Origin of the sequence: Protofrankia coriariae, assembly GCF_001017755.1 — a bacterium.
Classification (GTDB): Bacteria; Actinomycetota; Actinomycetes; order Frankiales; family Frankiaceae; genus Protofrankia; species Protofrankia coriariae.
Genome location: NZ_JWIO01000014.1, coordinates 150,421 through 208,091 on the forward strand (window position 1 = coordinate 150,421; position 57,671 = coordinate 208,091).

General features: G+C 70.3%; 49 protein-coding genes, 1 tRNA gene and 1 pseudogene (2 of these 51 only partly in view). 27 read left to right on the top strand and 24 right to left on the bottom strand.

The window, feature by feature from the left end:
- The 3 genes from FrCorBMG51_RS10690 to FrCorBMG51_RS10700 all read right to left on the bottom strand — a co-directional run.
- Positions 1–419 carry the 5' portion of an Hsp20/alpha crystallin family protein gene (locus FrCorBMG51_RS10690; RefSeq protein WP_086055378.1) on the bottom strand. 169 nt of this gene lie to the left of the window's left edge, so 419 of the gene's 588 nt are visible here — the first part of the coding sequence; it begins with the start codon at positions 417–419; its stop codon lies beyond the left edge, outside the window.
- A 624-nt stretch (positions 420–1,043) separates the two neighbouring features.
- Positions 1,044–1,934 (bottom strand): ABC transporter permease, encoded by an 891-nt coding sequence (locus FrCorBMG51_RS10695; RefSeq protein ID WP_052914549.1) that lies wholly within the window; start codon positions 1,932–1,934, stop codon positions 1,044–1,046.
- A gap of 5 nt (positions 1,935–1,939) precedes the next feature.
- A complete protein-coding gene (locus tag FrCorBMG51_RS10700) occupies positions 1,940–2,917 on the bottom strand; it encodes an ABC transporter ATP-binding protein (RefSeq protein ID WP_047222889.1) in 978 nt (325 codons plus the stop codon).
- A gap of 259 nt (positions 2,918–3,176) precedes the next feature.
- Between FrCorBMG51_RS10700 and FrCorBMG51_RS10705 the strand changes: the two genes are divergently transcribed.
- From FrCorBMG51_RS10705 to FrCorBMG51_RS10715, 3 genes are all read left to right on the top strand, one after another.
- Positions 3,177–3,956: a chorismate--pyruvate lyase family protein gene (locus FrCorBMG51_RS10705; RefSeq protein ID WP_047222890.1), complete on the top strand. Its 780-nt coding sequence runs from the start codon at positions 3,177–3,179 to the stop codon at positions 3,954–3,956.
- A gap of 599 nt (positions 3,957–4,555) precedes the next feature.
- A complete protein-coding gene (locus FrCorBMG51_RS10710) occupies positions 4,556–5,674 on the top strand; it encodes an ATP-binding cassette domain-containing protein (RefSeq protein WP_052914550.1) in 1,119 nt (372 codons plus the stop codon).
- Positions 5,671–6,456, top strand: coding sequence for an ABC transporter permease (locus FrCorBMG51_RS10715; protein ID WP_047222891.1), 786 nt, complete (start codon positions 5,671–5,673; stop codon positions 6,454–6,456). Before FrCorBMG51_RS10710 ends, FrCorBMG51_RS10715 begins: the two co-directional genes overlap by 4 nt.
- Positions 6,457–6,509: 53 nt before the next feature.
- Here FrCorBMG51_RS10715 and FrCorBMG51_RS10720 read toward each other — a convergent pair whose 3' ends face one another.
- On the bottom strand, positions 6,510–8,339 hold the full coding sequence (locus FrCorBMG51_RS10720; protein WP_420848600.1) for a hypothetical protein: 1,830 nt from the start codon (positions 8,337–8,339) through the stop codon (positions 6,510–6,512).
- Between the two features lie 444 nt (positions 8,340–8,783).
- On the bottom strand, positions 8,784–9,335 hold the full coding sequence (locus FrCorBMG51_RS26655; protein ID WP_162233198.1) for a polysaccharide biosynthesis protein: 552 nt from the start codon (positions 9,333–9,335) through the stop codon (positions 8,784–8,786).
- Between the two features lie 1,210 nt (positions 9,336–10,545).
- On the opposite strand from FrCorBMG51_RS26655, the gene FrCorBMG51_RS10730 reads away from it, so the two are divergent.
- Positions 10,546–12,312: a glycosyltransferase family 4 protein gene (locus FrCorBMG51_RS10730; protein ID WP_047222892.1), complete on the top strand. Its 1,767-nt coding sequence runs from the start codon at positions 10,546–10,548 to the stop codon at positions 12,310–12,312.
- Between the two features lie 2,760 nt (positions 12,313–15,072).
- Here the strand turns inward: FrCorBMG51_RS10730 and FrCorBMG51_RS10740 are convergent.
- The gene (locus FrCorBMG51_RS10740; protein WP_047222894.1) at positions 15,073–16,089 is read right to left on the bottom strand and encodes a dolichyl-phosphate beta-glucosyltransferase; all 1,017 of its coding nucleotides are present in this window, start codon (positions 16,087–16,089) and stop codon (positions 15,073–15,075) included.
- A gap of 1,466 nt (positions 16,090–17,555) precedes the next feature.
- On the opposite strand from FrCorBMG51_RS10740, the gene FrCorBMG51_RS25010 reads away from it, so the two are divergent.
- Positions 17,556–17,948, top strand: a complete 393-nt coding sequence (locus FrCorBMG51_RS25010; protein ID WP_052914551.1) for a hypothetical protein — start codon at positions 17,556–17,558, stop codon at positions 17,946–17,948.
- 10 nt (positions 17,949–17,958) lie between these two features.
- Here the strand turns inward: FrCorBMG51_RS25010 and FrCorBMG51_RS10750 are convergent, their stop codons facing one another.
- From FrCorBMG51_RS10750 to FrCorBMG51_RS10760, 3 genes are all read right to left on the bottom strand, one after another.
- Entirely contained in the window at positions 17,959–18,441 is a 483-nt protein-coding gene (locus tag FrCorBMG51_RS10750; RefSeq protein ID WP_013872925.1) for a ribose-5-phosphate isomerase, read from the bottom strand.
- Between the two features lie 195 nt (positions 18,442–18,636).
- Positions 18,637–19,335 carry a mycothiol-dependent nitroreductase Rv2466c family protein gene (locus FrCorBMG51_RS10755; RefSeq protein ID WP_047222895.1) on the bottom strand — a complete coding sequence of 233 codons (699 nt, stop codon included), beginning with the start codon at positions 19,333–19,335 and terminating at the stop codon, positions 18,637–18,639.
- Between the two features lie 113 nt (positions 19,336–19,448).
- Entirely contained in the window at positions 19,449–20,690 is a 1,242-nt protein-coding gene (locus FrCorBMG51_RS10760; protein ID WP_047222896.1) for an AI-2E family transporter, read from the bottom strand.
- 631 nt (positions 20,691–21,321) lie between these two features.
- Here FrCorBMG51_RS10760 and pepN point away from each other — a divergent pair.
- The 4 genes from pepN (at position 21,322) to FrCorBMG51_RS25015 (ending at position 27,683) form a co-directional block, all read left to right on the top strand.
- A complete protein-coding gene (gene pepN / locus FrCorBMG51_RS10765) occupies positions 21,322–23,880 on the top strand; it encodes an aminopeptidase N (RefSeq protein ID WP_047222897.1) in 2,559 nt (852 codons plus the stop codon).
- 214 nt (positions 23,881–24,094) lie between these two features.
- Complete coding sequence (locus FrCorBMG51_RS10770; protein WP_083730966.1) at positions 24,095–24,373, top strand: FitA-like ribbon-helix-helix domain-containing protein; 279 nt, start codon at positions 24,095–24,097, stop codon at positions 24,371–24,373.
- Positions 24,370–24,765 carry a type II toxin-antitoxin system VapC family toxin gene (locus FrCorBMG51_RS10775; RefSeq protein ID WP_047222898.1) on the top strand — a complete coding sequence of 132 codons (396 nt, stop codon included), beginning with the start codon at positions 24,370–24,372 and terminating at the stop codon, positions 24,763–24,765. The genes FrCorBMG51_RS10770 and FrCorBMG51_RS10775 overlap by 4 nt, the downstream gene beginning before the upstream one ends.
- Positions 24,766–25,313: 548 nt before the next feature.
- Positions 25,314–27,683 carry a TIR domain-containing protein gene (locus FrCorBMG51_RS25015; RefSeq protein ID WP_157180457.1) on the top strand — a complete coding sequence of 790 codons (2,370 nt, stop codon included), beginning with the start codon at positions 25,314–25,316 and terminating at the stop codon, positions 27,681–27,683.
- A 95-nt stretch (positions 27,684–27,778) separates the two neighbouring features.
- Here FrCorBMG51_RS25015 and FrCorBMG51_RS10785 read toward each other — a convergent pair whose 3' ends face one another.
- The 7 genes from FrCorBMG51_RS10785 to FrCorBMG51_RS10820 all read right to left on the bottom strand — a co-directional run bounded on the left by FrCorBMG51_RS10785 (position 27,779) and on the right by FrCorBMG51_RS10820 (position 37,377).
- Positions 27,779–28,939, bottom strand: coding sequence for an alkaline phosphatase PhoX (locus FrCorBMG51_RS10785; protein WP_047222899.1), 1,161 nt, complete (start codon positions 28,937–28,939; stop codon positions 27,779–27,781).
- A gap of 775 nt (positions 28,940–29,714) precedes the next feature.
- Positions 29,715–30,131, bottom strand: coding sequence for a DUF5130 family protein (locus FrCorBMG51_RS10790; RefSeq protein WP_047222900.1), 417 nt, complete (start codon positions 30,129–30,131; stop codon positions 29,715–29,717).
- Positions 30,118–30,486 carry a hypothetical protein gene (locus FrCorBMG51_RS10795; protein ID WP_131772331.1) on the bottom strand — a complete coding sequence of 123 codons (369 nt, stop codon included), beginning with the start codon at positions 30,484–30,486 and terminating at the stop codon, positions 30,118–30,120. The genes FrCorBMG51_RS10790 and FrCorBMG51_RS10795 overlap by 14 nt, the downstream gene beginning before the upstream one ends.
- A gap of 102 nt (positions 30,487–30,588) precedes the next feature.
- Entirely contained in the window at positions 30,589–32,940 is a 2,352-nt protein-coding gene (gene malQ / locus FrCorBMG51_RS10800) for a 4-alpha-glucanotransferase (RefSeq protein ID WP_476742145.1), read from the bottom strand.
- 250 nt (positions 32,941–33,190) lie between these two features.
- Positions 33,191–34,837 (bottom strand): HAMP domain-containing sensor histidine kinase, encoded by a 1,647-nt coding sequence (locus tag FrCorBMG51_RS10810; protein WP_235433481.1) that lies wholly within the window; start codon positions 34,835–34,837, stop codon positions 33,191–33,193.
- A gap of 313 nt (positions 34,838–35,150) precedes the next feature.
- Positions 35,151–35,873 (bottom strand): response regulator transcription factor, encoded by a 723-nt coding sequence (locus FrCorBMG51_RS10815; RefSeq protein ID WP_047222901.1) that lies wholly within the window; start codon positions 35,871–35,873, stop codon positions 35,151–35,153.
- Between the two features lie 220 nt (positions 35,874–36,093).
- Positions 36,094–37,377, bottom strand: coding sequence for a mechanosensitive ion channel family protein (locus tag FrCorBMG51_RS10820; protein WP_052914554.1), 1,284 nt, complete (start codon positions 37,375–37,377; stop codon positions 36,094–36,096).
- 317 nt (positions 37,378–37,694) lie between these two features.
- Here FrCorBMG51_RS10820 and FrCorBMG51_RS10825 point away from each other — a divergent pair, with 317 nt between their 5' ends.
- Entirely contained in the window at positions 37,695–38,210 is a 516-nt protein-coding gene (locus FrCorBMG51_RS10825; RefSeq protein ID WP_013872912.1) for an HNH endonuclease, read from the top strand.
- 80 nt (positions 38,211–38,290) lie between these two features.
- Here the strand turns inward: FrCorBMG51_RS10825 and FrCorBMG51_RS31050 are convergent, their stop codons facing one another.
- Both FrCorBMG51_RS31050 and FrCorBMG51_RS33125 read right to left on the bottom strand, forming a co-directional pair.
- Positions 38,291–39,154: a SpoIIE family protein phosphatase gene (locus FrCorBMG51_RS31050; protein WP_052914555.1), complete on the bottom strand. Its 864-nt coding sequence runs from the start codon at positions 39,152–39,154 to the stop codon at positions 38,291–38,293.
- 52 nt (positions 39,155–39,206) lie between these two features.
- A pseudogene (locus tag FrCorBMG51_RS33125) lies at positions 39,207–40,712 on the bottom strand (PP2C family protein-serine/threonine phosphatase); the annotation flags it as partial.
- On the opposite strand from FrCorBMG51_RS33125, the gene FrCorBMG51_RS10835 reads away from it, so the two are divergent.
- Both FrCorBMG51_RS10835 and FrCorBMG51_RS10840 read left to right on the top strand, forming a co-directional pair.
- Positions 40,711–42,480, top strand: a complete 1,770-nt coding sequence (locus FrCorBMG51_RS10835) for a glycoside hydrolase family 13 protein (protein WP_047222902.1) — start codon at positions 40,711–40,713, stop codon at positions 42,478–42,480. The pseudogene FrCorBMG51_RS33125 and the gene FrCorBMG51_RS10835 sit on opposite strands and share 2 nt — an antisense overlap.
- Positions 42,481–42,579: 99 nt before the next feature.
- Positions 42,580–42,993 (top strand): globin, encoded by a 414-nt coding sequence (locus FrCorBMG51_RS10840; RefSeq protein ID WP_047222903.1) that lies wholly within the window; start codon positions 42,580–42,582, stop codon positions 42,991–42,993.
- A gap of 302 nt (positions 42,994–43,295) precedes the next feature.
- Here the strand turns inward: FrCorBMG51_RS10840 and ettA are convergent, their stop codons facing one another.
- From ettA to ssb, 3 genes are all read right to left on the bottom strand, one after another.
- Positions 43,296–44,978: an energy-dependent translational throttle protein EttA gene (gene ettA / locus FrCorBMG51_RS10845; protein WP_047222904.1), complete on the bottom strand. Its 1,683-nt coding sequence runs from the start codon at positions 44,976–44,978 to the stop codon at positions 43,296–43,298.
- Positions 44,979–45,159: 181 nt separating this feature from the next.
- Complete coding sequence (locus FrCorBMG51_RS33725) at positions 45,160–47,298, bottom strand: DUF7846 domain-containing protein (protein ID WP_476742143.1); 2,139 nt, start codon at positions 47,296–47,298, stop codon at positions 45,160–45,162.
- A 135-nt stretch (positions 47,299–47,433) separates the two neighbouring features.
- Positions 47,434–48,060: a single-stranded DNA-binding protein gene (ssb, locus tag FrCorBMG51_RS25030; protein ID WP_052914558.1), complete on the bottom strand. Its 627-nt coding sequence runs from the start codon at positions 48,058–48,060 to the stop codon at positions 47,434–47,436.
- Positions 48,061–48,385: 325 nt separating this feature from the next.
- Between ssb and FrCorBMG51_RS10860 the strand changes: the two genes are divergently transcribed.
- The 6 genes from FrCorBMG51_RS10860 (at position 48,386) to FrCorBMG51_RS10885 (ending at position 51,534) form a co-directional block, all read left to right on the top strand.
- Positions 48,386–48,461: transfer RNA gene (locus FrCorBMG51_RS10860), tRNA-Arg, on the top strand.
- A gap of 68 nt (positions 48,462–48,529) precedes the next feature.
- Complete coding sequence (locus FrCorBMG51_RS10865; RefSeq protein WP_076843204.1) at positions 48,530–49,651, top strand: tyrosine-type recombinase/integrase; 1,122 nt, start codon at positions 48,530–48,532, stop codon at positions 49,649–49,651.
- Positions 49,652–49,727: 76 nt separating this feature from the next.
- Complete coding sequence (locus tag FrCorBMG51_RS10870; RefSeq protein ID WP_047222905.1) at positions 49,728–50,285, top strand: Panacea domain-containing protein; 558 nt, start codon at positions 49,728–49,730, stop codon at positions 50,283–50,285.
- Positions 50,278–50,577 carry a hypothetical protein gene (locus FrCorBMG51_RS10875; protein ID WP_047222906.1) on the top strand — a complete coding sequence of 100 codons (300 nt, stop codon included), beginning with the start codon at positions 50,278–50,280 and terminating at the stop codon, positions 50,575–50,577. Before FrCorBMG51_RS10870 ends, FrCorBMG51_RS10875 begins: the two co-directional genes overlap by 8 nt.
- 168 nt (positions 50,578–50,745) lie before the next feature.
- Entirely contained in the window at positions 50,746–51,159 is a 414-nt protein-coding gene (locus FrCorBMG51_RS10880; protein WP_047222907.1) for a hypothetical protein, read from the top strand.
- A gap of 174 nt (positions 51,160–51,333) precedes the next feature.
- Entirely contained in the window at positions 51,334–51,534 is a 201-nt protein-coding gene (locus FrCorBMG51_RS10885; protein WP_047223024.1) for a hypothetical protein, read from the top strand.
- 245 nt (positions 51,535–51,779) lie between these two features.
- Here FrCorBMG51_RS10885 and FrCorBMG51_RS10890 read toward each other — a convergent pair whose 3' ends face one another.
- The 3 genes from FrCorBMG51_RS10890 to FrCorBMG51_RS10900 all read right to left on the bottom strand — a co-directional run bounded on the left by FrCorBMG51_RS10890 (position 51,780) and on the right by FrCorBMG51_RS10900 (position 54,487).
- Entirely contained in the window at positions 51,780–52,355 is a 576-nt protein-coding gene (locus FrCorBMG51_RS10890) for a GNAT family N-acetyltransferase (protein ID WP_047222908.1), read from the bottom strand.
- Complete coding sequence (locus tag FrCorBMG51_RS10895) at positions 52,352–53,662, bottom strand: helix-turn-helix domain-containing protein (RefSeq protein ID WP_047222909.1); 1,311 nt, start codon at positions 53,660–53,662, stop codon at positions 52,352–52,354. Before FrCorBMG51_RS10895 ends, FrCorBMG51_RS10890 begins: the two co-directional genes overlap by 4 nt.
- A gap of 390 nt (positions 53,663–54,052) precedes the next feature.
- Entirely contained in the window at positions 54,053–54,487 is a 435-nt protein-coding gene (locus FrCorBMG51_RS10900) for a helix-turn-helix domain-containing protein (protein WP_047222910.1), read from the bottom strand.
- Between the two features lie 139 nt (positions 54,488–54,626).
- Here FrCorBMG51_RS10900 and FrCorBMG51_RS10905 point away from each other — a divergent pair, with 139 nt between their 5' ends.
- The 9 genes from FrCorBMG51_RS10905 to FrCorBMG51_RS10945 form a co-directional block, all read left to right on the top strand.
- On the top strand, positions 54,627–54,878 hold the full coding sequence (locus FrCorBMG51_RS10905; RefSeq protein ID WP_162233201.1) for a helix-turn-helix domain-containing protein: 252 nt from the start codon (positions 54,627–54,629) through the stop codon (positions 54,876–54,878).
- Positions 54,875–55,270 carry a hypothetical protein gene (locus FrCorBMG51_RS26665; protein WP_076843208.1) on the top strand — a complete coding sequence of 132 codons (396 nt, stop codon included), beginning with the start codon at positions 54,875–54,877 and terminating at the stop codon, positions 55,268–55,270. The genes FrCorBMG51_RS10905 and FrCorBMG51_RS26665 overlap by 4 nt, the downstream gene beginning before the upstream one ends.
- A gap of 64 nt (positions 55,271–55,334) precedes the next feature.
- Complete coding sequence (locus FrCorBMG51_RS10915) at positions 55,335–55,688, top strand: hypothetical protein (RefSeq protein ID WP_139342264.1); 354 nt, start codon at positions 55,335–55,337, stop codon at positions 55,686–55,688.
- On the top strand, positions 55,685–56,170 hold the full coding sequence (locus FrCorBMG51_RS25035) for a transcriptional regulator (protein WP_052914561.1): 486 nt from the start codon (positions 55,685–55,687) through the stop codon (positions 56,168–56,170). The genes FrCorBMG51_RS10915 and FrCorBMG51_RS25035 overlap by 4 nt, the downstream gene beginning before the upstream one ends.
- A complete protein-coding gene (locus tag FrCorBMG51_RS10925; RefSeq protein WP_047222912.1) occupies positions 56,167–56,409 on the top strand; it encodes a hypothetical protein in 243 nt (80 codons plus the stop codon). The genes FrCorBMG51_RS25035 and FrCorBMG51_RS10925 overlap by 4 nt, the downstream gene beginning before the upstream one ends.
- Positions 56,406–56,882 carry a hypothetical protein gene (locus tag FrCorBMG51_RS10930; protein ID WP_047222913.1) on the top strand — a complete coding sequence of 159 codons (477 nt, stop codon included), beginning with the start codon at positions 56,406–56,408 and terminating at the stop codon, positions 56,880–56,882. Before FrCorBMG51_RS10925 ends, FrCorBMG51_RS10930 begins: the two co-directional genes overlap by 4 nt.
- Positions 56,879–57,151: a hypothetical protein gene (locus FrCorBMG51_RS10935; RefSeq protein WP_047222914.1), complete on the top strand. Its 273-nt coding sequence runs from the start codon at positions 56,879–56,881 to the stop codon at positions 57,149–57,151. Before FrCorBMG51_RS10930 ends, FrCorBMG51_RS10935 begins: the two co-directional genes overlap by 4 nt.
- 6 nt (positions 57,152–57,157) lie before the next feature.
- The gene (locus FrCorBMG51_RS10940; protein WP_047222915.1) at positions 57,158–57,502 is read left to right on the top strand and encodes a hypothetical protein; all 345 of its coding nucleotides are present in this window, start codon (positions 57,158–57,160) and stop codon (positions 57,500–57,502) included.
- 60 nt (positions 57,503–57,562) lie between these two features.
- Positions 57,563–57,671 carry the 5' end (the start) of a hypothetical protein gene (locus tag FrCorBMG51_RS10945; RefSeq protein WP_047222916.1) on the top strand. The gene runs 209 nt beyond the window's last position, so 109 of the gene's 318 nt are visible here — the first part of the coding sequence; it begins with the start codon at positions 57,563–57,565; its stop codon lies beyond the right edge, outside the window.

The window sequence follows — 57,671 nt, forward strand, 5'->3', positions numbered from 1 at the left end:
GCGGGCGCGAGCGCGCCCGCGAGCCGGACCGACAGCACGCCCTTGTCGTAGGTCGCGGAGATCTGGTCGGCGCCTACTCCTTCCGGCAGGTTGAACTCGCGGTGGAAGGCGCCGTACCGGCGTTCCCGCACGACGACACGTCCGCTGTCGCTCTCGCGGTTGTCGGCGCGCTCACCGCGGATGACCAGCCGGCCGCGCTCCAGTTCGACCGTGACGTCCTTCTCGATGTCGGCGCCGGGGAGCTCGAGGTGGACAACAACATCGTTGCCCTCGGTAACCACGTCTGCCAACGGAGCGAAGCCGAGGCGCGGTATCCGTGCCCGCTCGGGGGCGGCGTCCCAGCTACGCCGGACGATCTCGTGGAACTCGCGGTCCAGACGACCGAAGGCAGCGAACGGCTCCCACAGGTAGGTGCTCATGACTACTCCCTTCCTTCCAGCGTCGACCCCTGCACCGGCCAACTACCAACCGAAGGCTAACATCACCGGATCGGGATCATCTCAGTGTTGTTGAGTCTAGCAGACTCATACTTATGAACGAGCATTGAAGCAGTACCGTTCCCGACGGCGTGGCAGACTATCCGGCCCGCCGGTCGACACCCGGCCCTTACCACGTCGGCCTACCTGACGTCGGTCCACCTGACGTCGGTCCACCCGGTACCGGCCCACCCGGTACCGACAGCGGACGTGGCCCGCACGAGGCCGTCTCACCCGGACCGACCGGCACCCGACCGTCGATCGTTGCGACCACCTGCCCCAGCTCCGCTCCCACCGGCCGGACAGGTCCGACTGGACGCGGTAGGGCAACAAAGGTATTAAAAGTTAAAAAATGCATGCAATATGGACAGTGCAACTGTGGAGCAAGTTGAACAAAAAGAATAAAAGGCTGCGGCGCAAAAGGCCGTGCGGCCGTGAGCGGGCAGACGAACGGGGCGGAGCAGCACAGCGGCAGGCGGGACAGCCAGGCGGCAGGCGGCACGAGGGCAGCGCCGTGGAGGTGCCAGGACAGCGACCGCGGCGCGGTCACGAGCCGATCCGAGCCGGTCAGGCGTCCCGCGCGACCATCGACCACGCCCCACCGAGCAGCACGAGCGCCGTGTAGACGCTGAGCAGCGCGATGCTTCCCTCGGCGGACAGGCTCATGGCCGGTGGGTTCACGGTGACGATCGAGACCGCCATCGTCGCCGGCAGGTAGGGCAGGACGTCCTCCTGCAGCTCTCCCGGCAGGAACTGGACGGCGATCTGCAGCACCACCATGGCGCCGAACAGGATGCCCAGCGCGCCCGCGGTATGGCGGATGACCGCCGCGAGCCCAAGCCCGATCAGCCCGATCAGCGTGAGGTAGGCCGTGGCGCCGAGGACGATCCGGACGATTTCCGGATCGCCGAAGGAGGCCTGTTGGCCGGTCGACCGCAGCAGCTGTTGCCCGAGCACGAAGGCGACCAGGCAGGCGACGAACGCGCCGACCACCACCACGCCCGCGAAGACCACGGCCTTCGCCGCGAGCACGACCAGCCGGTTGGGGACGGCCGCGAAGGTCGTCCGGATCATTCCGCTGCCGTACTCCGAGCTGATCACGAGAACGCCGAGCACGCCCAGCGCGATCTGGGCCATGAAGATCCCGCTGAGGCTGAGCGCGGCCGGCTCCCCGCCGACGTCCCCACCCTGGTTGGCGGTTGCCCCGCACGCGATCGCGGCCAGGCCAACCGTGATGACGAAGGCAGCGAACAGGGTCCAGTACGTCGACCGGACGGTCCACAGCTTCGTCCACTCGCAGCGCAGGGCGTTCCCGAACGTGTCACGCCGGCCCGTCGCCGCGGACGGCCGGGGCGGGACGGCGCGGCCGGGCTGGTCGGCGGGCAGCCCCGGCGGTGTGCCGTCGGCGAGGCCGGTGGGCGGGCCGGCGAGGTCGCGGGGTGTGGCGTCCGGGGGCATGGTTGTCAGGGCCTCGATCCGACGGTTGTGGGTGTGCCGGGGGATGCGTTGGGAGAGGTGGCCTGGAGCGGGTCCAGCCCGGTCCGGTAGTCGACCGAGTCCCGGGTCAGATCCATGAAGGCCTCTTCCAGGGAAGCCTGCTGGGTTGACAGTTCGTGCAGGACGACACCGTGGGCGGCAGCCAGCTCACCCACCGCGGGTGCGTCCATCCCGAGCACCTCCAGGGCACTGTCCGGCCCGGGCTGCACACGCACGTCCGCCCGGTCCTGGGTCAACAGCGCCGACAGCTGCCCGGCCTGTGGCGAGCGCACCCGGACCCGGTTGCGCGAACTGCGGGAAAGCAGGTCCGTGACGCTCGCGTCCGTGACGAGCCGACCCCGTCCGATCACGACGAGATGGTCGGCGGTCAAAGCCATCTCGCTCATCAGATGACTGGAGACCAGCACCGTCCGTCCTTCGGCGGCCAGCTGCTTCATCAACGCGCGGATCCACCAGATACCTTCTGGATCCAGGCCGTTCACGGGTTCGTCGAAAAGAAGCACACCTGGATTGCCGAGCAACGCGGTCGCCACACCCAGGCGCTGTAACATCCCGAGCGAGAATGTGCGGATCCGCCGGCGGGCGACTGTGGCGAGGCCCACCATTTCCAGCACGGTGTTGACCCGGGACGGGCCGATGCCGTTGCTGCGCGCGATACACAGCAGGTGGCTGGACGCGCTGCGGCCACCGTGCACGGCACTCGCGTCCAACAGCGCTCCCACCTCGCACAACGGTCGCCGGATCGACGCGTACGACCTGCCGTTGACCCGGACCTCGCCCATGGTCGGCAGGTCCAGGCCGACGACGGCGCGCATCGTTGTCGACTTTCCCGCTCCGTTCGGTCCGAGGAATCCGGTGACCCGGCCGGGAAGAACCTGAAACGAAAGGTCGTCCACCGCAACGGTCGAGCCGTAGCGCTTGGTCAGCCGATCAACTTCGATCATCTGTCTCCGTCCGGACCGCGTGCGAACTGCCGGATACCGACCATAACCACCGGCCGGCTCCTGCCTGAGGAAACCCCAGGCGCGGCCACCCGGGATACCCGTTGTCCTCCGGCCGACACCGGTGGCCGGGACGACGGCGTCGGTTGCCCGATAGTGCCGGGTGTCCGACCGGCTTCCATCTGCTACGGCCGGTCGTCACCAGCGATGTCGACCAGCATCGACACGACTGGCGATATAGGTACATGATACCGTTTTTTATGTGCTTTCTTCCTATGAAGGTCGAATATCAAAATATAGCGAGGCCACCGCCAATAAGATCATTGTTGGCGAGTGGCCGGCCGCGCGCGTCGGATCAACGCCGGCCCCGGTCACGGAGTTCTCCACCGCCGAGTTCTCCACCGCCAGCGCCACCGCAGCGGGCGCTCTGGAGACCAGCCCCCTTGAGCAGCTGGTGTTGCGCGGTGACGGGCTGACCACCACGTCACTGGAAATTCTCACCGGCCGTCGCATCACTGTCCGTATACGTCGTCAGCAGCGCTTTCCGCTGACGACGCCGAGCCAGCGCGGCTACGCGGCGGACATCCGGGGAGTGGACAGCGGCCCCCGGTTCCACGAACTCGCCACCCGCACCCATCGGGACACCTACACCGACATCGGTTTGCGCGATCTCGACGGCAGCCCCGGAGACGAGCTCCTGGTCCGCGAGGTGCTTCTCACCAGCGACAACGGTGTCGTCCACGGGGCGGCGTCCCTGCTCGCCATCACCGACAGGCTGCCGGCCGACGTCGTGCGCGCGCTGGACACCGAGGAGCCCATCGGCAGGCTGCTGATGCGGGCCGCCCTGCCGGTCGTCCGTGAGCTGCGGTCATGGGGACGGCTGCCGGCCGGCGACTTCGCCACCCACCTCGGGTCTGCTCTCAGCGCGCAGTCCCGGGTGCCGGCCCGGACCTACCGGATGCGCGACATGCGGACCGGCCACCCCCTGACGCTGATCACCGAGTGGTTCTCCCCCCACCTGTTCGGCCACGACTCGAGCTGACTGCGCAGGCCTGCGCCGGCCTGCGCCGACACCGGCCTGCGCCGACACCGGTCGCGCCGACATCGCGGCGCCAGCCATACCGCGACACGCGGCCGCCCGGTCACTCCATGCCGTCACCTGAAGCGGCTGCGTCGTCATGCCTGCTCACGGGATGCCCGCTCACGGGCCCTCTCCCGGCCTGCCCAGGCCCACTCGTGGCTCACTCCCGGCCTGCCCAGGCCCATTCGCGGTCCGCTCGCGGTCCATGCGCGCGGGATCTCCACGGCCGGACCGGTTCTCGGCGAACCGGCCGGACACCGGTGGCCGGACCGCCGGGGACGCCGGCGCACCGACTGGCGTGACCGACCGGTAACCCGGGAACACAGAAGCACGGGACCGTAGCGGCACCGCTACGGCAGGGGCCTTCCATACCTATCACTAGTTACTATAAGTGATATCGATCATATTTTTTGCTACCGTAAGAAACGAGCGATCGTCATTAAGCACAACTCGTTTCCATCCGTTACGCTCTGTTCCATCAATCTCCATCAACGCCAGCCCAGTCAGGCAGCCGCCCCCACCCGGGCCGGACGCCAAGGACCTGAGGAGGCAACCACGTAATGACGGCGGAGACTCCGGCGAGACCGCCGCGGACACGACGGGGATCACGACGCCAGGCCCGCACCGATCTGCCCCGCCCCCCGGCTGACGCCGCCATCTGGAGCCAAGGGCTCACCCGGTGCTACGGCACCCGGCACTCGGTGGACAGGATCGACATCCACGTCCCAATGGGAGCGCTGTCCGGATTCGTCGGGCCGAACGGTGCCGGCAAGACAACCACCCTGCGGATGCTCCTCGGGCTGATCAAGCCCAGCGCGGGACACGGTTTCGTGCTCGGACATCCGATCGAACGGCCCGCCGAGTATCTGTCCAGGGTCGGGGCCATGATCGAAGGTCCGACCTTCCACCCTGGCCTGACCGGGCGGGCCAACCTGCGCATGCTGGCGCGGCTGCGCAGGCTGGGCCCGGAGCGCGTTGCCGAGACGCTGTCCATGGTCGGCCTCGCCAGCCGGGCCGACGACCGGTTCGCCTCCTACTCCCTCGGCATGAAACAGCGGCTGGGGATCGCCGCGGCCCTGTTGCCGCGTCCCGATCTGCTGGTGCTCGACGAACCGACCAACGGGCTCGACCCGGCGGGCATCCGCGAGATCCGCTGCCTGCTCAAGGACCTGGCCGGAGGACGCATGACAGTCTTCGTGTCCAGCCACCTGCTGTCGGAGGTCGAACAGATCTGCGACCACCTGGTGATGATCAGAGACGGGCGGCTGCTGTTCCAGGGCCATGTGACCGAACTGCTCGCCGCCGAGGACCCACGGCTCGTCCTGACTCCCGAGTACTCCTGTGACGCGGCACGGCTGGCCGCCCTGCTGGGTGACCACGGTCTACGGGTCGATCCGCCCGAGCGCTCGCCGGACGGCTCGGTCAGCGTGCACGCCCCGGAGGGCTCGGCGGCGAACCTGAACAGGATCGCCATGAGCGCCGGTATCGCGCTGCGGGCGCTGCGCGCGTGCCGGCCCACGTTGGAGGAGACGTTCCTGGTCGCGACGGGGGGAGTCGACGGGGACCTGATCCCCCGCAGCCGCAGCTCTCCGGACGTCCCGACGGAATCTCCGGATGACCCGGCTGACCTGCTCACCGCCGGGGCCACCGCATCGACCTCCGCTGGAGGGAACTCGTGACCGCGGCACTGCGGGCCGAATGGATCAAGCTCGGCCGCTCGCGTTTCTTCTTCGGCACGTTGGCGGCCGTCGTCTCGGTGGCCACGCTCGGCGCGGTACTGACCATGCTCTCGGTCGGACGTCGCGACTACGACGGGGTGCCCGTCACCGCGCCCGCCATGTCCCGTCCGGACGGGGTCATGCAGGGGCTGGAAGCCGTCAGCATCCTGCTCGGCGTGGTCGGGCTCGCCGTCACCGCCGCTGTCATCGGCGCCGACTACACCCAGGGAACCCTGCGTAACCAGCTCATGGCCCAGCCGCATCGACTCCGCCTGCTGGCGGGCAAATGCCTGGCCCTGGTGACGTTTATGATGACGATGATCGCCGCGGCCACCGTTGTGGCCGCGGCCGCGTCGTTCGCCATAGCTCCGATCCGGGGGGTGGACACCGCTGCCTGGCACAGCCTCGCCGGCCTGACGGAGATCGGTAAGGGCTACCTGAACGTGCTGGCCTCGTCCCTGGGATACGCGACCCTGGGGCTGCTCGCAGGGGTCGTCTTCCGCTCCCCCGCCGCCGCGGTGTCGGTCGCGGTCGCCTACGCGCTGCCGCTGGAGATGCTGGTGTCACGAATCTTCAGCCCGGCCGAGAGCTGGCTGCCCGCCCGGCTCATGGACGCCCTGGCCTCGGGCGCACGGGGATACCGGATCGCCTACGAAGCAGCCGGCCTGCGCATCCTGGTCTTCTGCGCCGCCGCGGTCGCGGCCGCCCTGGTGCTGTTCGCGCGCCGCGACGTGACGTCCTGACCAGCGGCTGACGTCCGCCACCCGCGCGGGCGGCGCCAGGCCGGGCGCGCGGGTCAGGCGAGCACGGCCCGCAGGTCGACCCGCATCAGCCACTGGTCGAGTTTGAACGGCGGGTACGGCCACGCGATGGCGTCCAGGACCAACTGGTTGACCGGCAGCCACATCACCCGGCGTCGCGCGTCGACGGCACCGCGCCGCAGGCCGACATAGCGGTTGGACGGCCCGCGCAGACGGCCCAGCCCGATGTCGATCGGCTGACCGACTGTGAACGTCATCCGCCTGCCCCGCCCGGACGGGCGGACGGCCCGCAACGTGCCGTCGAGGCCGGCCAGCACGACCGCCCCGCTGGCCGGGTCGAACACGATGCTGCGGACCAGACCGCCCGAATCGGTGCCCGCCACGAAATACTCCGGTGGGTTCGCCACCCCCCAGCCGCGCCACGGCCAGCCGTCGGTCGCCGGGGCGCGGGTGACCAGGCCACGGTCACCGTCGATCTTCGGATAGACCGCGAGCGTCGCCGCACGCAGCCCGTCCGGGCGGGTGCGGGCGACGTACAGGGTGCCGTTGTCGTCGAAGCACGCGGTCTCCATGCGGGAGCCGTCCACAGCGGCCCGTACCGCGGTGCTACAGGGAGTGATCGTCCCGCTCCCCTGTCCCGCGCCGCCCGCCGAGTAGGAGAACTCCTGGATCGGGAAGGAGACCACCTGGTGGTCGGCGGTCCGGCAGTCACTGATCAGCACGAAACGCTCGTCGCCGGCCGTGGACGTGGGGTCGGTGACGACCTCCCGGGGGTTGACCACCACCGGTACGCCGAAGGCCTGGACCTCCGGGTACTGCCAGGACGCGCGTACCCGGCCCGCGGTGTCCACGACCAGCAGTGCACCCTGGTCGGTGCCCAGGGTCGAGGACCCGAAGTACTGCGCGATCACCAGGTGGCCGCTGGCCGGCAACCGGGCGATCGCGGCCGGGCCGCGCGACCACCGCGGCTCCCCGCGGCCTTCGTGCGGAAAGGCACTCGCGGCCACCCCCGGCAGCGCGGTCGCCGCGAGCTGGTCGGTCGTCCACGACCGCGTCGGATCGTAGCTCCAGGGCTGGCCGGGAGCGGGACGACGGATCTGCCCGAGCGCCGGCAGTTCCCCGTACACCGCCGTGTCCCAGCCGAAGTACGACACGGCCGAGACGAACATCACCCGCTCGTCCGGGCCCGAACCGGTCACGATCACGTCGGCGACATCGGCGCCGCCGACGCCGCGGAACCCCGCGTCGGCCCGGGGCAGATGTGTCCGCCCGGTGGTCGACGGCACGACCAGCCGGGTGAAACGCATCGGGCCGGGCTCGAACACCGCGATCTCCATCCCCGTCCCGGTGGGCTGGGCCTGGTTGTCCGAGAACGGCGTGGTCGCGGTGAAAACGGTTCCGTCGGAGGTGACGGTCGACATGTAGGCGGCCTGGCCAGGGCCGAAACCCCAGCCGGGCACGTCCACCGTGACGATCCGGGCGCCCTCGGCGTCGTCGTGGAAGCTGTCGAGGTCACCGAAGCTGCCGGGCGCGCCGAACAGCGCGAGCGCGCCCATGTCGGCGGTATCGCCATGATCGTAAATACGCTCCGTGCCGAACAGCAGCCTGGCCGTGCCGGCGAGCGCGCCCAGCCCAGCCGTGGTCGCGCCGGCCACCATCCAGCGACGGGTCACGCCCCGCCGCCACGCCCGCGACTGTTCCGGGCATGCGCACGTATCCGCGCGTTCCTGGCACTCCCCGCATTCCTGCTGCTCCTGCTGCTCCTGTCGGGTCGCGTGGACGCCGTGGGATGCCGCGAGGACAAGGGGGGCGGTGGGCGCGGGGGTCGCGGACGCCGGCGCGGAAGCAGCGGGGGGAACGGCCACCGGGACGGACGGTCCGTACTCCACCGGATCGGCCGAGCNGGCCGAGCCGACCGGATTGGCAGGCTCGGCTGAGCCGACCGGATTGACTGGATTGGCCGGGCTGACCGGACGACGCCGGGAGCGGAGCGGGATCCACTCCCGGGGCGAGACCGCCGGTTCGTCCCGGCTCGCCGGCTGGTCAGGCCGGTCGCCGACGCGGGGGGATACGTCACCGGGTGTCGGCGTGTGCCCCCCCGCTGTGGAATCCCGACCCATGTCTCCCAGTGTCCGATGACCACATGGCCCCGGTTCGTCAGGATCGGAAAACCGGTCGGGTGACCTACCTTTCGGTTTGGGGCCGGTTCAGTGCGGTCTGGAACCATTTCGGCAGGTCTGACGGCACCGGCTCCCCGTCCGGCGGCGCGTCCAGCGATCACATATCAGTCATTGAACAATCACTGGCAGCTACTCAACGCGGCTGAGGATGAGGGCCTCCTGCTCGCGGACGGGCCCCCGGTCACGCCCTCCCACCAGATCGGCGGGGCCACGGCGGGGCCATCTGCCCGACCGCCGGCCGACAGCCTGCTCCCACCCGCCGGGTCGCCTGCCCGGCCGTGCCCGCGCCCACGACTCGGCCGCCTGCCCCGGCGGTGTGCCCGCGGCCGTCGCCAGCACGGCGGGCGAGTGCGCCCGCACCACCATGAGGCCGGCCAGCAAGGCGGTCACGGCCTGGCAGACGAGCGCCATCGCCGCGGTGGCGACCAGATCCCCGCCGGCCATGATCAGACCACCGCCCGTGAGCATGGTTCCGGCCGCGAGCACACCCACCACGCCGCGGCGGCCCGCGCCCAGCAGGTAGTTGGTGAACAGCAGCGTCACGGCCAGGCAGGTCATGGCAAGCGCCAGCACCCACAGCGCGGGCGCGCCCGCGGTCAGCTTCGGGCCGAAGACCTCCGACAGCAGGAACCGGGCGGCCACCGCGCCGACCGCCACCAGCAGCAGCCCGGGGGCGACCACCCAGCCGACCGCCACCAGCAGCGCCGCCGTAGCGGGACGGCCCTGCTGCCGGCGGCGGGCCGNCAGCCGACCGTCACCAGCAGCGCCGCCGGCAGCAGGAAGCCCGCCACGGCCAGCCCGATGAACACCGGTACCTTGCAGGCCGTGGCGATGGCGGCGTACGCCCCGACCGAGTCGGGGTTGAGCCAGCCGACGATGACCACGTCCATGTTCTGCAGCATGGCCAGCGGCACGAGCGCGGCGAGCGCGGTTGTCGTGTCACGCCGCAGGGCGTGCCTGGTCCGCACCGTCGGGACGGGCGGCAGGATGATCGGCCCGGTGGAGCCGATCCGTTCCGACCCATCGCCACCGTATGTGATCGAACGTCGAAAATCTGTTACTTTACGTGATGTTCGTGCGGTGCGTCGACGAGCGTGCTCGGTCGCGAGCGCAACACCGACGATCAGGCCGAGGCCCGCGCCGTTGACGCCCAGCCCGGCGAACACCAGACCGATCGTGACGGTGATCCGGGCCACGCCCTCCAGGACGAAGTTGCGGGCCAGGTCCTGATAGGCGCGGCGGGCCTGCAACAGGCCACGCTCGACCGACAGCGACACCCACACCCCCGCGGCCGCGACCGCCTCCGCGATCGCCAGCGGATGCGGGTAGGACAGCACCGCCGCCGTGGGCTTGGCGGCCAGCAGGCCGAGGACGCAGGTGACGGCCACTCCGACCGCGCAGACACCGCGCAGCCGGCGGATCCAGAACCCCCGCTGATGCCGGGTGTGGCCGGGTGCGGAGGTGTCCCGCTGCACCACGGCGATCTGCAGAGCGGAACCGCCCATCGACAGGATCAGGAAGATTCCGGTCTGGACGACCAGCGCGCCGTAGTTGACGGCGTCGAGCGCCCGCGCGAACACCAGGTTGGCCAGCAGGTTGCCGCCGTTGATGGCGACCCCGGCGACCGCGAGCGCCCCGGGCCCCTGGAGAGCTCGCGCGAGCGCCGCGCGTCCGACGTTCGTCACCCATCTCCTCCCGCCCGGCCCCGCTTGCGGTAGCGGGTCCATTTTGCCGCCCTTTGCCGGGCATCGCTGATCCACGGTAAGCCACCGCTCGCGCCCCATTGACGTCCGGTCCCCGCGATCTGACACCATCGTCGCGGGCTGGGGCGAGGACCGCGCCACCGGCGTCAGAAGGTTGACGACAGCCGTCCGCTGAAAGGAGTGCGCCAGTGCCCGTGACCGCAGCGCCCGCAGGCAGTCTGAGCAGGCGGATCGACGCGCTCGCCGGCCGTCGTGTGGTGTTCCTCAACTGGCGTGATCTTGACCACCCGCAGGCCGGTGGTGCTGAACTCTACTGCCAGTCGGTGGCCGAGCGCTTCGCCGCGGCCGGCGCCCGAGTGAGCCTGCTCACCGCCCGCCCGGCCGGCCAGACCCGGTCGGCCACCGTCCGCGGCGTCGAGATCCACCGCCGCGGCGGCACGTTCGGAGTGTATCCAGCCGTCCTCGCCCAGCTGCTGCGTGACCGCCGCGGCGTCGACGCGGTGGTGGACTGCCAGAACGGCATCCCGTTCTTCAGCCCCCTGGTGCTGCCCGCCAGCACCGCGGTGATCCAGGTCCTCCACCACGTCCACCAGCGGCAGTTCCCGCTCTACTTCCCGGAGCCGGTGGCCCGGATCGGACAGCTGCTGGAGACGCCGGGAAGCCGCTGGGTGTACGGGCGGCGCCCGGTGGCGGTGGTGTCACCGTCCACCCGGGACGAGGCCCGGGATGTGCTGAAGCTGGCCGGGCCACGCTTCATCGTGCCCGGCGGCGCCGACAGCCCGCTGCCCGGCCCGGCCCGGCCCGCGTCGCCCCGCCCCGCCCCGCCCGGCCCGGCCGACCGGCCGACCATCGTCTGTGTCGGGCGGCTGGTCCCGCACAAGCGACTGCACCTGCTCATCGACGCGCTGCCCGCGCTGCGCGCGTCCCATCCCGGCCTGGTGGTGGAGATGGTCGGGGACGGACCCGACCGCGACCGGCTGCTGCGGCACGCCCACGAGCGGAGCGTCGGCGAGGAGATCCTGCGCTGGCATGGGTATGTCGACGCGGCCGAGCGGGACCGGCTGCTGTCGACGGCCTGGCTGACGGTCAACCCCTCCCACGGGGAGGGCTGGGGCCTGTCGGTGCTGGAGGCCAACGCCCACGGCGTGCCGGCGGTCGCCTTCCGCGTCCCCGGGCTGCGTGACGCCGTCCGCGACGGGCACACCGGCTGGCTGGTGGACGAGCCCGGCCCGCTCACGGCGACGATCGACGCGGCCCTGTCCACGCTGGCGGACCCGGCCGCGGCGGCGCGCTGGCGTTCCCGGGCGCGGGCGTGGGCCGCAGGCTTTACCTGGGACGCCACCGCCGAACTGCTCGCCCGGGTGGTGACCGCCGAGATGGACCGGCTGGCGGCGGCCCGGGGCCGCGGGAGGCGCTCGGGCCGTGGCCCGCTCGGCGGACAGCCACCGGGTGGGAGCGCACCGGCTGGAAGCGCACTGGCTGGAAGCGCACCGGGCGGGCCGCTGCCAGGCTGGCGGCGGCTGCCGGGCCGGCGGCCGCGGGGCGGAAGCCCGCTGGACGGACCTGCGTCCCTGGGCGGGCCTGCCTCGGCCGGGCGCCGACGCGGGTCACGCCGCGCGGACGACGTCGTGACCCGCGCGGAGTTCCCGCTGGCGCCCACTCGGCCGCTGCCGACCCTGCGCCGCACCGACCTGGTGTACCGCCTGACCGGGGACGACGCCGTACCCGACCGGCTGGGCGGGCAGGCCGCTGCCGGCCGGGCGGTCGCGGTCCTCTACGGGGCCTCCCCCGCCGACGCCCGCGCCGCGCTCACCCGAGCCGGTGTGACCGGTCAGATCGAGGTGCGGGCCGCCACCGGCGAGGATCTGCTGATCGCAGCCACCCGCTGTGCCCTGTCCGACCCGCCGCCCACCAGCGGAACCACCACTACGCCAATGATCACCAAAGTAGGCTGACGCCTCTCTGCCAGACGCTCCCCCGAGCTATAGGTGAAAACCGTCGTGCTAGCAACGATTCCCACCTACGGACGCGGAACCCGTAGGTAGAAACCGCTGCGGCAACGACCGAAACCACCTACTGTCTCCTCTTCCGGCCAGTGGCGCCCGCTGCCGGGTAGCACTGCGGACGGTGTCCGTGTCACCCGGCCGCGGCAGACTGGGCGGCTGTCTCTGAGGGTGGGATGCCGGTCAGTTCGTCCAGGGCTGTCCGGTACACCCGCGCGAAGCGACGTACGGCGGCTCGGTCGAACAGGTCACGGTGGTAGCAGAAGGTCAGGCCGAGATCGCTACGGTAGCCGGCGGCGGCTATCACCAGTCCCTGTGGCAGCCCGGCGAACGCCGCGAAGTGCAGCGAGGCGACGTCCGGCCCGGACGTGCCCGACGCCGGCGGGTCGGCGAGCNNNNGGGTCGGCGAGCCGGCCCAGGTTGGTCACGGTGATCGTCGGCATCAGCAACGGTCGCGCCGTGCTCACAGCCAGCCGTAGCAGCGCGTGACGGGCCGGGCCGGGCAGCCAGGCGACACCGCCGATCCTGCCGCCGGTGACCGGCCGTGCCCCGGCCGTCGCCCCGGCCGTCCTGCCCGCTGCCTTGCCCACCGCCTTGCCCACCGCCTTGCCCGCTGCGGTCTGCCGGCGTACCGCGGCGAGCGCGGTGGCGGGATCCTGGCGGTCCCGTGGTGTCGTCACGATCAGAACCTCGCCGGTGTGGTTCCCGATGGCGTCCGTACCACCCGGGGCGCGCTGGCTGATCGGCATGCGTACCCGCACCGTCATGGTGGGCTGCCCGGCCGCGGTGTTCCACCGCTGGACGGCCACCTTCGCGGCGGCCAGCAGGAGATCGTTCACCGTGGCCGGGGTGTCCGCCACCAGCGTCCGGGCGGATCTCGGGACCGGAACGGTCTCGCAGTACACCCCGTAGGCGGAACTGTGACGATCATCCGTCGCCCGGCCGAGATGCGCCCGCGCGGAACGCGCACGGCTGCCCGGCCGGCTCTCCGGTGACGGGGCGACCCGGCTGGGCAGCCGCGGCACCGGCAGCCCGAGGACGAGCCGGCGCACCGCGCGGACCCGTGCCGGCCGGACAGGCACCGCGAGCAGGCCCGACACCGCCTGGCCGGACGGCTCGGACGCACGCGCGCCGGTGGCCTCAGCCAGCCACGCCGGCTCGGTGGGCGCGCTGGCCAGCGCCCGGAAAGCGGTGCTGGGGCAGCGCTGAAGGATCGCGCGCAGCAGTATCGCCACGCTCATCCCGTCCAGGGCGGCATGATGCGCGGCAACGGCGACCGCGTCGCCGGCGGGCAGCCGCACGTGCAGGACCCGCAGCGGGCAGGAGGCGGTCAGGTCGAACGGGTGCGAGCAGATCTCCGCGAACTTCTCCCACACGTCATCGTCACCATCACCTTTTGCCACTGTCAGCACGTCGTCCGGGCTGTGCGGAAACCACCACCGCCGGCCGGACAATCCCGTGCGCATGCGTGCCCGGGCCATCGGGTGACGCAGCAGGACATCGATCACCGCGTCCCGCAGGACGAACGAATCGATGATCTCGCGGGTACGAGCGATCATCCCGACCGAGATCGGCGCGGCCCTGCGGTCAGAGGCGACGATCAGATCTTCCAGCACCGAAAAGCGGCGTTCCCGGACCGGCCGGGCACGCTCGAGAACAGGCCGACCGGTTTCGTCCGGACCAGTTCCGGTGCGGCCGGGAGCGGTCGTCCCGGAACGGTTCTGGACGGAGCCGCTCCGGCGGGAGCCAGCTCGGACCAGGCCGGTCGACACCGGCGCTACGGACGATCCGGTTCGCGGGGCGGGGACCACGGGCGCGGACGGTCCCGGGAGCAACGCTGATCGCCACATTTCGTGGGGGTCGATGTTCACATCCTCCTTCTTCCTGCCCGTCCATCCCGGTCAGGAGAACGGTGCAGCGGCGAATGTCCCCACGACAGATCCCCACGCAGCCCAGTTTCCGACTCACCGGGACCATTGATGTGATCCAGTCGGAAATAGTGGCGAAGACCTCTTCTGCCGCCGGATTCGTTCCGGTTACCGGTGATTACCGGTGAATACCCATCGGTGACCGCAGCACCGAGACGACCGCGGACATCACCGGCGGAAGCCGAATGGGTATCGACCCGAAACGCCGAGATGTCGAGACGAGAAGCCGCGAGAACAATCGTCTGTAGAATAGTATTTGAACGATTTTTTACCCCATGGACGTCGCGGATTCAGCACGAAGATTCAGCACGAGGCGCCCTGCCGCCCATCGACGGCACCCGGATCGACAGCAAAAACAACGAAAAAACAACGAAACGGCCGGATGAGGCGCCGGACGCGATGGCCGGACCAGGAGTGCCGGACCAGAGCAGGTCGGGTCAGGACGGAGCGCCGGCCGGCCCAGAAACACCGCTCCGCCCGCTGCGGCGCCGACACCGGTCCGCGCGCTTCGCCGCCACGCGCCACGAGGTCGCCCCCATCCGGCCTTGTCCGGTCATCCGACACCGAGGCCGAAAGCAGCCCGCCGTGCTGGCCGAGCCCGTCGGCAGCGCCAGCGCTGCCGACGCTCGTCATCCGGTGCCGAGGCCGAGCGCTCCACGGCGCCGCTCGCGTCGTCCACCAGGACGGGCCGACGTGAGCGGTCCGTACCGCTTCGGCCCGGGGCCCAGGTGGCGGCCGCCCGCGACAGTGCCTCCAAGATGCCTTCAGCTGCCTCCAGCTGCCTTCAGACGACCTCGCGGGGAGCCGGCTGGCGGCCCTCCCGGTTCGCGGGGAGCCGGCTGGCGTCCCGGCCAGCCGGGAGAATGGCCGGTGAGGTGGGCATCTCCGCCGGAGCGCCGCCGGCCACCAGGGCGCCGGTACCCATACTGATCACCCGGGCGACCGGGGCCTGTGACGGCTGCGTGTCGTCCGTGGCCGCCGGGGCCGTGCTCACGCTGGGGCGCCGGACGACCGCCAGCGGCGTGGGCACCGGCTGGAGAACGACCGACGGCTGTGCCTCGACGGGGCGCAGGCCCAGCGGCGCGGACGTGACCGCGGCCCGCCGTCGGTGGTAGCGCCTGGCCCGCAGCACGTCGACCAGCATCGCCGGGGTGTGTCGGCTCACCCGGAACGTCCCACCGGCCATCTCCGACCAGCGGACGGGCACCTCCGTGATCCGGTAGCCCATCGACCGCGCCAGTGAGAGGACCTCGACGTCGAACCCGAAGCCGGTCGACCTGGACAGGCTGAACAACAGTTTCGCCTCGGCGTGGCGGAACGCCTTGAAGCCGCACTGGGTGTCGGCGACGTCCAGCGCCGTGAACGTGCGGGTGATCTGGTTGAACGCCCAGCTGCCCATCCGCCGGCCGTTCGAGCGGACCGTGCTGCCGCCGATGCGGCGTGATCCCAGCGCCACCTCGGCGTCCTGCAGGGCGGCGAGCAGCAACGGGAGATCGTTCACGTCCGAGGCCATGTCGGCGTCCATGAACACGATCGACGCGCCCCGGGCCATCGCGACCCCGGTCCGCACGGCCGCGCCCTTGCCGGAGTTCCAGGGGAGCTTCACGACATGCGATCGCGGGAACCCGCTCAACAGCTGCTGGGCGACCTCGGCGGTGCGGTCCGTACTGCCGTCATCGACAATGATCACTTCCGCGCCGGCGAGCCTGCCCAGCACGGAGGTGAGACGAGGCAGCGACTCCGGGAGCCGGTGCGCCTCGTTGAAGGCGGGGATGACGATACTGACGGGAACGTGGTCCAAGAGTCACTCCCAAGCTGGGTCGGCAGCGACAGAGGCAATTGTGATCGCCTGCCGATCTCGAGGTACTTCGGGCCGCCCGATGCCCGGCCGAAGTGTCGTCGATGCGACATCGCCAAGCCGTCAGGATTTGAGACGCCGTACCGGATGCGTGTCCGGCGGCTAACGACGCACCGACCGGCGGCCGACAGCATGCCAAAACCTCTGGACGGCGCATGACGGGGGCCGGGGGCCGGACCCGTGCCCGGCCCGCTCCGGCGGTCGGCGTCACGGTCCGCGTCCACTCGGAGTGTGAGCGCTCACTGGGACACCTCCGAGAATTCGCCGCGACACCGGATCCGAATACCGTCACTACAACCTCACAATCGGTAGCATCACCATCGGCTTCGCTGTCAGGACACCATCCCGTGAGCACGACTGTCCGCCCACGCGGTGGCAGCGCCCCACGCGTACGCCCATGGCATCCTCCCGCAGGCACGATCCCCTCCTTCGCCCGCCACCCTGACATCGCCCCGACGCACATCCGACAGTCCACGGTTCGTCACACCACGACCGCTCCTCCCCCGGGCGGGGAGGGCACGGTACCGCCTGGAAAGCCGCGACCCGCGGGGTTGCGCCCCCAACGCCGGCCGGGCCGGCGGCCGACTTCCGCTGACTTCCGCCGTGACGATCGTCCGTTCTCCCGCTTTCACATTCGGCATTATGCGATCATGAAGCTCCGATCGGTTTCGGCGCGGGCCCGCACTATGTGACCGACATCCCGGGCCACGTCCGGCCATCCGGTACGCATGAGCCGGACCCGCCGTCACCTCCGAATACGCGAAAAAGCCATAATCATTCATCCTTCGACTGATCCATGACATCCCGCCAATATCAGGCGACAACCAGACGATACCCGCTCCCCGCCGGCACGCCCCCGGCCGGGTGGTGACGACCGGCAACCGGGCGGGCACCGCACCGCGCGCTTCAGCGGATACGACAAAGCGGGTGCTCCGCCCATGCGAGCACCCGTCCGACGGCGTCGGGCCGCTCCCGATACTGCTCACGGACACCTCCGGCACCGGATCAGCCGAATGGCGATCCGAGCGGGTCCGTCCCCGGCCTTTCCCAGCTCCGGCGGGCACGGCCGCCGACGGGATTCTCCCGGTACGTCACGGGAGCCGGAGGCGATACCCGATCACGTTTCTCCGCGCACCCGGCGCGCCACCTCCCCGCCCACCGTCGCGCCCCGACATATACCCCGGACAAAAACAGGGAACCCCCGCCGCCAGGAATTCGTCCAGTTCCCCCGACAAACGTCGACGCATCTGCGCTGAAAGTATCGTGGAGGTGAGATCCGCCAGTTTCCGCGGGCCCGACCGGGGCACCCGGCGCGGACGGTACACAACGGTCCCCCTGGCCAGGCCGCCCGGGCCGGGGCACCCTGGATCCGGTGGGCGCCCACATGGGCACCGCGGGAGGGACAGGTGATGACGCAACGCCGTCAGTTCGACAGGCCCGGCCCCGGGGGCGACCCTGGCAGCGTCTCGTCCGGCGACAGCACGCCCGACAGCGGCAGGTCCGACAGCGGCACGGCCGCGGACGGGCCGGGCCCGCGGCCGACCGCCCCGGACCACCCCGGCAGCGGTCAGCAGGGCCAGCAGGACAGGACCGGCCGCCGCCGCAACACCGGCGATCCCGGCCTGCGCGCGCTGATCGGCGCCGGCCGGTCACGGCTGCCTCCGGGGACGGCGATGCGAGCCCGCGACATCGCCCGCCCCGACCCCGACGACCTGGCCGAGGCCGAGCGCAGCGTTGTCATCCGCCGGCGCCCGTGGACGGATCCGACGGCCGCCACCCCCCGGGGGCAGCGTCGGCGTTAGAACGTCGGCGTCAGGGAGCCAGCGGCGCCGACGGCACCGGAACCTCACCGGTCCGCTCGTAGGAAGAGATCATCCCGATCCGCCGGACATGACGCTGTTCGGCGCTGAACGACGTCCGCAGGAACGTCTCGACGAAGTCCACGGCCTCGGGGACGGTGTGCAGCCGGGCACCGAGACTGATCACGTTGGCGTCGTTGTGCAGCCGGGCGAGCCGGGCGGTCTCGGTGCTCCAGACCAGCGCCGCGCGCACCCCGGAGACCTTGTTCGCGCAGATGACCTCGCCGTTGCCGGAACCGCCGAGAACGATGCCGAAGGCGTCCGGCTCGCCCGCGGCCGCCACGGCGGCGGCAAGCACGTACGGCGGGTAGTCGTCGTCCGGGTCGTAGGTGGCAGGCCCGTGGTCGACCGGGGTGTGCCCCTGCTCGGTCAGCCACGTGATCAACGAGGCCTTCAGGTGGAAGCCCGCGTGGTCGGAACCAAGATGAACGCGCATGGGTGGAAATGATGCCCGCCCCCTGCGCTGCCCATGCCGGCCCCCGTCGAAAAGGAGGACAACGCACCCACCGGGCCGGGCTCCCATCCGGATCGGGCCGCGCACGGCGCGGTCCGGCCGGACCGCCGGCACCGCCCGGTCGAACACGGGTACCGCCCGGCCGAACGGTCGGGTACCGCTCAGCCGAGCGGGGACTCAGTCGAAGATGGGAGGGAGGTCCCGGGTGCGCTTGAGCTCGTAGAAGCCGGGCGTGCCGGCGACGAGCAGCACCCCGTCCCAGAGCCGCCCGGCGGCCTCGCCCTTCGGCGACGGGGTGACGACCGGGCCGAAGAAGGCCGTGTCCCCCACCGCGATCACCGGGGTTCCGACGTCCATGCCCACCCGGTCCATGCCGTCGTGGTGGCTGGCCCGCACCGCCTCGTCGAACTCGTCCGAGGTGGCCGCGTCCACGAGGTCCGTGGGCAGCCCGGCCTCGGTCAGCGCGGCGGCGAAGGTGTCGGCGTCCCACTCCGCCTTCTCCAGGTGACGGCGCCGGCCCAGCGCCGTGTAGAGCGGGAGCAGCACCTCGTCACCGTGGCGTGCCGCGGCGGCGACACTGATCCGCACCGGCCCCCACGCGCGCTTCATCCCCTCCCGGTACCGCTGCGGGAGGTCCTCCCGGCCCTCGTTGAGAACGGCGAGGCTCATCACGTGCCAGCTGAACCGCACCGGCCGTACCTGTTCGACGTTCAGCGCCCAGCGCGACGTCAGCCACGCCCACGGGCAGCTCGGGTCGAACCAGAAACCGGCCTGCGCGGGAGCGGACGGGTCGGGAGAGCCGGCAGGTCCCGGTTGCGCTCCGGAGGCAGGTGACGGGCGTGTGGACACGGTCTCGATCCCGGGCTGTGTGGTCACAAGTCACTCCTGATCACCAGAAACGGGCACGCCGGCAGGACGATCATGGGTGCCGCGCCGCCGGAAGGCCCGGGTTCATCGGTCACTCAGGCCCAACCATCAGGGGCGGGTGGCTACTTCCCGGATCGGGCGAGATAGCTCGCGACCCTGTTGACCACCGCCACGAACGGCACGGCGGCGACCGCTCCGGGGATGCCGGCAAGCACCCCGCCCGCGGACAGTGAGACGACGATCGCCAGCGGATGCAGCCGCACCGCCCGCCGCATGACCAGCGGCTGGAGCAGATGGCCTTCGATCTGCTGCACGGCGAGCACCACGCCGAGGATGACCAGCGCGGGTACCAGGCCGTTGGAGACGAGCGTGACCAGGATGGCCGCCACGCCCGCCACCGTCGCGCCGACGATCGGGATGAACCCCCCGAGAAAGGTCAGCAGTGCCAGCGGCGCGACCAGGGGAACCCCGACGACCAGCAGGCCGATGGTGATGCCGATCGCGTCCACCAGCGCGACGAACATCGTCCCGCGGATGTATCCGGTGACGGTCGCCCACGCCTCCTTCCCCGCGCCCCGGACCCGTTCCTCGGTGCCAGGGGGGAAACGGGTCACGATCCAGTCCCAGATCCGGTCACCGTCGTGGACGAAGAAGAAGGTCGCGAACAGGGTGAGCAGGATGCCGGTGAGCACCTCCGCGGCGACCGTGGCGCCGGAGAGCACACCGGAGACCAGCCGTCCCCGGTTGTTCGCCAACGTCCTGGTGATGTCGTTGGTGAGATCGTCCAACTGGCTCTGTGACAGGTGCAGCGGGCCGTCCCGCAGATAGTCGCGGACCTGCTCCACACCCTGGCTGACCTGGTCGGAAAGGCTCGGGAACTCGTTGGCCGCGTTGAAGCCGACGCCCACTCCGGCGCCCGCCACCAGAATCAGGAAGCCGAAGACGGTCACGAAGGACGACACCAACTTGGGCACCCCGTGCCGGCGCAGCCGCATCGCCGTCGGGTAGATCAGGGCGCTGACGAGCAGACCGGCGATCACCGGGATCACCACGACGCGGACGCGCCCGATGACGATCATGAGTATGTAGATCGCCACGCCGATGACGAGCAGGCGCCACGACCATCCGGCGGCCACCCGCAGGGATACCGGCACGTGCGGATCACCCGTTCCGGCCGAGGCGGCGGTTCCCGCCGCCGGGGCGTCCGTTCGTGGCGGGGTGCCGGGTCCCGCGGCCGGGGCGGGAGGACCGCTTGGCGGGACGACCGGGCCCGGCGCCGCGACGTCCGCCGCCGCGCCGGCGGGGACAGTGCTGGACTGGGCGGCGGCGTCCGACGGCACCGCGTCCGGACTCGGACTGTTCACGGACTCCGTCTCCGGGGGCGCTGCTGCCTGCGCAGCAGGCACCTCCGGGGGCGGAGCCTGCGGAGGGTCCGTCTGCGGAGCCGAAGCGTCCGGAGCTGAAACGTCCGAGGGCGGGTTTTCCGAGGGCGGGGGTTCAGTGGCCGGTACCCGCGTGTCCGGCGCGGGGTCATCCGGACGGGCCCGGCGTCCGCGACCGATCCTCCACTTCACGGGAGCTCCCGGTCCGCCGCCACGGTGGCCTCACTGATCAAACCCGTCACCCGCTGTGCCCCTTCCCCGGCGTCAGCCCCCGCGGTGCCACCTTCGTTCCCGTGCCACCCTGCCCGACAAGCCGGGCGTCGGCTCCGCAAACACTGCTCGAATCCCCCGTATCAAACCCGACAGCGGACGAGCTGGACAGTCGTGCGCCGTCATCGGGCAGGTCCGGGTGGAGCCGGTACGACCAGTGCGGAAGGCATGGGAGACTGGAAAGCCGTCGGGCTCTCTCCGTCGCGCCGACCGGCCCACCAGGCCGGGACGTTCGACGCCTCGTCCCGGACCGAACAGACTCGGGCCGGCGGGCTGGAGCCAACAGAGCCCACGGAGCAACCGGACATCGTCCGTCCACCGCCGCTGGATCGAAAGGACCTGTGTGTCAGCCAACAACCTCACCCGCGACGAGGCGCGTGAGCGCGCCCGGCTGCTCAATGTGTCCTCCTATGAAGTGAACCTCGACCTGACCAGCGGTGACACAACGTTCGCGTCACGGACTGTGGTGCATTTCACCAGCACTGAGCCGGGCGCCTCCACCTTCATCGAACTGACCGCCCCGACCGTGCGCGCGGTGACCCTCAACGGCCGCGCGCTGGACCCGGCCGAGGCGCACGACGGCAACCGGATCGCCCTGACGGACCTGCGGGAGGCCAACGAGCTGGAGGTGGTGGCCGACTGCGCGTACTCGAAGACGGGTGAGGGGCTGCACCGGTTCGTCGACCCGGTCGACTCCGCCGTCTACCTGTACACGCAGTTCGAGACCTACGACGCGCACCGCATGTACGCCTGCTTCGACCAGCCGGACCTCAAGGCGGTCTTCAAGCTGTCGGTGGTGGCGCCGTCGGAGTGGCGCTGCATCTCCAACGGCCGGTATCTGGAGACCACCGACGCCGGCGAGGGCCGGACCTTCTGGCTGTTCGAGCCGACACCGGTCGTCTCGACCTACATCACCGCGCTGGTCGCCGGCCCCTACCACGAGGTGCGCGACCATCACGACGGGATCGACCTCGGCCTGTACTGCCGGCGGTCGCTCGCCGAGTTCCTCGACCCCGAGGAGATCTTCACCATCACCAGGGCCGGGTTCGACTTCTACCACCGGGTGTTCGACTACCGGTACCCGTTCGGCAAGTACGACCAGCTCTTCGTCCCGGAGTTCAACGCCGGGGCGATGGAGAACGCCGGCTGCGTGACCTTCCTGGAGGACTACGTCTTCCGCGCGAAGGTCACCGAGGCCCGCCGGGAGCGCCGGGCCGAGACGATCCTGCACGAGATGGCGCACATGTGGTTCGGCGACCTGGTGACGATGCGCTGGTGGGACGACCTGTGGCTGAACGAGTCGTTCGCCACGTTCATGTCGGTGCTCGCCCAGGTGCGCTCGACCCGGTTCACCAACGGCTGGACGACGTTCGCGAACGCCGAGAAGGGCTGGGCCTACCGGCAGGACCAGCTCTCCTCCACCCACCCGATCGTCGCCGACGCCCCCGACATGGAGGCCGTGCGCACCAACTTCGACGGCATCACCTACGCCAAGGGCGCCTCCGTCCTCAAGCAGCTGGTGGCCTGGGTGGGGCAGGAGGAGTTCCTCACCGGCCTGCGCTCGTACTTCCGCCGCTACGAGTACGGCAACACCTCCCTGCGCGACCTGCTCGACGAGCTGGAGAACGCCAGCGGCCGTGACCTGACGGTGTGGTCGGCGGACTGGCTGGAGACCACCGGCGCCAACACCCTGCGGCCCCGGTTCGAGACCGACTCCTCGGGGCTGTTCACCACCTTCGACGTGGTGCAGGAGCCGGCGTCCTCGCCGGCGACGGCGAGCGCGACCCTGCGGCCGCACCGGCTGGCGATCGGCCTGTACGACCGCGCCTCCGACGGGTCGCTGCAACGCCGCGAGCGCGTCGAGCTCGACGTGGTCGGCGCGCTGACCGAGGTGCCGAAGCTCGTCGGGGCCCGGCGGCCCGACCTGGTGCTGCTCAACGACGACGACCTCACCTACGCCAAGGTCCGCCTGGACGACCGTTCGCTGGCCACCCTGATCGACTCGATCGGGACGATCCGCGAGTCACTGCCACGCACCCTGTGCTGGGCCGCCGCCTGGGACATGACCCGGGACGCGGAGCTGGCCGCGCGCGACTACGTCAAGCTCGTGCTGTCCGGGGTGGCCGCCGAGGACGACATCGGCGTCGTCCAGTCGCTGCTGGCAAAGGCCCAGCTCACCATCAACACCTACGGGGATCCGGCGAACCGGACGCGGGCCCTGCGCGAGCTGTCCGCCCGCGTCGAGGAGCTGCTGCGCGCCGCCGCGCCCGGCAGCGACCTGCAACTGGTGCACGCGACCACGTTCGCCCACGCCGAAGAGCCCGACCAGGTCGCACGGATTCGCGCGATCTTCGAGGGCGCCGACGTCGTCGACGGCCTCGTGCTGGACACTGAACTGCGCTGGACGCTGCTGATCCAGCTGGTGGCGCGCGGCGTCTACGGCCTCGAGGAGATCGAGGCCGAACTCGCCCGCGACCGGACGGCGACCGGCGAGAAGCGGGCCGCCACCGCCCGCTCGGCCCGTCCGACCGCTCAGGCGAAGGCCGCCGCCTGGTCAGCGGCGATCGACTCCGACACGCTGTCGAACCACCTGCTCGTGGCGACCCTGGGCGGTTTCTGGATCCCCGGCCAGGAGGAGCTGACCCGGCCGTACGTGAGCCGGTTCTTCGCCGAGATCGGCGAGATCTGGCGGACGAGGACCTTCGACACCGCTCAGACGATCACGCAGATGCTCTTCCCGTCCGCGATCGTCGAACCGGCGACGGTGGACGCGGTGGACGCCTACCTGGCCGAGGCCGACCCCGGCCCCGCCCTGCGCCGGGCCCTGGTCGAGGGCCGCGACGGCCTGCTCCGCGCCCTGCGCGCCCGCGCCAAGGACGCCGAGGCCGCCGCCAGTTCCTGATCCCACCGATCCCACTGATCCCACTGAAACATCCACAACCAGACGCCGCGAACACCGATAACGAAGACCATCCGGACCGCACGCTCCGCGGCTTGGCGGGGTGCTTGGAGGGGTGGGCACGACTCCACCCCTCCAAGGCCAAGAGCCTCCACCAGGTCCGGGGCGGCCCCGTTTCCACTTGACCATGCCTGCAAAATGTAGGCATCATGCAGGCGTGACGATTGCAATCACGATACGTGACGTTCCAGAGGACGTGCGAGACGCGCTGGGTGAAGACGCCCGTCGGCAGGGGCAGTCCCTGCAGGCATTCCTGCTGGGCATGCTCACCCGTCAGGCGCGGTTCGCGCAGAACCAGCGGATACTCGCGGCGGTCGAACGTGAGCTCGCGGGTGGCGACGGAGCCGGCCCAGATGCACCTGACGCCGCGCAGGTCCTCGCGGCCGCCCGCGCCCAGCGTGACGGCGGCCGGCCCGACAGCGACAGCGCCGGTTGATCGTCATTGACGCGTCCGTCCTGGCGAACGCGCTGGTCTACGCCGACGAGCGCGGCCAGCGGGCACGGGTGGCGCTGGGACACGACACCGAGTGGGCGGCACCCGAACACTGGATGGTCGAGGTCTTCTCTGTGATGCGTGGCCTCACGCTCGGTAAGAAAATCAGTGAAGAGCGGGCGCGTAGCGCCATCGCCCGGCTTCCTCATCTCGGGGTGGACCATGTCCGTATCGATGCGCTGCTGCCTCGCATGTGGCAGCTTCGATCCGGGATCAGCGGCTACGACGCGGCGTATGTAGCGCTCGCCGAAGCGCGCGATCTCGCGCTGCTGACTTCCGACAGCCGGCTGGCCCGCGCCGCGATGCCCTTCTGCGCCGTACGGCTGGTGGAATAGCCATACGGCCGTGGAACAAGCTGTGGCCAGCCGGTGGCAGGCTGCGGAGTCCCATCGGGAGTCCCCCATCGGGAGTCCCATTGCGGGGCGGCACACTACAGACTTCCGCGCCCTGCGCACCCGCATCAAGGACGCCGAAGCCACCGCCGGCTCCTGAACCAGCCGACGACGGGAACCGCAACCGCTCCGGCGGAGCACCTGGCGGGCACGTGACCAGCGGGCCCGCCGCAACACCCAAGACCAGACGCCGCTGACGCCGACAGCGATGGCGATACCCCACCGGGTGGTGCCACACCCGCGGACGCCACCCGGTGGAGCAGCCCTCCCCGCGTCCCGGGTACAGCTTTCGCGTCGCCGACATCGCGGAGCCCAAGCCCACAGCGCCGGTCCTCCCGAACGTATCGGGAACAGTTCCCGTACCAGCAGTATCCGGCCCTGGCCATCAGGCTGAAGCCGATCCGTCGGAGCGCGGCGACCCCTCGCGCACCCCATGGGTGCCGTGGGTGATATTTTCCGCCGCAATGGGGGACTTGAGCGACGGCGGTCCGATGACAGAACAGCAGATCAGGCCGAACCTGCACGCCTCGGCCGAGAAGCACCTTGGCAGTGGCCCGACGGCGGAACACCTGGACCAGGAACCGGCACCGCGATGGGATTTCTTCATCTCCTACGCCAGCGCCGACGAGCCCTGGGCGGAGTGGGTGGCCTGGCAGCTGGAGGCCACCGGGCTACGTGTGATGCTCCGGGCGTGGTACTTCGTCCCTGGGGCGAACTGGATAGATCTGATGCGGCAAGGAGTCAGCAAAAGCGATCGCGTCATCGTCCTGCTGTCCCACGCCTATCTGAATTCGATCTACAACCAGACGGAGTGGCGAGTCGTATGGGCGGCTGATCCGTCCGGGGAGAAGCGCAAACTGGTGCCGCTCCGAATCGAGGGCTGCGAGCCTCCCGAACTGCTCCACCAACTGGTCTCCGTCGATCTGTTCGATGTCGACCAGCATACCGCCCGCAAACTGCTGCTCCCCGTCGCCCACGACAAGCGGGAGAAGCCCGTCACCGAACCGCCCTTTCCTAGCGGCCCGATCACACTCCCGCCCCAGACACGAGACAAGCTGGAATCCCCCGCCCCCGGGCCCGCTGACCCTCCTGAACCGCCTAACTCGATTTCGGGGAGCCCTGGGCGGTGGATACGCCGACGACGGGTACAGGTTGCGTTCGTCCTGGTACTCGCGCTCTTGGCAGGCGCGGTCGTCTGGCTGATCCTCCGCCCGACCGGTGACCCTGCTTGCAGGTCGCAAGGGACAGAGGTCTCGCTCTCCTGGATCGACGGCGAGTGCGTCGGATACAGTGCCAGAGATTTTAAGTTCGGAGAGGGCGGAGATAGGGATACGGACCCTCCCAGCCTGTCCGAGGTACAGGAAAAAATCTTCGCCCAGAACAGCTGCGCCGAGAAGCTGCGAGATATTTCTAACCAGCGACGCCCGTTCGTCACGCTGATTTATTTTTCGGCACTGACCAGGCCCCGGGAAGCGGGCCGGGACTGGGCCAAGGGAAGTGTCGCCGAGCTCACCGGGATGCTGACCTGGCAGCGACACCTCAACGTCATACGCGAGGATAAAGGAGCGTGCGAGCCCAACGACCGCCGGGAACGGAGCGATGACCTCCCCATACTGCGCGTCGTCGTTGCCAACGGCGGCTCCGAAATGAAGTACGCCTCCGAGGTTGTGAAAAGACAGATCATTCCGTTCGCCACCCGCCGTGAGAATGGCGTCCTTGGCGTCATCGGCATGGATCGCAGCACCGCCGCTACCGAGCAGGCCATCAGGGAGCTGGGTCGGAAAAAAATCCCCGTCATAGCCACGTCCCTTACCGGGGACGGCATGAAGGAATTCTCGCCGCTGTATTTTCAAATGGCCCCAGAAAACGAACGCCAGGCTCTTCTGGTAGCCATGTATGCGATCAAGAACAAGAAAAACAGGGTGAGTGTCTACTATCCGAGGAAGAGCGGCGATAACACCGCGGACGCGATGCCGGATATCGACAACCGGTACCTGTACACCCTTGTCCGGGATCTCAGAAACGAAATCGGGAAGACCTCGGCCCGATCGGTGGACAACAGATCGCTCACACTCGACCTGCGCGGCTGGAACAGCGAGCTCACCGACCGGGAGCTGCAGGCATGGCTCAGAAGTGAATGCGCGAAGCAGAACACGGACGATCTGATCTTCTATGCCGGCTGGGGAGACGACTTCGGTGATTTTCTCGATGGCATGGAAAACTGCCTCGACAAGGAAAAGGAAGGCCTGTTCGTCCTTGGCGACGACTCGGTCTCGTACTACGTCACCGGTAACGCCGGAAAAGACGACGGCAACGTCACCTTCCGATATGTGTCGATGGGCGCCCCGGTAGCGCTCGCCCGGGAAAGTTGCTCCTTCGGCACACTGGACAGTTACTATCAGCAGGGAAAAGCGCCGCTGGCGAGTAGCAATGCACTCCGAGAGTTCTGCACACGCTTGAACGACATGTACGAGAAAACAGGGGTCGAGCGCCCTGGGACGCTCTGGCCGGATGAGAACATCGGCCTCTCCTACGATGCCGTCAAGGTCTTCGTTGACGCGGTCCATACGACCCACGGCGAGATTGACATCGATAAGATAGTAAGGGCAGTGAGCCAGGAACCGCGGGAAGGCGCCACCGGAACCCGGGACTTCCGGGTCTCACAAACATCCACGGACAGGCAGCTCACCATCATCCGCGTCAATCGTCAAGATCATGATATACCCAGACCTGGGCCACCGGGAGAATCTCGGATCGACGCGGAGGAAAACGACAGTGAGCCGTGCAAGTTCGCGATTGTCGGCATCCAGCCGAGGACGGTCGACTGCTACGGGAATCCGGTGGAGCCGCTGGGCGGTTGAGCCGCCGGATGGACGAGCCGGTGGTGTCCCGTTCGGCTGAGGATCCTCCGCCCAGCCGAACGGGACGCCGGGATTCACCGGTCGATGCGGTCGAGTCAGGTGCGGAAGGGGCCAGTGATCTCGAAGGTGATGCCGCCGGAGGCGGAGCCGGTGGTGCCTCGCTGGGAGGAGAAGTACAGCCGCTGGCCGTTCGGGGTGAAGGCGGGGCCGGTGATTTCGGACGAGTTGTGGCCCACCAGGCGCAGGAACGGGGCCACGATGTCGTCCGGGGTGATGATGCAGATCTCCAGGTTGCCGCCGTCCTCGGCGACGTACAGGTCGCCGTATGTCGACCCGGTGATGTTGTCGACGCCGGTCAGCGGGGCGGGGCCGGGAGACACCAGCGAGTCGTCATAGGCGAGTTCGAAGGTGTTGGTGTCGACGTGCAGCTCCCACACCCGGTTGTCGCCCTTGGTGGTGAACCAGACGGTGTTGTTCGCGTAGTGGACGCCCTCACCGCCGTTGAAGTGCTTCGCGCCGGCGACCTGGTTGCGGGTGGCGGTCGGTGAGCCGTCCACGTCCGGAACGGTCTGCCAGCTGAACGTCCCGGACGTGCCGCTGCCGGCGACCAGCACCTCAAGGGTGCCCGCGGAGAGATTTCCCCAGGTGGTCGGGCGGAATCGGTAGAAACAGCCGTTGGTCTCGTCCTCGGTCAGATAGATGGCCTGGCGAACGGGGTCGGCCGCGGCCGCCTCGTGCTTGAAACGGCCCATTGCCGGGCGGCTCACCGCGGACGCGCCGGTGCTCGGATAGGTCTCCCACACCCGTCCCGAGGAGGTTTCCTCGCAGGACAGCCAGGTGCCCCAGGGGGTCGCCCCGCCCGCGCAGTTGGAGCTGGTGTTGGAAAGAATCTGCTGGGCGGAGGTGATGGTGCCGCTGGAATTGAACCGCAGCACCGAGACGCCACCGCCGCTGCTGCCGACCTCGGAGTTCGACGCGTATATCCAGCCCGTACCGTCCGGGAAGACAGCACCGCCGTCCGGGGCATTGTGCCAGGTGTAACCGGTTCCGGAGACCACCTGGCTGGAACGGGCGACGATACGGCTGGTGAAACCGGAGGGCAGCATGACACCGTTGGCGTCGGCGGACAGCAGCGACCCGTAGGGGCTGGCCCCGTTCTGGGCGGGAGCGGCCAGAGCCGTGTCCCACATCGCTCCAGAGAAGGCAAGGGCACCCGCTCCGGCGATAGCGGAACGCAAGAACGTTCGCCGTTCCATTGCTGACCTCCAAAATGCTGCGACGGCACCGGGCCGAATACGGTGGATTTACCGGCCTTTCAGCACTGTTCAGCACCGTCAGGGACCCCGCCGGACGGGATTGTCCGGGCCGTCGGTAACACTAGGACGAAACCGGCGGACGTAGGAGGAACATGGCGATGAACATCAGGAAACCGTCCGAAAACAACATGGAAAAGAAATGGAAAGGAAGGCGCCGGCCGCCGGCGGGCCCGNNNNCGCCGGCCGCCGGCGGGCCCGTACTAGTTTGCTGTCAGCCAATGTTCGCCCTGTCCGCCACGCCCGGGCGGGGCCCCTGGCAGCGTTGCCAGAATCCTTGGGTAGCGCTGCTACACGACGGTTCCCGACTCCTTGCCGGGAGCACCTGGACACGACGGCCAGAGCAGGCACCGACTGACGCGGGATCAGGAAGAACGAACGGGGATCGCGAAATCCGCGGGACCCGGACAAACACGGCCGTCCACCGCGCGCGGAAAAAGATCGCGTGTTCTTCGGCTGTTCGGGAGGCCGCTGAACAACGACGCCTGTTCTGTCCGCGGGAAAGCTGGTGACGTCAACCGGGACATGTTGGCCGCGGCCCGACCGGGCATGGCGCCGGCCTACGACCCCGGAGCGGGCCTGGCATACAACATCGCGATCGTGCCTACCACGACACGATCGCGATTCGCGACGGTGCACGACATCCGACAAGCTGTGTCCGACAAGCTGTTGTCCAACAGCCGCTGCCCCAGAAGCCGCTGCCCGGCAGCAAGCCGCCTCAGAGCGAGGCCAACACCCTGCTCGGCCCGCTGTGGGAGGCGGACGGGTCGGGGCCGGCGGCGTCGGCCAACTGGCGCAGGCCGTTGACGATCCCGTTGACGATGTCGCCGAGGGCGAAACTGGAGGTCATCGTCAGGACAGCAAGCCCGGCGGCCTGGTCGGTGACGCGCCATCTGGCCCCCCGCGTCGTCCCGATGTGGACGAACCGCTGGCCGGGAGAGACCAGGATGGCGACAGCCGGATCGCTCGGGCGTGCCACCAGGTTGGCCAGCAGCCGTTCGGCGAACAGCGCCGGGTCGTCGTCGACGGCGCCCACCCGGACGGCGAACCGGATGCCGGTGCGGGCCTGCGCCGCCGCCCGCGCCCGTTCGAGCCGGTCGCGCTGCTCCCAGGTGAAGGGCTCACCAGCTGCCACTGGCACCGCCCGCGCCGGGTGAGGCCACGTGCGGGTGCTCACCTTCGGCGGCGGCCGCGGGCGGATCCCCGACCCAGACCTCGTCATGCTCCCAGGACCGCCCCGGCCGGTAGCGGGACGGGCCGCTGCCCCGGCTCGACAGCAGCGTGAGCCCGATCGCGACCAGGAACCCGCCGATGATCGTCCCGCCGTAGACGGCCCAGGCCTCCAGCGGCGTGAGCGGATCGGGACTGTACCGATCCCCGATGTCCTGCGCCAGGGCGGCGCCGCACATCGCGGGAAGAGCGAGAACAGCCAGCGTCACGACGGTGAGTACGCGGCGGGTGGTGGTCAGCCGAGGACGTCGACGAGTCACGTTGCGAAGGTTACCGGGTGATTGGCCCATGGTCGCCTGAAACCGAGCCCAGGCGGTACGCCCCGCCACGGCAGCCCAGCCCGACCACGGCCTGATATTACTTTACGTAGCAAAATCCATCGTCTGCTGTCGCCGTCGGTCACCGTCACGCCCGCCGGGCCTGTTCGCGCACCTGGGCGAGCAGCCCGGCCAGGCGGTGTACCCGCGGGTCGGCCCGCAGCCNNCCCGCGGGTCGGCCCGCAGCCGCTCCACGGTGACGGGCCGGCCGTCGGCGTCGGTCACCGGCAGCCGCCAGTTCGGGTACGCGTCCACGGTGCCGGGCAGGTTCGGTTGACGCAGGTCACCCAGGGCGTCGCCCGGCGCCGCGAGCACGATCCGTGCCGGCGAGCGGACAAGCAGGCCGTGCAGGGCGAAAGCGACCTCGCGCAGCACCGACCGGTCGAGATCGTCCACGGCGGTGGGAGCCACGGTCAGCAGGCCCTCGGCCCGTAGCAGCGCGATCAGCGCGTCCCGTTCCCGCCGCCATGCCCGCAGCTCGGCATCTGGTGAGTGTCGCAGCAGGCCACGGCGGGCCCGGACCCGCACGTGCGCGCCGGTGAGGTAGCCGGCGACGGTGGGCAGGTCGTGGGTGGTGATGCTCGCCATCGCCGGTTCCCGCCAGCGGCGCGGCGGCAGCGGCTCACCGTCAGCGTCGCGTTCGAACCAGGCGACGGTCGAGCCGAGCACCCCGGCGCGGGCCAGCCGCGCCGCGACCGAGGACTCGACCGTGCCGAGATCCTCACCGACGACGAGCGCCCCGGCCCGGGCCGCCTCGAGTGCGAGCAGTCCGAGCATGGCGTCGGCGTCATAGCGGACGTAGGTACCGCGGGCCGCGGAGTTCCCGGCCGGGATCCACCACAGCCGGAACAGGCCGAGGATGTGGTCGACCCGGATGCCGCCACCCCGGCGGAGCACGGCGGCGACCATCTGCCGGAACGGCGCGTAGCCGGTCTCCGCCAGCCGGTCGGGCCGCCACGGCGGCAGCGCCCAGTCCTGGCCCTGCTGGTTGAACCCGTCCGGGGGCGCGCCCACGGTCGCGCCGGCGGCGAAGACGTCCCGCAGCGCCCAGGCGTCCGCGCCACCCGGATCCACGCCGACCGCGAGGTCGTGCACGATACCGACGGTCATCCCGGCGTCGCGGGCGGCTGCCTGCGCGGCCGCGAGCGCGGCGTCGCAGGCATGCTGCAGCCAGCGGTGGAAGGCGACCCGTTCCCGCAGCTCGACGCGGGCGGCGGCGACGGCGGGGCTGTGCGGGTCGCGCAGGTGCGCCGGCCAGCGCCGCCAGTCCGGGCCGTGCCGTTCGGCAAGAGCGCACCAGGTCGCGAAGTCGGTGAGGCCGTCGTGCCCCGTCTCCGGTCCGTCCGCCTCGCCGGGCCCGGAGACCTCGCCGGATCCAGCGACCTCGCCGGGCCCGGAGGCACTGAACAGCAGCTCCAGGGCGGCGAGCTTGGCCCGCCATACCGCGTCCCGGTCCAGCAGCCCGGCGCGGCCCGCGGCCGGCCCGGCCTCCCCCGGGTCGTCCCCCGCCAGCCCACCATGTTCCGGCCTGCTGTCCGCGGGTTCGGCGGCCACCAGCCCGGTATCCGCGGGCTCGCCGTCCCGCGGCTCGTCCGCCGGCGGTGGGTCGGCGGCGGCCGCGGCGCGGGCGGTGGCGGCAAGCTGGTCGACCCGGGTCCGGGTGGCGGCGTCCGCCCGGGCGTATTCGGGCAGGTCCTGCGGACGCAGGTACAGCGGGGAGGCGAAGCGTCGGCTCGCCGGAAAGTACGGGGACGGTTCGACGGGAAACGTCGGGGCGGCCGCGTGCAGCGGGTTGACCAGCAGCACGTCGGCGCGCCCGCCCTCCTCGCCGCCGGACCAGGCCGCGAGGTCGGCGAGGTCGGCGTAGTCGCCCATCCCCCACGAGCCGGTCGACCGCAGCGCGTACAGCTGGATCATCCATCCCCAGGCGCGGCCGGGAACGGCCCCGGCCGGGCCGGGCACCGCGTCCGGCACGACGACTAGCTGTGCCGTGGCCGTGACGGCACCGGCTTGCAGTCGCAGCACATGATCGCCCAGTGGCAGGCCCGCGGGCAGGGCCAACGGGACGCCGAGGAGCTCCCGGCCGTCGACCCGCCGTCGCCCGACGGTCGCACCCCATCCGGTGAGGTCGCGGCGCCCACCGTCCTCGAGCTCCAGCTCGGCGACGGGGACCGTGCCGGCGGGCACTCGGGCGATCACCGGTGTGGGCGCGGACCGCCGGACGATCACACAGGCGGGCAGCGGACGCCGCCACGGCGCGTCACGAGCCGTGGCAAGAGCCGCGGCCGGGTCCGCCGTGTCGACGTCGAGCAGGCCGAGCACCGCCCGCACGACCTGCGGGTCGACGGTGACCTCCCGGTCGTCGGCGTCGACGTAACGGGTGGCGACGCCGTACACGTCCGCCAGCTCCGCCAGCGGAGGGTCGATGCCGCCTGCCCGGGCGGCGCGGCCATTCCCCGCAGCCTGGCCATCGGGGCCGCTGTCAGCACCGCTGCCGGCAGCGGTGCCGGTGCCGGTGCCCGGGCCGCTGCCGCTTCCTGCGCCGGTCCCCCTGTCGGTGCCGTTCCCGATACCGGCATCGGGGCCGGTGCCGGTATCTGAGCCGCCGCTACTGTCAGTGCTGCTGTCGGTGCTGCTGTCGCTGTCGTCAGAGGCCACGGCCGAATCCTCTCGCCCGCCGGGGCCCGTGGTCGGACGCCCGGGCGAACCCGGCCGGCCCCGCCGAGCTGACCTCGTCCCAACCGCCGGGAAGGCCACCGTCACTGCCCACCTCGAACGGTGCCGACCACAACACGTCCCCGGGAACCGGCAGTGACAGCCGCATGCGCGCGCCTCCGCGTGGAGCCTCCTCGGCCCGCACGCTTCCGCCGTGCATGGCCGCGGCATCGGCGACGATGGCCAGACCCAGCCCGGAGCCGGGCAGCCCGCGCGCGGACGCGGCGCGGTAGAACCGGTCGAAGACCCGCAGGCGGTCCTCCGGCGCGATGCCCGGACCCTGATCGGTGACGACGACCTCGCCGTTCCCGACAGCCACCAGCACCTCGCCCTGCGGAGGGGAGAACTTCACCGCGTTGTCGAGCAGGTTCGTCACCGCCCGTTCCAGCATGTGCGGCCGCCCGTCGACAGGGGACGAGACCGCGGTCACCACGATCTGGACGTTCTTCGCCTTGGCCCGCCGGCGCACCCGCTCCGCCGCGGCATGGACGATCTCGGTCAGATCGGTGCGCTCCACGTCCTCGGGGGGAGCTTCGTCGCGGGCCAGCTCGACCAGCTCGCTGACCAGCCCGCTGAGCTCCCGGATCTGGGCGTCGACGTCGCGCAGCAGCGCGTCCCGGTCGTTCGCGGGCAGCGCGCGCTGTGGGTTGGCCTCCGCCCGCAACAGCAGTTCGATGTTGGTGCGCAGGCTGGTCAGCGGGGTGCGCAGCTCGTGGCTGGCGTCGTCGACGAGCTCGCGCTGGCGGGCCCGGGAGGCCTCCAGGGCCCGCAGCATGCTGTTGAGGCTGCTGGCCAGCCGGGCAATCTCATCACTGCCAGTGACAGGTATCAGCGCGGACAGGTCCTGGGTGCGGGCTACTTCCTCGGCGGCGGCCGCGGCTGCGTTCACCGGTTTGAGGGACGCCCGCGCGATCAGCCTGCCCAGCAGCACCGCCCCGGCCACGCCGGCCACGCCCACCCCCAGCAGGATCAGCCCGAGGGTGCGCAGCGTCCTGTCGACGTCGGCCATGGGTCGGGCCAGCTGGATCGCGCCCGGGGTGCGGCCGGGGACGAACAGCAGGGGAACGGTCGCCACCCGGTAACGCGCACCATCCACGGTGACGGTACGCAACTGTTTGTCCGTGACCCCTTCGGCCACGGCGAGGTCGGTGTCGTTCACCGGCAGCGTCACCGACTGCCCCGCCCAGGTGGCCGTGCTGCCGTCCTCGAGGATGATCTGGGCCGGCAGGCCGAAGTTGGATCCGGTCAGCCATCGCGGGCCTCGAACGCCCGGTGGCATGCTCGGCATGACCGTCCGGGCCACCGCCTGGGCCTGCTCGGTCAGCTGGTCGTCGATGGAGTTGTTGAGCACGATCCCGGTCGAGGCGAGCGCCACGCCCGCGACCACGGCCACGACGGCGGCCACCGCGACGCCGATCAGCACCACCATCCGGTTGCGCAGCGACAGATGGCTGTGTGCGAAACGCCGCCGCCAGGATGTCCTGTCCTCGGCGGCACGTCCGGGACTTCCGATTCCGGCCGTCTCCACCGGCGCCCCCTGCTGCCACCCGGTGGTGTCCGGGCCGGGCCAGGCACTCATCCTGACCGCGCCGTCATGCCGGCGCCTTCACAACAGGCCAGAGCGTGACCGGGCGAGACGTGACCGAGCGGGGCGCGACCGAGCGGGGCGCGACCGGCCAGGATGCGGCGGGCCGGGACGTGACGGGCCGGGAGCCGGCCCGGCCACGGCGGCCGGGACGTCGTCCGTGCCTGTCCAACGCTTCCTCCCGCCGTCCGTCACACCCGGGCCTGCCGTGTCACCGGCGGCCATACCCGCCCATACCGTCCTCGCATCGCACCATCCGTCACGCCGTACCGCCCGTCACGCCGTACCGTCCGCGGCGCGCTGCCGGTCATGCCGTCTCCCGCAGGACATAGCCGACCCCACGGACCGTGTGCAGCAGCCTGGGCTCGCCGCCGGCCTCCAGCTTGCGACGCAGATAGCTGACGAACACCTCAAGGGAGTTCGAGGACGGACCGAAGTCGTAGCCCCACACCCTCTCCATGATCGTCGAACGTGACAGCACCTGGCGCTGGTGGGCCAGGAAGAGCTCGAGCAGGTCGAACTCGGTCTTGGTGAGGGTCAGCTCACGGTCACCACGGGTAACCTGCCGGCTGCCCGGGTCGAGCCGGACGTCGGAGAACGTCAGCACCTGCGGCCGCCCCGGGCCGGGGCCGGCGGAGTCCGCGGACCCGCCGGCGGCCACCGCGGCGNGCGACGCCCGGCGGGTGAGGGCACGCAGCCGGGCGAACAGCTCCTCCAACGCGAACGGCTTGACCAGGTAGTCGTCGGCCCCGACGTCCAGACCGCTCACCCGGTCGGCAAGCCCGTCACGGGCGGTAAGCATGAGGACGGGTAGGTCGTCACCGCGGGCCCGCAGCCGCCGGCAGGCCTCCAGGCCGTCCACCCGCGGCATCATCACGTCGAGCACGACGATGTCCGGCCGGTCGCGGGTGACGGCGTCCAGCGCCTCGGCGCCGTCCTGGGCGGAGCTGACCTCGTAACCTTCGAACCTCAGCGACCGTTCGAGGGACTCCCGGACCGCCGGCTCGTCGTCGACCACCAGTACACGCACATCTCACAGTCTGCCCGGCCCACACCGTGGCGGAAGCCGGTGCGAGCAACTCTCAGCTTCGCCTACCGTGATCCTTATCAGCGGTTCAGCTACCAGCCGTGTACCGGCCGCGCTCCCGCCGGTCGTGCTCCCACCGATCACGCTCCACGGCCGTGCTCCCCCGGCAGCGCCGGCCCCGATGGTGGAGCCGGCACGGCCGTGGAGCGCCGCGCGGGCGGGTTCAGCTGGAGCCGGACGCCGGACCGGACGACCGGCCGACCGGTGAGCGCGCGGGCCGGGGCAGCTCCGCGATGGGCCCGCTGTCGGTCACGTTGGCCGCCGCCCGCGGGTCGGCGCCGCCGTCCTCCTCCTCGTCGGCGCCCGGCCTCTTCTCCTCATCATCGTCGATCATGACGACCTCGCTGCGCTGGACGCTGCCGAGTTCGATGCCCTCGGCGTCCAGCGCCGCACGGAAGCGCTCCCGCAGGGCGCGGGCGATGTCCCACTGCTTCAGCGGCTGGGTCTTGACGATGACGCGCAGTGTGTAGCCGTCCGCGGTCATCGTCTCCATCCCCCACACCTCGGGTTCTTCGAGGATGGCGGCGGCGAACCGCGGATCCGTCCAGAGCTTGTCCGCCGTCCGTTTGAGGATCCGCTTGGCCGTGGCCACGTCGGTGTCGTAGTCGAGCGGTACGTCGAGCACTGTCCGTGCCCACTGCTGGCCCTTGTTCCCCACCCGGGCGATCTCGCCGTTGCGCACGTACCAGACGGTGCCCTCGACGTCGCGCAGGCGGGTGACGCGCAGGCTGACCGCCTCGACGTTCCCGCTGACCGGCCCCACGTCGATCACGTCGCCCACCCCGTACTGGTCCTCCAGCAGCATGAACATGCCGGCCAGGAAGTCCCGGACGAGGTTCTGCGCGCCGAAGCCGACCGCGACACCGACGATCCCGGCGCTGGCCACGATCGGCGCGAGGTTGATGTCCAGCTCGCCGAGGATCGTCACGAAGGCGATCCCGAAGACGATGATGGACGTGACGCTGCGCAGCAGCGACCCGACCGTCTCGGCGCGCTGCCGGCGCCGTTCCAGCAGCACGGCGGGATCGCCGAAGGCGCCCAGCAGCATCGTGCGCCCGGAACGCAGCAACCCTCCCGAGTTCCCGCTGGAGGCCCGGCGGGTCGTCCGGACGATGAACCGGTGCAGCAGCGACCGGATGAGGAAGGCCGCCACCAGGATCAGCACGATCTTCAGCGGGGTGCCGACGAAGACGTTGGCACCACCGGCAAGGTACTGACTGTGGGTGATGTCGTAGACCGTCCGGCACAGCACCCCGGGCTGATCTCCGCAGGCGTTCTGCAGCGCGTCCTTGAGCTGGTCCAGGCTGGGCGCCAGCGGGATGTCGGTCGGGGTCGGTACGGGCGCGCTCACGGACGCGGCGGGCGATGGCGCCGCGCTCGACGCCTCGGCCGCTGAGGGCAGTAACGACCCGAACGACTGGGCAAGCAGGAACGGGGAGTTGGCCACGGCCTCCAGTCAGCTCCTCACACGTGATCGGTTGGCGAATGTTCCGATGGACGTCCCCCGGGGATCCGGCCGCGTCCAGTCTTACCTGTGGACGCCAGCCCCCGGACGAGGGGGCTGGCCCCCGGCTATGACGCGCCGACGACGATCTGTCACACTGAGCGTGTGAAACACGAGCCGAGTTGCGCGGTGTGTCAATGATTACCCGACGACAATCGCGAACCCACTCGCGTTCGGGGCCCGAAGGCGGTTGACTGTCTCAGTGTCACCGGTGGCTAGCTCGTGACGGCCGCCATCCGGTAGGGCGAGGAGGTCGGCGCGTGACAGAGGCGCTGGTTCTCAATGCCACGTATGAACCGTTATGCGTGGTCTCACAGAGGCGTGCGCTGGTGCTCGTGCTCACCGAGAAAGCAGTCATGGTCGAGCCCGGGGACAAAGTTCTCCATTCGGCCACGTATACGGTCGAGGTGCCTGTCGTTGTGCGACTGGCCCGGTTCGTCCGTGTACCTTACCGCTCGCAGGTCCCCCTCACCCGCAAAGGGGTGCTGGCCCGGGACCATCACCGTTGCGTCTACTGTGGTGCGCCGGCGACATCGCTGGATCACGTCATCCCCCGCTCCCGCGGGGGCGCGCATGTATGGGAGAACGTGGTGGCGGCCTGCGGCCGCTGCAATCATCTGAAAGCCGACCGGGCAGTTGCCGATCTCGGTTGGCGGCTTCGCACGGCGCCTCGAGCGCCGAGCGGAGCCGCTTGGCGCATTCTGGGCAGCCGTCGGATGGATCCGCGCTGGTCGCGCTATCTCAGCTCCGACGGCGACGAGGCCGCGTCCGCCTGACCTCGGGCGGACGGGCCGGCCTCGCCGGGGTAACGGCGTCCTGGCGAGATGGCAGCGTCCGTCGGGGTGGCAGCGTCCCGTCAGGGTGACGGTGTCCCGTTGGTGTCGCCGCTCGCCGGGATCGCCAGATCGAACCACACCCGTTTGCCGTCGCCAGTGGTTTCCACACCCCACCCGCGCGCGAGCATATCGACGATCTTCAGGCCCCAGCCCGACTCCCCGTCATCGCCCGAGGCCCGTCTGGGCATCCGGGTACCTTCCCGATCATCGACGCTGACCCGTAACCGGTCCCCCTCCTGGTGGACGCGTAACACCAGATCGCTGCGGGCGTGCAGCACCGCGTTCGTCACCACCTCGCTGACGAGCAGCAGGGCGTCGTCCGCGACAGCGGCGAGACGCCGCCCGGTGAGGATCCGCCCGACCACCGAACGGGCCCGGACGGCCGACTCGGGCTCGGCCGGCAGCGCCACGTCCACCAGCGCCGGCCGGGACGGATAGGTGGTCATCACCAGCAGTGCCGTGTCGTCGTCGGTCTGCACGGCCACCCCGGCGGCGGCCAGGCACCGGTGCAGCAGCGCCCGCGCGGAACCGGACGAAGAAGCCCCCGCGGCGGGCACCCCGGCGTCCACCGCCGCCATACCCTCCCCCGCGCCCTCCCCCGCGCCATCCGCCGTGCCCTCTCCCGTGCCCTCCGTCGCGTTCTCCATCGCCTTGGCCAGCCCGCGGCGCAGCCGGTCCATGCCGTCCTCGAGCGGACGCCTGCGCGACTCGACGAGCCCGTCGGTGTACAGCACGATGCCGGAACCGGGCGGAAGCTCCAGCGACGTCTCCGAGAACACCCCGACACCGCCGACGCCGAGCGGCAGGCCCGGGTCGAGGACCAGGTAGTCCGGCTCCTCGTCGGGCATGACCAGCAGCGGTGGCAGATGCCCGGCGTTGGACACGGTGGCCCGCCGGGCCGCCGGGNGCCCGCCGGGCCGCCGGGTCGTAGACGATGTACATGCAGGTCGTCAGGTGCAGCCCGGGCAGCGAGTCCACCACCCGGTCGAGCCGGGTGAGCAGTTCGGCCGGCGGCCAGTCCTCCAGCGCGTACGCCCGCAACGCCGCCCGCAGCTGCCCCATCACCGCGGCGGCGTGCAGGCCGCGCCCCATCACGTCCCCGATCGCGATCCCGACCCGGCCGCCGGGCAGCGCGATCACGTCGTACAGGTCGCCGCCGGCCTCCGTCCCGGCCGTTCCGGGGCGGTATTCCATCGCGATCTCCACCCCCTGCAGCGCAGGTGGGTTCTCCGGCAGGAGCGAGCGTTGCAGGGTGAGCGCGGACTCCTGTTCGACGCTGTAGAGCTGCGCGTTGTCGAGCGCGGCCGCCCCCCGCCGGGCCAGATGCTCGGCAAGGCTGATGTCGACGGGGGTGTACGTCTCCGAGAGGCGCAGCAGGGTGACAGCGCCGAGCACCCGGCCCTGCCCCGGCATCGGGACGGTGATGGTCGGCCCCTTCAGGAAGTCGGGGAAGGGGATGTCCGTCATCCCCGTCGGGGACATCCGCGCCAGCAACTCGTCGGTCAGATACGGCATGTACCAGGTCTGGCCCGTCCGCAGGACGAGGCCGGGCCCGTCCTCGCTGTCCAGCGTCGGCAGCCGGGAGGGGAGGAAGTCGCGCAGGAACCCGGCGGCCCGGCTGTCGCGGTGCACGATCGTGCCGAGGCGTGCCTTCTCGCCGTCCCGGAGGAAGACGATAACGCCGTCACCGAGCCGTGGTACCGCCAGCGCCGCGATCATATCGATGATCCGCTGTGGGTCGAGGGATCTCGACAGCACCAGCCCGGCGTCGGACAGATAACCCAGATGCTCCAGCTCAAGCCGGTCGGGGACCCGCTCACGGGGACGGCCCAGGATCTGGCGCAGCGGCATCTGGCCCAGTGACCAGGTCCCCCGGCCGATCTCGGCCAGGACGGCTCCGAGCCGGCCCGCCGCCGTCCCGGTACGCGCTGCCCCCGTCCGGCCAGCGGTCGCCCGGCCGGCGTCCGGCTGGACCTCGTCCGGACGGACGGGGCCGCCCACCGTGCTGCCGGCTCCGGCCGCGCCGCGGGCGGCCGGAGCGCGGCCGGCCCCGCTGTTCCCACCGACGTCGCTGGCAGCGCCGGCATCGCCACCGCCGCCGCCGCCGAATCTGCCGCTGAACGTACGGCCGCTCAGAGCGCAGCCGAGGCGTCCGGTTCGCTCATACACAGCCTGCCGGACAAGCACGAACGGACTGCGCACACCTTTTGAAGTCAGTTGATAACGTGCCGTCACCTCCTCCACCTGGCGAAGTCTAGTTCGGTTATCGGATACCGTGCCTGGCGACAGCCTCCTCAGCAGCCGGCCGAAGGCGGTTCGATCATTCGATATTCCGCGTCCGAAAGCCATCCTCACGATCGCCGGAAGGATCCGACGACGTTCGACGACGTTCATCGAGAGACGCCGGACAACGACAAATCCCCCGGGATTGGATGAGGCCATGGCTGACTGGTGGCTCGACGCAGTGCTGTACGAGGTCTACATCCGCAGCTTCACCGACTCCGGCTCCGACGGGGTCGGTGACCTCGCCGGCATCACCACCCGCCTGCCCTACCTGCGTGACCTCGGCGTGGACGGGATCTGGATCACTCCGTTCTACCGTTCCCCCATGGCCGACCACGGCTATGACGTCGCCGACCACCGTGCCGTCGACCCGCTCTTCGGCGACCTGGCCGCCTTCGACGCGCTGCTCACCGAAGCGCACCGGCACGGGCTGAAGGTGCTCGTCGACCTCGTCCCGAACCACTCCAGCAACGCCCACCCGGCCTTCCGCGCCGCGCTGGCTGCCGGCGCCGGCGCACCAGAACGGGACCTGTACATCTTCCGTGACGGACGCGGCGCGGACGGCGACGAGCCGCCCAACAACTGGGTGTCGGTCTTCGGCGGGCCAGCCTGGACCAGGGTCGCCGACGGCCAGTGGTACCTGCACCTGTTCGCGCCGGAACAGCCCGACTGGAACTGGCGGCACCCCCGCGTCCGCGACGACCACGACGCCACCGTCCGGTTCTGGCTCGACCGCGGCGTCGACGGCTTCCGCATCGACGTCACCCACGGCCTGATCAAGAACGACCTGCTGCCGGACAACCCGCCGCCCCCGCCCGACGGCATCCCCTTCTTCCGCGAGCGGGCCGAGCCCCACCACTGGGACCAGGAAGGCGTGCACGAGATCTACCAGCGCTGGCGCGCGATCGTCGAGGACTACCGCCGCCGCGACGGGCGGGCCAGGATGCTCGTCGGCGAGACCTGGGTGGCCGACCCCCGGCGGCTGGCCCGCTACGTGCGCCCCGACGAACTGCACCTGACATTCGCCTTCTCGCTGCTGACCGCCTCCTGGTCGGCGCCGGTCTGGCGGACGGCGATCGCCGCGGACCTGGCCGCCACCGCCGAGGTGGGCGCACCCACCACCTGGGTGCTGGCCAACCATGACGTCACCCGGCCGGCGAGCCGTTACGGCAGCGGCGAGACCGGCCTGCGCCGGGCCCGCGCCGCGCTGCTGACCCTGCTCGCGCTGCCCGGCCCGGTCTTCCTCTACCAGGGCGACGAACTGGGCCTGCCCGAGGTGGACGTGCCACCGGCATACCGGCAGGACCCCGTCTGGGAGCGCTCCGGGCACAGCCGTCCCGGCCGGGACGGCTGCCGGGTCCCCCTGCCCTGGTCGGGGCAGCGGACGCCGTACGGGTTCAGCGCGGACGGCGTGCCGCCATGGCTCCCCCAGCCCGACGGCTGGGCCGAACTGACCGTTGCCGCGCAGGCGCCTGATCCGCTGTCGACACTGGTCCTGGCACGTGGGGCGCTGGCGTTACGACGGGCGCTGCCCATGCTCGGTGCCGGCCGGCTGCGCTGGCGCGACGACACCCCGCCCACGGTCCTGGCCTTCGACCGCCCGGCGCCGCCGAGCGCCTCCGACGCACCGCCAGGCGCCTCCGACGCACCGCCGGGCGCTTCTGGTGCGCTGTCCGGGGCATCCGACGCACCATCCGGCGCGACCGGCGCATCGTCGGAGACGTCCCACACGCGCCGCCCGGCCGACACCCTGCCGGGCACCTCCAGCGTGACCGGCCTGACCTGCGTCATGTCCACCGCCGACACAGAGGTCGACCTGGTCATACCCGGACGTCTCGTCCTGGCCAGCAGCCCGGTCGGCTACGACGGAACCACCCTCACGCTCCCCCCGGACACGACGGTCTGGCTCGCGCCGCACCCCAGCTGATGCGGCGGGCAGCAACCGATGATCTGAAAAGATGCCGTTGGCCGCATCGGGGATGCCGTTGACCGCATCGGGCTCGCTGCCCACGATCCGTCCAGCACAATGGTCGCTGTGACCCAGCAACCGTCCGCGGCCCGTCCAACAGACACCTTCTACGACGCGGTAGGAGGCGAGGAGACCTTCCGCCGGCTGGTAGCCCACTTCTATGCAGGGGTTGCCGAAGACCCGTTGCTGCGCCCGCTCTACCCGGAGGGGGACCTCTCCGGCGCGCAGGAGCGGCTGCGGATGTTCCTCGTCCAGTACTGGGGCGGGCCGTCGACCTACAGCGAGCAGCGCGGGCATCCCCGGCTGCGACTGCGGCACGCGCCGTTCGCGATCGGCCCCTCCCAGCGGGACGCCTGGCTGGTCCGGATGCGGGCTGCTGTCGACGAGCTGAACCTGCCCCCGGAGCACTTCCAGCCCCTCTGGGACTACCTGACGATGGCCGCCAACTCCCTGATCAACCGCCCGGCGTAACCCCGGCGAGCACGCTCGTACCCACCTTAAGTACGTTAGGTAACGAGCCGTAATGGACGCCGCCCATGCGTCGCTGGGCACTGGCCGACGGGCACTCACCACGAAGAAGATCCGCACGATTCCGCACGATTTTGTCACTGCGTACGCAGAAACGTCCGAAAAGCGTACACAGCAACAAACTCGTGCAGATCATGGCCTGTGCGGGTGGTTGCGGACGGAATTCGCGCACCACCCGGCCGGCGCCGCTGGAGGAGAATTCTTTTGCTCTCGTCCCGACAGCCGCGCGGTGGCGGCCCCGGGAGCTAGTCCCGGGTGAGTTTGCGGTAGGTGACCCGGTGGGGACGGGCCGCTTCGGCGCCCAGGCGGTCGACCTTGTTCGCCTCGTAGTCCGCGAAGTTCCCCTCGAACCAGAACCAGCGGGCCGGATCGGCGTCCGTGCCCTCCCAGGCGAGGATGTGGGTGGCGACACGGTCGAGGAACCACCGGTCGTGCGAGATCACCACCGCGCTGCCGGGGAACTCCCCGAGGGCGTCCTCCAGGGAGCGCAGGGTCTCGACGTCGAGGTCGTTGGTCGGCTCGTCGAGGAGCAGCAGGTTGCCGCCCTTCTTGAGGGTCAGTGCGAGGTTGAGCCGGTTGCGCTCCCCGCCGGAGAGGACACCGACGGGTTTCTGCTGGTCGGGCCCTTTGAAGCCGAACGACGACACGTAGGCGCGGCTGGGCAGCTCGACCTTGCCCACGACGATGTGGTCGAGCCCGTCGGAGATGACCTCCCACACGTTCTTCTTCGGGTCCAGGCCCGCACGATCCTGGTCCACATAGGAGATCCTGACGGTCTCCCCGATGGTGAGCTCACCGGCGTCGGGGGCTGCCTGGCCGGTCAGCAAGGTGAACAGGGTGGTCTTGCCGACGCCGTTCGGGCCGATCACGCCGACGATGCCGCCGCGGGGCAACGAGAACGACAGGTCGTCGATGAGGAGCCGGTCGCCGAAGCCCTTGCGCAGCTTCTTCGCCTCGATCACGACGCTTCCCAGGCGCGGGCCGGGCGGGATCTGGATCTCCTCGAGGTCACGGGGACGCGCCCTGTCGGCCTCGGCCGCCAGCTCCTCGTATCGGGAGAGTCGCGCCTTGCTCTTGGCCTGGCGGGCTTTCGGGTTCGAGCGCACCCACTCCAACTCCTGGGCGAGGACGCGCTTGCGCTTGGCGTCCTTGCCACCCTCGACCTTGAGCCGAGCGGCCTTGGTCTCCAGATACGTACTGTAGTTTCCCTCGTACGGATAGGCATGACCGCGGTCGAGCTCGAGGATCCAGCCGGCGACGTTGTCGAGGAAGTAGCGGTCGTGGGTGACCGCGAGTACGGCTCCCGCGTAGCGGGCCAGATGCTGCTCCAGCCAGGCGACGCTCTCGGCGTCCAGATGGTTCGTGGGCTCGTCCAGCAGGAGCAGGTCGGGGGCTTCGAGCAGGAGCTTGCACAACGCGACCCGGCGCCGTTCTCCGCCGGAGAGTCTGGTCACGTCGGCGTCGCCGGGAGGCAGGCGCAACGCGTCCATCGCCTGGTCGAGCTGGCTGTCGAGCTCCCAGGCGTTCGCCGCCTCGATCCTGTCGATGAGGGCCGCCTGCTCGGCGAGGAGGGAGTCGAAGTCCGCGTCCGGCGCGGCCATCTTCTCGTTGATCTCCTCGTACCGGGCGAGGACCGCGCGGATCTCCCGGACGCCGTCCTCGACGTTGCCGCGGACGTCCTTCGTCTCGTCCAGCGGCGGTTCCTGCGCGAGCATGCCGACGGTGAAGCCGGGACTCAGCGTCGCGTCCCCGTTGCTCGGCTGGTCAAGACCAGCCATGATTTTGAGCAGCGACGACTTGCCCGCGCCGTTCGGACCGACGACGCCGATCTTCGCGCCGGGCAGGAACGACAGGCTGACGTCGTCGAGAACGACTTTGTCACCGTGGGCTTTGCGCACTTTGCGCATCTGGAAGACGTACTGCGCCATGCGGTCAACCTTATGGGTCTGGTGGGCCTGTCGGTCCGGCGGACCCACTGACCGGGTGAATTCGGACGGATACCGCGGGACGGCCGTGGCCCGGCCCGCTCGGGCTGTACCCCTGTCCGTTCGCCACTTGTTCACCTACCCGTCGCTGTCCGGCCCATCGCAGTGGCCCTCGGTTCGCCTGTCAGCTCGCTCTGAGGCGGATCGTCGGCGTCGCTCCCGATCCCACCGCGCCCACCTGGCCCTCCGACACCAGGACGCTGACCGTGCCCTGTCTGGGATCGACCCGGACGGGCAGGTCCACCTGGTCGAGGAGACGTTCACGACCGCCTCCCGCCGGGGTGTAGAACACTTTCAGCGTCACCGAACGATCATCCTTCGTGGCCGGAACATCACGTGTGGCCGGAACATCGCTGACTTTTGAACGAGGCCCGAGGCCGGTCGTGTCCACCCCGCCGGGGCTGATGATGAGCCGGCTGCTCAGTGGCCGGTCCGGGTTCATCGAGAAGGAGCTTCGCCTGCCATCCGCGGTCACCTCGATACGGGCCGCTCGGGTGCCGGCCGGTACCGCCGCGCTGACGCCGACAGCAACGTTCGCCCCGTCGACCACCCGCAGACGCTCCAGCCATGCCGCCGACGGCGATGACAGCGTCCGGTTGTAACCGATGGCCAGCCTGAGCAGGTATGGCGACCGGTCCGGGTGGTCGGCGACGACGTCGAAGTCGGCCTGCTTCCGTGACACCGCGTACAGCACCCGGTCATCCAGCGTCGGCGAGTTGGCCACCACCGACGTTGGGTGCATGAGAAACGCCGGGTCGGCCGAAACGATGACCAACGTCGGACCAGGCCGAGCATTGATCATATTCGACAGATTGCGATCACGCTGGGTGAACTCCATGTTGTCCTGCGACGCGACGACCAGGATGAACCCGCTGAGGGCAAGACCCGCGACGGCAACGAGACCGGTGGTACGCGACCACGCCGACGCCATGTCCACCAGCCCGCGGGCTCCGAACAGGACGAGCGTGACCAGCACCGGCATGAGGTAGAAGGGGCCGATGTAACGGGTGCCGCCCCACAGTTCGGCTGCGTTCCAGGCGCCCCAGAACGCCACATACCCAATGATCAGGAGCAGGGCGCCGACACCGACGGTGAGCGCCGGAGCGGTCATCCGCCGGCGGATGACCGTCGCGACCGACAGGACCGCGAGGACGACCCCGCCGCATGCCCAGGCACCGAGCAGCCAGAGATGATCACCGATCGCGGTGAGCCCTTCGACCAGCCCGAAGTGGTGGGCGGTGTCGGTGGGGAACAGTCGGCGGACCCCGAAGCCCAGCTTGTCCTCGGGCTCCAGCAACGCGAACGGAAGCTGGAAGGGGTTGCCCGTCGCCGCGGCGTTGTAGCTGAGCAGCAGCGCGAACGGAGCGGCCAGCCCCGCGCCCACCCAGCGCAGCATCCACCACCGCCGTCCACGCGCGCCCCGGCACACCGCCCACAGCACAAACGGGCCGAGGACCAGCACGACGTCGTACGGGCGTACCGCTGCCGCAAGCCCCAGGGCCAGCCCGGCCCCGACGAGCGGCACCCGACGACGGGTACGCAGGCCACGGAGCAGTCCGAACACCACGCATTCGGACAGGACGAGCACCGGCAGGTACGGCAGCAGCATCGCGCTCTGAAGGATCACCAACGGTGACAGAGCCAGCAACCAGGCTGCGACGGCGGCGGGCCGCCGGNNNNCGGCGGCGGGCCGCCGGTCGTCGAGCAGTTCGACCCCGACAAGGTAGGTCATTCCGACCGCGGCGGCCACGACGAGGGCGAGCGCCAGGGCTGTCCCGCCCGTGATCACCAGGCTCAGAGCCAGCAATCCGGCGACCACAGGGGTGTACTTCAACACATAGTGGCCGTCGGTAACTACCGCCAGCCACGGCGCGTAGGAGTCGGCCGACGGTGGCGCTGGCGGGAACAGGTCGCCTCCCGCCAACGTCTGGGCCTGTAGCCAGTAGAGCGCCTCGTCGTTGTTGATCGACTGGTAGGGAAAGAGGCGCTGATTGATCAGCACCGCGGCGGCGGCGCTGAGCAGGGCCGCTATCGCCACCGTCCAGCCAGGTCTGGATACCGCGACCAACCGCGATCGCGCAGCCGCGAGCGGAGTCCGCCACCTCGGCCCGTGATCCGCCCGACCGTCTGACCCGTGGTCGGGCAGATGCCGGTCGGAGAGCTTCGAGTGCTGGTCTGTAGACGGGCCCGTGGGTTGCGTACCCGGCACGTTGCCGTCCGTCCGGGACAGATCCGTCTGCCCCTGTGGTGCTCGGATCGGCATCGGCGTCTCGGCCCCCCGCGTACTGGTCACGGACTGACGCTACCGACAGCTTCCGCACCGACCGGGTACGGGTCCGCGTCCGCGCGAGCAGAGAGGCGCCCCAACGGACAATTCGGATCCGTCGTATCACCCGCATTACGCTGCGGCCGGATCGAGAGCCGTTACTGAAGGTGACATGTCGGCGAACTCTGCCGCCGACATAGTTACACCGGGCAACGACTCGCCGAACGACTCCTCCGCAGCCCCGTCCGTGCGATTCGCGTCACGGTACTCCGTGCCGGTATCGAGGTGGGCTCTACCCTCGCCAGCGGGCCCACCCGCTCCGTCACGCGTGCCAGCGGACTCCCTCGCTGGCGCTGCTCCTTCCGCAGCCTGGCCGCTTCCGTTCTCCCCGCTCGCGCGGACCACCCGCCGGACCTCCGCGGTCTGCCGAGCCAGGTCAACCGCGACGGCGTCGGCGTCCACCTCATAGACGACCCGACGGTTTCCCTCATGCGTCTCGAAGGACCTCTGCCGTAGCCGCCCGACCACGAGCGTCCTGTCCCCCTTGCGCAACGACGCGCTGACGTTCTCTGCCATGTGCCGCCAGCAGGTGACGGTGATGAAGACGCTGGCGCCGTCCACCCAGCGGTTCTGCGTGCGGTCGAACCGGCGCGCCGTGCTGGCCAGGCGGAGGGAGCAGACGAAGTTCCCGTTCTGCGTGCAGCGCAGTTCGGGGTCGTCGACGAGATTGCCGAGCAGCGTGACCGATGCCTCAATCATGGTTCCTCCCGGATCATGGGGTAGCCGGCCTGGTTCCGTACGGCGGACGGTGGTTGTGACCGGATTGGCCCCTTACGTCCCGCCTCACACTCTCCAGCTCCGCGGCCGGCTTGGCATCCGCGGTCCGCCACCTGTGGACAAACCGCATCCATCCACAGGTGCGAAGCCGCACGGATGCGCGATCCACCCTCGCCGTGGCAAGGTGAGAGCTTTGACCACCGAAAGAGCATCGGACCAAATACGCAAAGTACCCATTGAGTCTCGTTCCGCTATCACCAGTAACCGCGCTACGTGATCGCGACAGGAGACAGCACAATGGTGGTGCGCGCCCGTAGCTCAGCGGATAGAGCGAGTGCCTTCTAAGCACCAGGTCGCAGGTTCGATCCCTGCCGGGCGCACCATAGCTGGGCTGACCAGGGCTGGACCGTAGTAATACCAGCGGGATCCGTCAAGCTCAGCGGTCAGCGAGATGGTAATTTTCATCCTCGTGGTAACGATCATCGAGGGGGTAGACCCCGTCTGGCCGCTCCTGTTGGACGCCTGGGACCAGAGCCTGGCCACCGCCGGCCGGTCCCACGAGACTCGGACCGCCTACCGCAAAGCGGGCGTCGCGCTGGTCAACTGGCTGGCCGGACTGCCGGAGCCGCCGGCGGGCTGGACCACTCCGCGCACCGGCACCGAGCGGCGCGCCGCCCGCCGCGCGGCCGCCGACGCCGGCGAGGACGCCGTGCCGCTCTACCGACCTGCCGAGCCCCCCGACATCACCCGCGCCCACGTCGAGCGGTTCCTGATCGCGTTCGGGAGCGAGCGGACAGCGCGCTGCCCGAACGGGCGCTCCAAATCGACGATCAATCAGACGTTCCGTTCCCTCCAGCAGTTCTTCTCCTGGTTGATCGATGAAGATGAGATCGAGTCCTCGCCGATGGAGCGGATGGAGCGCCCCGCCGTCGGCGAGACGGTCGCGCCGCTCCTGGACCTGGACGAGCTGCGAGCGCTGGTCGCGGCGTGCCGTGGGAAGGACTTCCGATCTCGCCGAGACGAGGCGATCATCCGCGTGTTCGCCGACTCCGGCGGCCGCCTGTCCGAGATCGCCGATCTCACGGTCGACGACGTCGACATGACCCGTAGCCGGCTGCTGGTCACGGGCAAGGGCAACCGGCAGCGGTACATCAGCGTCGGCAAAGAGACGATGCTCGCCATCAACCGCTATCTACGGTTACGAATCAAGCACAAAAAGTCGGCTATCCCGGCGCTGTGGCTCGCCCACCGCGGCGACGCCATGACGCCCTCCGGCGTGTACCAGATGGTCCGCCGCCGAGGACAGGAGGCCGGGATCAAACTCCGACCACACCTGTTCCGCCACACCCTGGCCGACGCCTGGCTCACCGCGGGCGGAGGCGAGCTCACCCTGGCCGACCACATGGGCTGGGCCGGAACGCAGATGGTCCGGCGCTACGGGGCCGCCGGCCGGGCTCGCCGCGCCCAGCAGGAGCATGAACGGCTCGCCCTGGGCGAGCGTCTCTCGACCCCCGTTCCTCGACGGCGGCGTACCGGACCTGCCCGCCCGGCCGGGTCACCGACATCCCGTTGATATCGAACTCATGTTCGATAAGATTGCCGGCATGAATACCGGGCTCCCACTCCACTCTGGTCGTACCATCAACGCCATGACGGTCTCGGCGCGCGACGTGGCATCCATCCTGCGCGCCCGACTCCCTGGCCTGGGGACGAAGAAGCTGCACAAGCTGCTCTACTACTGCCAGGGACATCACCTGGCCACTTTCGACAGGCCGCTGTTCAACGAGACGATCTCCGCGTGGGACATGGGCCCGGTCGTCGGCCAGCTCTGGCGGGAGGAGAAGGACGGCCAGCCCCGGCCGCCCGGCCGCGCCGAGCTCGGCGAGGCGGAGCTGAACACGATCGGCTACGTCCTGAGCCGCTATGGGGCGCTGACGGGCCGCGACCTCGAAGTGCTCAGTCACGGCGAACTGCCGTGGCATGCAGCCGACCTGAAGCGTCGCCCGGGCGCCTCAGTTTCGATCACCCTGGAGTCGATGCGGGAGTACTTCGCAACGGCCGGGGCTCCGGACGGCACCGAGGACGAGCCGCTGCTCGACTCCGCCGCCGTCGCCCACTGGCTCAGCGACGCGGCCGACCGCCGCCAGGGCCCGGAGCATCCCGACGACCTCAACGAGCTGCGCGCGCGGCTGGAGCAGAGTGCCTGACACCCCCGAACCCTGGGTACCGGTCAACTTCGTCGAACGGCTCGACCTGTGGATCGAGACGGAGTCCCCGTCCGATGATCTGCGCCGTCTCGTGACCGCCTGGATCTTCACCCGTATAGATGATCCCTATCAGGGTGTACGGCGAGAGCCCGGTTTCGCGAACCTGTGGTTCGGCCCCATACCAGGCTCCGAGCACGGGGAGTGGGCCGTGGTCTGCTGCTCCTACTGGATCGAGGAACAGGCGCATCGGGTCGTCTGCGACACGTTCACCACGCTGACCCGCCCGCTGTAGCAGGCCCGGCCGCCCTTCCAGGCCGCACCGTCATACCGCGTGCGCCCCGATGTGAGTCCACGGGCTCACATGTGACCTCCGTGTAGGTGACGAGAGGTCACATCCTTGTGGTACATCCGTCGGCGCGGTCCCATAGATCCCACTGACCTACCGCGGATGGGGGATGGGATGACGGAGACGGGCACCAGGCGCGAGTTCCCGCGGCTGCTCGCCGGTACGGGGGCCGAGCCGCTTTACGGTGTCCTGCGCCAGGACGCCGAGGGCCGCCCGGACTCGGTCATGATCGCGTTCGGGTCGGCGGCGGACGCCGACGCCTGGGCCCGCGAGCAGCAGCCCGGCGGCGAGTGCCTCGTCGTGCCCGTGCACTTCTCGGCCCACCGGGCAGACGAGGCGATGGCGTACCCGGGACCTCCTCCCACCTGGCGGCGCCGGGACTCAGCCGGCGTCGAGCTGGTGGTGCGCGAGGGAGGGGTGTTCCTGCGCGCCGGCGCCGGCGAGCTCCCGCTCACCTGGGCGCAGTGGGCGGCGTTCCATGGGGCTGTCCAGGCCGGCCGGTACGCCGGCACGATCACCACCCTGTAGACGGGGCGGGCCGACGGGCCCGTCCAACACGAGGCCCCCGCCACCGCGGCCGTGGCGGGGGCCTCGTCCGCATGCAACAAGACGCCAAGTAGCGCTATCGCTACCATATGACACTGGGGAGTGGATGTGGGATTCCGGCGCCGGGACGACGACGGAGGCGAAGACCGTGACCGCATGGACAAGGGCCAGCGGCAGAAACAGGACACCAACCGCGGCAACCCCACCTGGAAGGACTGCGGGGCGTGCGGCGGTACAGGGAAAGTTCTCCGCGACGTCGGGGGCGCCGATGAGGACGGGACGTTCAACGAGACCGTGAAAGTGGACTGCCTCTCGTGCAAGGGCACAGGACGACTACCGATCAAGGGTCGCAAATGAGTGAGATCATGGTCACGTTCATCGACCTCCGCTGTCCGGACCACCGCGGCCGCCGCAGTCGTCGCTCCCGAGCGGGGGGCGACCCCCTCAAGGGGCCTCGTCCCGGCCGGGACAACTGCCCGCGCTGCCGGATGGTGTGGGCGCCCCAGCCAGATCCGGAACCGGAACCGCCCGACTCCGGGCCGTCCGGGCCGTACAGCCTGTCCTGACTAAGCGCTCGACCGGCCGGCGAGCTCCGTCAGGCGTCAGCTTTCCGCAGCCTGCGGGCGGTTCGCCACTTTCCACTCCTCGCGACTGATCGCGTAGATGTTCCGCGGCTCACCGCCGCGGTCCACCGGCCCCTCGGCCAGGGTGAGGCCGAGTTTCTCGGCGACCCTGATCGATGCGGCATTCTTCGGGTGGATGATGCTGATCACCCGATCCCGGCCCGCCTCCACGAAGGCGAACTCGAGCGCGGCCCGGGCGCCCTCGGTCGCGATACCCCGCCCCCACTGATCGCGCCGCACGGTCCAGGCCACTTCGATATCCGGCCAGCCGTGCTCCTCATACAGGCCGGCCCGGCCGAGGAACTCGCCCGTTACTCGGTCTTCGATGATCCACATTCCGAACCCGTTCAGCGCCCAGTGGCCGATCTGGAACGCGGTCATGCCCCATACCGAGCCCGCCGACGACGGTGAGCTGGTGTAGAGGGACATGTCCGGGTGTACGGCCATCGCGAGGTAGGGCTCGATGTCCGCCTGCCGCCACCCGCGCAGCACCAAGCGCGATGTGATGATCGACGGGATGGTGACGACATCAGGCGGGCCGAACTCGAGGGTCATGCCGGGCCCCTGGGTAGGGCGAGACGAGATTGGTGTACCAGGGCATCGAAGGACCGGACATCGGGATCTGAAGCCCATGGCCGTAGATCTCTGGCAACCTCAGCCATCGCGGACACGATCGTGGCGGACAGGTGCCCTTCAGGAACCGATGCTGCGGCGTAGCTGGCGGCAACCGCGGCCGAGGGGTCGGGCTGGTCCTGGAGCAGGAAGCCCGTCGCCAGGCACAGGTAGGCGTGGCTGCGCTCCTCGTGCGACCGAGGATCGATGAGGTCGATGGCATCCTGGGCCCAGCGTCGCGTGCTGGCGCCATCGCCGAGTTCGAGCGCGCACACCGCGCTGAACATCGCCATGCTGCCTGCGGTGAACGGAGACGAACCAGGCCGCGGCATGGTCACCGCGCCGGCATGTCGTCGCATGGCGGCCAGCGCGTTCTCCGTTTCCCGCACCCGTCCGAGCCGGGCATGACCGCGGGCCTCGTAGGCGGCCAGGCGGGCAGCGAGGTACGGAGGAGCAGCCTGCAGGGCGCGCCCCGCGGCCACGGCAGCCTCATCCCAGCGATGGGTGTAGTAGGCGATGCTGGAGCGCAGGGCAGCGAGCGAGCCGACCAGCACGTCGTCGTCGATCTGGCCCGCGTATCGGTCGGCAAGATCGCAGAATCGCCGCGCATCGCGATAGTGCCCACCGGCGAACGCGAGCCGGCCGAGGTAGTAGGCGAGCTGGCCGCCAAGACGGGTCGTCCGCCGCCCATCGGTCACGCTCAGCCGATGGTCGAGCATCCCCTCGATCTGCTGCCATCGCTGGCCAACCTGGGCAATGAGCACCGGATGCGGGGTCGCATCGTAACTGACGGCAATGTCCGCGACGTCGTCCTCGAGCTCGCCGAGCGTGGGCGCCGCGCTGGACGCGTCGATACGACGGGCGGTCTCGAATGCGAGCGCGGACAGGGCCGCGAGCTCGCCGAACTCCCGGCGGTTCGTGATTGCCTCCTCGACAGGTCCCTCCCCCGAGAGTGCCCGTGACCCGACAGGGGAGTCCACTGCATCGCCTGCGGTAAGCGCGTTGGCGGCCTGCCGTAACCTCTCGGCCTCGACGAGCCGGAGCAGGCGTGTGATCTCACCGTTTGCCCCAAGGACGGCATCGATCCCCCGGGCGAATCGCTCCGAGGGCGGCTCCTTGCCCTGCTCGCACCTGCTGACGATGGCACGCCCCCTGGGGAACCCGACCCGCGCAGCAAGCTGATCTTGGGTGAGGCCAGCGCGAAGGCGCCGTCGGCGCACGTCCGCGCCCAGCGCGGCGAGAGGATCCATCCCGGCTCCCCGGTGTGTGTGAGTTCCCGGACTCACATGTGACCTCGATGTAGGTGACGAGAGATCACCTACTACCCATCCGGCTACGGATGGGGTCCGATAGCCCCGTGAGCGCACAAGACCCTATCCGGAACGTGACGCCTTGTCCGCCCCTTGCGGACAATCGGAGTGGCGTTCCGCTGCACGTGCATACGCCGTTGCGCAGTCATATGACAACACAGGGGGAGCCACACCAGCACGCGGACCCCGCGCTGGGTGGCCTGGATGAAAAGATCTTGGCTGCTTACCACTGGGCCACTGACGCCCGGCAGCCTCCGTGGGATCGCGGGTACGCCACGGGATACGCAGACGGGGCCGCCGCCGCGATCTACATCCTGACCGGCCGAGAGGTCACTCCCAGGGCTTCTGGAGGCGATCAGATGACCGCGTAGCACCCTCGCTCACACTGGCATCCTGCTGCTGGCTCCTGACGGCTGACAATACGGCCAGCAGCAGGCCTCGATATGCCGGCCGTAACGTTTGATCAATCCGAATTGCCTCCTCCGGGGTCATCGGACGCGGCTCCAGGCTCTCGGGAATCCATAGGCCGAGCTTGCGCCGGACATCGATCTCGTCGAGGCCGAGGAGGCGAGCGATCTCCCGAGCCCGATCATCATCAGGCTTCGATATGCCGGTCTCGTACTTGCTCACCTGGGCTTGATGTACTCCCAGTGCTGCGGCGAACCGCGTGCCGCTGTAGCCGGCGGCCTCTCGCGCTTGTCGTAGCCATTCCCCGGCCTGCTGCTGCCTGGCCAGGCGCTCCCGGCGCTCGTCGGTTCGCGTCACGACCCTCAGTGTTGCACGACACGCATCAATCATCATGGCATGCGCGACATGCACAACTAATGCACGACACACGAGAATAATGTTCTAAACGCATCTTCTATGCTTGACGCGCATAGCTCTTGAGTCTTCACTTATGCGCATGGCAACTGACGTGCGCGCTCTCCGGACATGCTGGGGGGATCGCATCCGTATAGCCCGGGCCCGGCGGCGCCTGAGCCAGCGCGCGCTGGCTCAGGCTGCCCTGATTGATCAGGCCACCATGTCCCGCATCGAGCGGGGCCTGATGGGGTCGTCCGACGAGGTCCGCCTCCGGATCGCGGCCGCCCTCGACGTGCCGTTCGGCGAGCTGTTCGACGCGCCGGAGCTGGATATGGCCGGTACGGGATCATGACCCGCCGGCTCCCCGATGAGACAACCCGCCACCTGGTCGCGCGGATCGGTGGGAACGCCCGGGTCCGCCAGGCCGAGTCGCCGGCGGCGATGACGGCTCCGGCCCGGGCCGCGTTCCTGGCCCGGTTCGAGCGGCAGGTCGACCCGGACGGAGTCCTCCCGGATGACGTTCGGGCGGCGAAGGCCAAGGCGGCGCTGTCGGAGCAGATGGCGCGGGTGTCTCTCGCCCGCGTCCGGCGGGCGCGGGAGGCGAGACAGGAGCGGGCTGAGGAGCCCCCGCCGACGTCGGCGCCGGTGTCGATGGGCCCGTCGGGCGCGGGGTCGATACCGGCGTCGTGGACGGAGTTCCTCGCGTCCCGTGATCTCGGTGTCGCTGACGACGTCGCCGAGTAACGGGCCCGCTCGCCCGGATGGGGGCGGGCGAGCGGGCCGAACACTCCCCCGACTGGAAGTGATCATGACGATACACCATCCGCCACATCGCGCTCTCCAGCCTCCCGAGCAGCGCCGCCTGGCCCTGCTCTACCTGGCGACCCGGACCGCGCTGGCGCCCGCCATGCAGCTGGCGCTGGCCCGGGACCTGGCGCCCGAGGCGCCCGCGGGTATGCGCCCGCTGATCTGGCAGGACCTCGTCTCGGCCCTGGCGGTCACTCCGGCAGACCTCGCCGGTCTGCTCCGGCTGGTCCGGGACGCCGACGAGCAGCTCGACAAGCTCATCCCGCCAGCGCCGCGACGGCCGGACATCGCGGTGATGGTGGACTCGGCGGCGCTGTCGCCCTGGTTCCTCCCGTTCCAGCGGGGCGGCTCGTGACCGCCCTGAGCGAACAGGAGTTCGACCGCATGCTCGGCGCCCGGCTGCGGCAGGTCCGTGAAGCGCTGGAGATCTCCCGCGGCGCCGTGGCCCGCCGGCTCTACGTGTCGCAGAAAACCGTTGCGTCCTGGGAGATCGGGACCCGCACGATCCCGCTCGACCGCGTCGTCGCGCTGGCCCAGGCCTACAGGACCACCGTCCCCACCCTGATCGGCGCCGCCAGCGCGCTACAGGTCGAGCCGACGCCCGGCCGCCCGCTGACGCTCGACATGGAGGCGCTGACGTCGGCGCCGCCGATCGCGGCGCCGCTGCGTGCCTACGCGCTGGCGATCCGCCGGATGCGCGACGACTGGGGCCAGGTCCTGACCCTGCGCAGGACTGACATCCGCCCCCTGACCGTGATCTACGAGACCGATGCCCAGCATCTGTGGGCCGCCATGCAGACGTGGCGCGTCCTGCGCACCCCGGAGGTACAGGCATGACGCGACCCCTGGAGGAGATCCCCGCACGCCAGCTGCGCGCCGCGCTGACCTGGGCTGACGCCCGGGCCCGCGCCGCCGGCGAGCGCGGCTTTTCCGCCGGTCTGATCACGGACCGGTTGCAGACCTCCCGGTATCAGGCCGGTGGATGGCTGCGGGCCCTGGTCACGGCCGGGGTCCTGGACCAGGTCCGCACCGACATGGGCCTGGCGTACCGGCTGCGCAGTGGAGCGGCGTCATGAGCGCGCTCTCGCCGCGGGCGGTGTGGACCGCTCTCGCCAGCGGAGGGACGACGGGCATCACCACGGATGACCTGATCGTCCGCCTGGACGGGCCGGCCCGCCGGCGGATCGACAGGCTGGAGCTGACCCTCCTGCTGGCGGTGGCCGCGTCCACCGGCCTGCTCTCTCCCAAGGGCCGCCCGGCCCGCTGGATCCTGACGGACGACGGGGCCGCGTATGCGGCCCACCTCTACACCCGCCCCCTGGTGGACGCCGAGGTCTGGTCGGCGCTGGCCGACCTGGACACCACCGGCGCCCCGGACCGGTTTCCCGGCCCGGGGCTGGCTGGCCGGGTCGGTTGCCCGGTCCGGACGATGGCGCTCTGGTGTCGGCGCCAGGTCCTCGCGGGCAGCCTGACCCGCTCACCTGACGGGTGGGAGCTGACCGAGCAGGGCCGGCGGCTGGTCGCCGCGGTAGCGGGCGTGCCGGCATGACCCTGCCGCTCCTGCCCCGCCGGTTCGGGGCGCTGGTGGCGCTGGAACTGGTCGGTGCGCCGGCCGGCTCCACGCTGCTGTCCTATGTCCTCTACCCGGCGCCGTGCCCGTGTGGCCGGGAGGCGATGTGGGCGTCGGTGTCCTACTGCGGCCCGCTGCCTCGCGGCGTGCAGGGCGTGCAGGGCGTGCGGGGTGTGCAGGGCGTGCGGGGTGTGCCGCACGAGGCCTGTGCCCCTGGCCCGTGCGAGTGCCAGGTGGAGCAGGGATAGCCCCCGATGTGTGACCCGCTGCCGCTACCCGGCCTCGAGCAGATGGACGCGGATGCCCGCCGGGCCCGTCGTCGTCGCCGCGAGGAGGAGTGGCGGCAGCGGGCATCGGCCCATCCCCGTACCTGTACGTCCTGTCGCGCCCCGATCCGGTGGGCGCTGACGCAGGCCGACCCGCCGCGGTGGATGCCGCTCGCGGACACCCCCGACCCGGCCGGGCCGGTCGTGGTGATCCGCGACGGCGCCGTCCCGGTGGCCTACATCAACCCGCCATCGCGGCAGGCCACCGGCCGGCTGCGGTGGCGGCCTCACTGGCAGGACTGCCCGTCCGCGGAGCAGCACCGCCGCCGATGAAGAGATCCGCCCGGCCCTGACGAGGGCCGGGCTCACACATAGATCCCGAGAGGGCGCACCATGGCCGCACCGATCAGGCTCTCCACGAGTCTGCCCCCGGATGAGCAGTCCAACGGACTGCTGGGCAACATCAACACGTTCGTGACCAGGCCAGGAGATCCCGTCCTGG

Coding starts and splice junctions, on each gene's coding strand:
- FrCorBMG51_RS10915 (WP_139342264.1), top strand. CDS start 55,335: ATGACGATACACCATCCGCCACATCGCGCTCTCCAGCCTCCCGAGCAG.
- FrCorBMG51_RS10930 (WP_047222913.1), top strand. CDS start 56,406: ATGAGCGCGCTCTCGCCGCGGGCGGTGTGGACCGCTCTCGCCAGCGGA.
- FrCorBMG51_RS10810 (WP_235433481.1), bottom strand. CDS start 34,837: ATGAGTGCCTGGCCCGGCCCGGACACCACCGGGTGGCAGCAGGGGGCG.
- FrCorBMG51_RS10880 (WP_047222907.1), top strand. CDS start 50,746: ATGACGGAGACGGGCACCAGGCGCGAGTTCCCGCGGCTGCTCGCCGGT.
- FrCorBMG51_RS10695 (WP_052914549.1), bottom strand. CDS start 1,934: ATGCCCCCGGACGCCACACCCCGCGACCTCGCCGGCCCGCCCACCGGC.
- FrCorBMG51_RS10870 (WP_047222905.1), top strand. CDS start 49,728: ATGACGGTCTCGGCGCGCGACGTGGCATCCATCCTGCGCGCCCGACTC.
- FrCorBMG51_RS10835 (WP_047222902.1), top strand. CDS start 40,711: ATGGCTGACTGGTGGCTCGACGCAGTGCTGTACGAGGTCTACATCCGC.
- FrCorBMG51_RS10710 (WP_052914550.1), top strand. CDS start 4,556: ATGACGGCGGAGACTCCGGCGAGACCGCCGCGGACACGACGGGGATCA.
- FrCorBMG51_RS25015 (WP_157180457.1), top strand. CDS start 25,314: ATGACAGAACAGCAGATCAGGCCGAACCTGCACGCCTCGGCCGAGAAG.
- FrCorBMG51_RS26665 (WP_076843208.1), top strand. CDS start 54,875: ATGACCCGCCGGCTCCCCGATGAGACAACCCGCCACCTGGTCGCGCGG.
- FrCorBMG51_RS10840 (WP_047222903.1), top strand. CDS start 42,580: ATGGTCGCTGTGACCCAGCAACCGTCCGCGGCCCGTCCAACAGACACC.
- FrCorBMG51_RS10905 (WP_162233201.1), top strand. CDS start 54,627: ATGGCAACTGACGTGCGCGCTCTCCGGACATGCTGGGGGGATCGCATC.
- FrCorBMG51_RS25010 (WP_052914551.1), top strand. CDS start 17,556: ATGACGCAACGCCGTCAGTTCGACAGGCCCGGCCCCGGGGGCGACCCT.
- FrCorBMG51_RS10895 (WP_047222909.1), bottom strand. CDS start 53,662: ATGGATCCTCTCGCCGCGCTGGGCGCGGACGTGCGCCGACGGCGCCTT.
- FrCorBMG51_RS10785 (WP_047222899.1), bottom strand. CDS start 28,939: ATGGAACGGCGAACGTTCTTGCGTTCCGCTATCGCCGGAGCGGGTGCC.
- FrCorBMG51_RS10750 (WP_013872925.1), bottom strand. CDS start 18,441: ATGCGCGTTCATCTTGGTTCCGACCACGCGGGCTTCCACCTGAAGGCC.
- FrCorBMG51_RS10940 (WP_047222915.1), top strand. CDS start 57,158: ATGTGTGACCCGCTGCCGCTACCCGGCCTCGAGCAGATGGACGCGGAT.
- FrCorBMG51_RS10890 (WP_047222908.1), bottom strand. CDS start 52,355: ATGACCCTCGAGTTCGGCCCGCCTGATGTCGTCACCATCCCGTCGATC.
- ssb (WP_052914558.1), bottom strand. CDS start 48,060: ATGATTGAGGCATCGGTCACGCTGCTCGGCAATCTCGTCGACGACCCC.
- FrCorBMG51_RS10885 (WP_047223024.1), top strand. CDS start 51,334: ATGGACAAGGGCCAGCGGCAGAAACAGGACACCAACCGCGGCAACCCC.
- ettA (WP_047222904.1), bottom strand. CDS start 44,978: ATGGCGCAGTACGTCTTCCAGATGCGCAAAGTGCGCAAAGCCCACGGT.
- FrCorBMG51_RS10935 (WP_047222914.1), top strand. CDS start 56,879: ATGACCCTGCCGCTCCTGCCCCGCCGGTTCGGGGCGCTGGTGGCGCTG.
- FrCorBMG51_RS10925 (WP_047222912.1), top strand. CDS start 56,167: ATGACGCGACCCCTGGAGGAGATCCCCGCACGCCAGCTGCGCGCCGCG.
- FrCorBMG51_RS10865 (WP_076843204.1), top strand. CDS start 48,530: ATGGTAATTTTCATCCTCGTGGTAACGATCATCGAGGGGGTAGACCCC.
- FrCorBMG51_RS10700 (WP_047222889.1), bottom strand. CDS start 2,917: ATGATCGAAGTTGATCGGCTGACCAAGCGCTACGGCTCGACCGTTGCG.